This is a genomic window from Mesorhizobium sp. M7A.F.Ca.US.008.03.1.1 (genome assembly GCF_003997495.1).
Lineage (GTDB): Bacteria > Pseudomonadota > Alphaproteobacteria > Rhizobiales > Rhizobiaceae > Mesorhizobium.
Window position 1 is genome coordinate 1 of sequence record NZ_RZRU01000006.1, and the last position, 57,671, is coordinate 57,671.

General features: G+C 59.3%; 39 protein-coding genes and 1 pseudogene (1 of these 40 running past the window's edge). 16 read left to right on the forward strand and 24 right to left on the reverse strand.

Annotation, left to right across the window (positions count from 1 at the left end):
• A pseudogene (locus tag EOA16_RS10375) lies at nt 1-287 on the reverse strand (hypothetical protein); the annotation flags it as partial.
• A gap of 182 nt (nt 288-469) precedes the next feature.
• Nucleotides 470-655 (reverse strand): DNA-binding protein, encoded by a 186-nt coding sequence (locus tag EOA16_RS10385; protein WP_127257656.1) that lies wholly within the window; start codon nt 653-655, stop codon nt 470-472.
• 103 nt (nt 656-758) lie between these two features.
• Here EOA16_RS10385 and EOA16_RS10390 point away from each other — a divergent pair, with 103 nt between their 5' ends.
• Nucleotides 759-1,313 (forward strand): Arc family DNA-binding protein, encoded by a 555-nt coding sequence (locus EOA16_RS10390; RefSeq protein ID WP_127257658.1) that lies wholly within the window; start codon nt 759-761, stop codon nt 1,311-1,313.
• A gap of 3 nt (nt 1,314-1,316) precedes the next feature.
• Nucleotides 1,317-2,552, forward strand: a complete 1,236-nt coding sequence (locus tag EOA16_RS10395) for a site-specific integrase (RefSeq protein WP_127257659.1) — start codon at nt 1,317-1,319, stop codon at nt 2,550-2,552.
• A gap of 651 nt (nt 2,553-3,203) precedes the next feature.
• Here the strand turns inward: EOA16_RS10395 and EOA16_RS10400 are convergent.
• From EOA16_RS10400 to EOA16_RS10435, 8 genes are all read right to left on the reverse strand, one after another.
• The gene (locus EOA16_RS10400; protein WP_127257661.1) at nt 3,204-4,433 is read right to left on the reverse strand and encodes an acyl-CoA dehydrogenase family protein; all 1,230 of its coding nucleotides are present in this window, start codon (nt 4,431-4,433) and stop codon (nt 3,204-3,206) included.
• 46 nt (nt 4,434-4,479) lie between these two features.
• Entirely contained in the window at nt 4,480-5,250 is a 771-nt protein-coding gene (locus EOA16_RS10405) for an ABC transporter ATP-binding protein (RefSeq protein ID WP_127257663.1), read from the reverse strand.
• A gap of 28 nt (nt 5,251-5,278) precedes the next feature.
• Nucleotides 5,279-6,619, reverse strand: coding sequence for an ABC transporter substrate-binding protein (locus EOA16_RS10410; RefSeq protein WP_127257665.1), 1,341 nt, complete (start codon nt 6,617-6,619; stop codon nt 5,279-5,281).
• Between the two features lie 96 nt (nt 6,620-6,715).
• Nucleotides 6,716-7,774, reverse strand: coding sequence for a branched-chain amino acid ABC transporter permease (locus EOA16_RS10415; protein WP_127257667.1), 1,059 nt, complete (start codon nt 7,772-7,774; stop codon nt 6,716-6,718).
• A 2-nt stretch (nt 7,775-7,776) separates the two neighbouring features.
• A complete protein-coding gene (locus EOA16_RS10420; protein ID WP_127257669.1) occupies nt 7,777-8,658 on the reverse strand; it encodes a branched-chain amino acid ABC transporter permease in 882 nt (293 codons plus the stop codon).
• Between the two features lie 7 nt (nt 8,659-8,665).
• Nucleotides 8,666-9,433: an ABC transporter ATP-binding protein gene (locus EOA16_RS10425; RefSeq protein ID WP_127257671.1), complete on the reverse strand. Its 768-nt coding sequence runs from the start codon at nt 9,431-9,433 to the stop codon at nt 8,666-8,668.
• Nucleotides 9,433-10,854, reverse strand: coding sequence for an LLM class flavin-dependent oxidoreductase (locus EOA16_RS10430; protein ID WP_127257673.1), 1,422 nt, complete (start codon nt 10,852-10,854; stop codon nt 9,433-9,435). The genes EOA16_RS10425 and EOA16_RS10430 overlap by 1 nt, the downstream gene beginning before the upstream one ends.
• Nucleotides 10,855-11,108: 254 nt before the next feature.
• On the reverse strand, nt 11,109-12,821 hold the full coding sequence (locus EOA16_RS10435) for a recombinase family protein (RefSeq protein WP_127257675.1): 1,713 nt from the start codon (nt 12,819-12,821) through the stop codon (nt 11,109-11,111).
• Between the two features lie 74 nt (nt 12,822-12,895).
• On the opposite strand from EOA16_RS10435, the gene EOA16_RS32600 reads away from it, so the two are divergent.
• Complete coding sequence (locus tag EOA16_RS32600) at nt 12,896-13,039, forward strand: hypothetical protein (RefSeq protein ID WP_164754208.1); 144 nt, start codon at nt 12,896-12,898, stop codon at nt 13,037-13,039.
• Nucleotides 13,040-13,287: 248 nt separating this feature from the next.
• Here the strand turns inward: EOA16_RS32600 and EOA16_RS10440 are convergent, their stop codons facing one another.
• The gene (locus EOA16_RS10440) at nt 13,288-13,851 is read right to left on the reverse strand and encodes a hypothetical protein (protein WP_245455899.1); all 564 of its coding nucleotides are present in this window, start codon (nt 13,849-13,851) and stop codon (nt 13,288-13,290) included.
• Nucleotides 13,852-13,962: 111 nt separating this feature from the next.
• Between EOA16_RS10440 and EOA16_RS10445 the strand changes: the two genes are divergently transcribed.
• The 3 genes from EOA16_RS10445 (at nt 13,963) to EOA16_RS10455 (ending at nt 19,602) form a co-directional block, all read left to right on the forward strand.
• Entirely contained in the window at nt 13,963-14,190 is a 228-nt protein-coding gene (locus EOA16_RS10445) for a helix-turn-helix transcriptional regulator (protein ID WP_127257677.1), read from the forward strand.
• A 356-nt stretch (nt 14,191-14,546) separates the two neighbouring features.
• On the forward strand, nt 14,547-15,593 hold the full coding sequence (locus EOA16_RS10450; RefSeq protein WP_127257679.1) for a DUF3800 domain-containing protein: 1,047 nt from the start codon (nt 14,547-14,549) through the stop codon (nt 15,591-15,593).
• Nucleotides 15,594-15,738: 145 nt separating this feature from the next.
• Nucleotides 15,739-19,602: a hypothetical protein gene (locus EOA16_RS10455; RefSeq protein WP_127257681.1), complete on the forward strand. Its 3,864-nt coding sequence runs from the start codon at nt 15,739-15,741 to the stop codon at nt 19,600-19,602.
• Between the two features lie 199 nt (nt 19,603-19,801).
• Here the strand turns inward: EOA16_RS10455 and EOA16_RS10460 are convergent, their stop codons facing one another.
• Both EOA16_RS10460 and traA read right to left on the reverse strand, forming a co-directional pair.
• Entirely contained in the window at nt 19,802-20,017 is a 216-nt protein-coding gene (locus EOA16_RS10460) for an AlpA family phage regulatory protein (RefSeq protein ID WP_127257683.1), read from the reverse strand.
• 128 nt (nt 20,018-20,145) lie between these two features.
• Nucleotides 20,146-23,193: a Ti-type conjugative transfer relaxase TraA gene (gene traA, locus EOA16_RS10465; RefSeq protein ID WP_127257685.1), complete on the reverse strand. Its 3,048-nt coding sequence runs from the start codon at nt 23,191-23,193 to the stop codon at nt 20,146-20,148.
• Nucleotides 23,194-23,365: 172 nt separating this feature from the next.
• Here traA and EOA16_RS10470 point away from each other — a divergent pair, with 172 nt between their 5' ends.
• Together EOA16_RS10470 and EOA16_RS10475 are read left to right on the forward strand one after the other, a co-directional pair.
• Complete coding sequence (locus tag EOA16_RS10470; protein ID WP_206517330.1) at nt 23,366-23,692, forward strand: conjugal transfer protein TraD; 327 nt, start codon at nt 23,366-23,368, stop codon at nt 23,690-23,692.
• A gap of 1 nt (nt 23,693) precedes the next feature.
• Entirely contained in the window at nt 23,694-23,984 is a 291-nt protein-coding gene (locus tag EOA16_RS10475; protein WP_127257689.1) for a conjugal transfer protein TraD, read from the forward strand.
• A 1,199-nt stretch (nt 23,985-25,183) separates the two neighbouring features.
• Here EOA16_RS10475 and EOA16_RS10480 read toward each other — a convergent pair.
• The 4 genes from EOA16_RS10480 to EOA16_RS10495 all read right to left on the reverse strand — a co-directional run bounded on the left by EOA16_RS10480 (nt 25,184) and on the right by EOA16_RS10495 (nt 37,156).
• On the reverse strand, nt 25,184-28,417 hold the full coding sequence (locus EOA16_RS10480) for a DUF3883 domain-containing protein (protein WP_127257691.1): 3,234 nt from the start codon (nt 28,415-28,417) through the stop codon (nt 25,184-25,186).
• Between the two features lie 3 nt (nt 28,418-28,420).
• Nucleotides 28,421-31,192, reverse strand: a complete 2,772-nt coding sequence (locus tag EOA16_RS10485; RefSeq protein ID WP_127257693.1) for an ATP-dependent DNA helicase — start codon at nt 31,190-31,192, stop codon at nt 28,421-28,423.
• A gap of 124 nt (nt 31,193-31,316) precedes the next feature.
• Nucleotides 31,317-34,460 carry a DEAD/DEAH box helicase family protein gene (locus tag EOA16_RS10490; RefSeq protein ID WP_127257695.1) on the reverse strand — a complete coding sequence of 1,048 codons (3,144 nt, stop codon included), beginning with the start codon at nt 34,458-34,460 and terminating at the stop codon, nt 31,317-31,319.
• Nucleotides 34,460-37,156 (reverse strand): site-specific DNA-methyltransferase, encoded by a 2,697-nt coding sequence (locus EOA16_RS10495; RefSeq protein WP_127257697.1) that lies wholly within the window; start codon nt 37,154-37,156, stop codon nt 34,460-34,462. Before EOA16_RS10495 ends, EOA16_RS10490 begins: the two co-directional genes overlap by 1 nt.
• A gap of 762 nt (nt 37,157-37,918) precedes the next feature.
• Here EOA16_RS10495 and EOA16_RS10500 point away from each other — a divergent pair.
• The 8 genes from EOA16_RS10500 (at nt 37,919) to EOA16_RS10535 (ending at nt 50,369) form a co-directional block, all read left to right on the forward strand.
• A complete protein-coding gene (locus EOA16_RS10500; RefSeq protein ID WP_127257699.1) occupies nt 37,919-39,322 on the forward strand; it encodes a hypothetical protein in 1,404 nt (467 codons plus the stop codon).
• A 10-nt stretch (nt 39,323-39,332) separates the two neighbouring features.
• Nucleotides 39,333-40,424, forward strand: a complete 1,092-nt coding sequence (locus tag EOA16_RS10505; RefSeq protein ID WP_127257701.1) for a hypothetical protein — start codon at nt 39,333-39,335, stop codon at nt 40,422-40,424.
• 88 nt (nt 40,425-40,512) lie between these two features.
• Complete coding sequence (locus EOA16_RS10510; RefSeq protein WP_127257703.1) at nt 40,513-41,409, forward strand: hypothetical protein; 897 nt, start codon at nt 40,513-40,515, stop codon at nt 41,407-41,409.
• The gene (locus EOA16_RS10515; RefSeq protein ID WP_127257705.1) at nt 41,402-42,322 is read left to right on the forward strand and encodes a hypothetical protein; all 921 of its coding nucleotides are present in this window, start codon (nt 41,402-41,404) and stop codon (nt 42,320-42,322) included. Before EOA16_RS10510 ends, EOA16_RS10515 begins: the two co-directional genes overlap by 8 nt.
• 892 nt (nt 42,323-43,214) lie before the next feature.
• Nucleotides 43,215-43,862: a response regulator transcription factor gene (locus EOA16_RS10520; protein ID WP_127257707.1), complete on the forward strand. Its 648-nt coding sequence runs from the start codon at nt 43,215-43,217 to the stop codon at nt 43,860-43,862.
• A gap of 368 nt (nt 43,863-44,230) precedes the next feature.
• Nucleotides 44,231-47,128 (forward strand): DUF5801 repeats-in-toxin domain-containing protein, encoded by a 2,898-nt coding sequence (locus EOA16_RS10525; protein WP_127257709.1) that lies wholly within the window; start codon nt 44,231-44,233, stop codon nt 47,126-47,128.
• A 116-nt stretch (nt 47,129-47,244) separates the two neighbouring features.
• On the forward strand, nt 47,245-49,023 hold the full coding sequence (locus tag EOA16_RS10530; protein WP_127257711.1) for a type I secretion system permease/ATPase: 1,779 nt from the start codon (nt 47,245-47,247) through the stop codon (nt 49,021-49,023).
• A complete protein-coding gene (locus EOA16_RS10535) occupies nt 49,020-50,369 on the forward strand; it encodes an HlyD family type I secretion periplasmic adaptor subunit (RefSeq protein WP_127257713.1) in 1,350 nt (449 codons plus the stop codon). The genes EOA16_RS10530 and EOA16_RS10535 overlap by 4 nt, the downstream gene beginning before the upstream one ends.
• Nucleotides 50,370-50,390: 21 nt before the next feature.
• Here EOA16_RS10535 and EOA16_RS10540 read toward each other — a convergent pair whose 3' ends face one another.
• The 7 genes from EOA16_RS10540 to EOA16_RS10570 form a co-directional block, all read right to left on the reverse strand.
• On the reverse strand, nt 50,391-51,227 hold the full coding sequence (locus tag EOA16_RS10540; protein WP_127257715.1) for a sulfite exporter TauE/SafE family protein: 837 nt from the start codon (nt 51,225-51,227) through the stop codon (nt 50,391-50,393).
• Between the two features lie 94 nt (nt 51,228-51,321).
• Complete coding sequence (locus EOA16_RS10545) at nt 51,322-52,068, reverse strand: SDR family NAD(P)-dependent oxidoreductase (protein WP_127257717.1); 747 nt, start codon at nt 52,066-52,068, stop codon at nt 51,322-51,324.
• 33 nt (nt 52,069-52,101) lie between these two features.
• Entirely contained in the window at nt 52,102-53,280 is a 1,179-nt protein-coding gene (locus EOA16_RS10550) for an alanine--glyoxylate aminotransferase family protein (RefSeq protein WP_127257719.1), read from the reverse strand.
• Between the two features lie 25 nt (nt 53,281-53,305).
• Entirely contained in the window at nt 53,306-54,112 is an 807-nt protein-coding gene (locus EOA16_RS10555; protein ID WP_127257721.1) for a 4-pyridoxolactonase, read from the reverse strand.
• Nucleotides 54,113-54,159: 47 nt separating this feature from the next.
• Complete coding sequence (locus tag EOA16_RS10560) at nt 54,160-55,095, reverse strand: ABC transporter permease (protein WP_127257723.1); 936 nt, start codon at nt 55,093-55,095, stop codon at nt 54,160-54,162.
• A gap of 3 nt (nt 55,096-55,098) precedes the next feature.
• Entirely contained in the window at nt 55,099-56,196 is a 1,098-nt protein-coding gene (locus tag EOA16_RS10565; protein WP_127257725.1) for an ABC transporter permease, read from the reverse strand.
• A protein-coding gene (locus EOA16_RS10570) for an ABC transporter ATP-binding protein (RefSeq protein WP_127257727.1) crosses the window boundary here: on the reverse strand, nt 56,193-57,671 show its 3' portion. Its footprint extends 90 nt past the window's final position; the window shows 1,479 of its 1,569 coding nt (coding positions 91-1,569); the start codon falls outside the window, past its right edge — the gene reads right to left on this strand; its stop codon occupies nt 56,193-56,195. The genes EOA16_RS10565 and EOA16_RS10570 overlap by 4 nt, the downstream gene beginning before the upstream one ends.

A 57,671-nucleotide genomic window follows, 5' to 3' on the forward strand; every position in this document is an offset into this window, starting at 1 on the left:
AAAAAATAGAAGCCAAGGCACGCGGCCTCGGTCTGGTAGAGGAAACCTTTGCGTTGAAGATCCTTGAATGCCTCGGCGGCAGTATCGGGACGAACGCCCATGCACGCCGCAGCTTGACGAACGCTAAGCCTAAGCTTGCCGTTGTTGTTGTGATCTACCCCGTGCCATTCGAACTTGATCCACGGATAGAGAGCCTGAGCGCTAGAGGAAAGCGCGCGCCACGCCGGCTCTTCCGAGGTGTTGCGGAGAATTTTGGTCCAGTGTTCTCCGGGTTGCCTCTTCGACATTCAGACCGCCCTCGCCAAGATCAAGTTTGCCTCGGCGATTGCCCGGCAGGCTTCGGCCGGCATCAGGCCGAACCTCTCGCGAAGCAATGGCACTGCCGGTTGATCGCGTTGACGCCTCGGTGTTGTCGCCAGCCATGCCGCCGCCTCGTCAATCCTCGGGTTGTAGTGCTCGTCGGCGCAGGTCATGCCGCGTTGCCCATGAAGAAGCGGAGGAGATTGCCGCGCTCAGCAACCCATCGATTGCCGACCTGCTTGGCAGGCAGCTTGCCGTTCGAAAGCAGGTAATAGGTTTGCCGCTCAGTCCTGCCGATCAGCTTCGCGATGCCATCGATACCCCACACAAGGTCCAGGGGAATTTCAGTGCTCATTCTCACAAACCTTCCTTAAGGTGATGCCCCACCGGTGTGGCATTGCTTTGTGTGTCATATGTGTGGCATGGATGTCAATGACAACGTGTGTCATTGGTGAGGCATGGCTAGAGAAGATTTGCATTTCCGGTTGCGCATACCGGAAGATTTGAAAGCGCGGATAGAAAACGCTGCCGCAATGAATGATCGCAGTATGACCGCCGAAATTATTGCGCGGCTGCAATGGACATTTGGGCCATCCGACGACGAGATGGGTGAGTTGGCGGATCAGGTAAACGCAGCCGAAGAGGCAGCCCGCGATGCTCAGAGGACGATTAGTGAGCTATCGCATAGCCTAAGAACTCGCGAGCAGGAGATCGACTCGTTAAAGGTGACGCTTGAGAAGGCCTCGGCGCACGACGATGGGAGGCAGCCGGACGACGAGCCGATCTTCAACATTGTTCTAGATGCCAAAGGTCGTCCAATTTCTTGGCCAGAAATCGCCGCTCACATTCATCGAACTGCCAAGGCCGCTGGCTTGGAGACCGTCGGTTTTCGAGCTGCTATCTTTAATGCCGAGAAGCAGGATGACGAGAAGTTCTTCGGAGAATACGCGCGGTTGGTGCGCTGGTATCAAGATCAGACGCGCAAGCACGTGGACGTGATCCGGGAAGGGTGAAAAATGAGCATCCGCAAACGCACGTGGACCACGGCAAAGGGCGAGGAGAAAACCGCCTGGGTGGTCGATTACGTTGACACCATGGGCACCCGCCGGCTGAAGACTTTCACGAAGAAAAAGGAGGCCGACGCGTTCGCAAGCAAAGCCGACGTCGAGGTCCGAGAAGGTGTTCACGTCGCCGACAGTGCCAGTGCCACAGTGAAACAAGCCGGCGCATTCTGGATCGCCGCCGGAGAGAGTGCGGGCCTTGAGCGCTCATCCATCGATCAGCGCAAGCGTCACATGGCGCTCCATGTCGAGCCTTTCATCGGTGCCACGTTGCTGTCACGGATGACGGTACCGGCGGTCCGCGAGTTCGAAGATGACCTCCGAAAGAATGGCCGATCCCAGGCAATGGTGCGGAAAGTGCTCGGTTCGCTCGGCGCGCTCTTTTCCGACGCGCAGGAGCGTGGTCTAGCGACGCGTAACCCAGTGAGGGATATGCGTGGCGCTCGTCGCCGAGGCAAGGACCGACAAGCCGACAGGCGCCAGAAGGGCAAGCTGAAGGTCGGCTTGGACATTCCGACGCCAAACGAAATCAAAGCGTTTGTAGGTGCCCTGCAGGGTCGCTGGCGCCCGCTCCTCATGACAGCCGTCTTTACCGGGATGAGATCCTCCGAATTGCGCGGCCTGCGTTGGCAGGACGTTGATTTTGATCGAGCGGAGATCAGCGTTCATCAGCGCGCCGATGACTATGGCGAGATCGGCCCGCCAAAGTCATCGGCCGGCGAAAGAACCATACCGGTGCCGCCGACAGTGGTTCGTGTGCTGAAGGAATGGAAGCTCGCCTGCCCTCGCCGAACAATAGCCAGGACAGATGATGGCAGCCCGGTAAAGGAACTGCACTACGTATTCCCGACGGGCAGCGGGAATATCGAAAGCCGTTCCAATATCATCAAGCGCGGATTCCTCCCCACACAGCTCGCCGCTGGCGTTTCCATCGACACCGGAAAGACGGACGAGGAAGGCAAGCCGATCCTGACCGCGAAGTATGGCGGCCTGCATGCCCTACGCCATTTCTATGCGTCCTGGTCGATCAACCGGCCTCAGGAGGGCGGTCTTGGGCTGCCTCCGAAAGTCGTGCAGGAAAGGCTTGGCCATAGCTCTATCGTCATGACGATGGACACCTACGGCCACCTTTTCCCGCGCGGCGACAACACTGAAGAAATGGCTTCAGCGGAAAGGTCGCTTTTGGGCTGACGCGACATAGGCGCGACATGCCGCAATTTTTCGATTTAAAATCAATTATGCACACAAGCATCATAATCCTGGGGTCGGGGGTTCAAGTCCCTCTCCCGCTACCAAAATTCCTTAAGTTATTGAAATTGCGATGGAAATCGTGCAAAACGGTAGCGCCACCGGCCGAAATTGATCAATAATTTCAATGCGGCGCCTCGTTCTTGCGGTGCCCGTTTCGAATACCGCTGCGATCACGAAAGCTGGGCACGCACGAAAGCTGGGCACGCAGGAAGGTGCAGATGTGATGTAGTCGGCCCAGGCTGCGGCAGCCAGAACGGTGTCTATCGTCGGCGTTTCGACCCCGACGATGCTGCCCAGTTCCGCGACAGCCCGTCGATCTCCATCTGCCTGCCACGTTCGAGCCGTTGGGTCTCGGAAGCGGCGACCGTTTGCGTCGAGACCTGGCGAGCGAGACCTAAGCTTGACCGGCCGGCCCACAACGATTGTCGCGGCCCGCCATCCGCTTTCGCCGCACCTTCACTATTCGCGATCCAATGAGAGGAAATCGCCGTCGTGGCGCCGTGCTGTACTATCAGGCTTCCGAGTACGAATTGAGCATCACACGCGAACGCGTATACCCCTTCTTCTTACGTGTAACAAATGACGGCTGTATCATGCCGGGCTGCGCCCAATCCGCCACTGATAGGGCGGCGGCGTACCATTGACGGCGTAATCGCCGACGATGCGATCTTTGTAGATGCGCGGGTTGTGCGAAGACAGGGTACGGGCATTGCGCCAATGGCGGTCGAGGCCGATCGGCTTTCTGGTCGAGGATGCGCCCAGCGCATCGAAGATGATCGTCGACGCTTCGAGAACCAGGTTCGTGACCACCGTCACCGCCTGCGACGTCTCGAGCTCGGCGATGGCGTTGGCCTTTTCCTCCAAATCGGCATGGCCGGCAAAGTGTGCCTGGCAAGCGCGTTCGATCGCTTGCGCGACCTGCAAAACGATGGCGCCGGCCGCATAGGCGTTGCTGCGAATACGGCCGACGAGCTGAAGCACTTGCGGATCCTGGCTTGAGCGCGGGCCGGCGGCATTGGAGTATGAGCGATTGCGCGCGGCAACGGCGGCAGCAGTCTCGTTGGCTATCGTCCGGCCGATACCGGCAAGGGTGGCAAGATGCACCAGCTGGTAGAAGGCAGCGCCATAGCGGAACTTGTCATCGTCTACGACGACATCCTGCGGATCCACTGTGGCGTCGGTAAAGATCGTCGTGCCGCTGGCTGTGAGCGTCTGGCCAAAACCGTCCCAGTCGTCGATGACATCGACGCCTGGATCGTCGCGACGCACTTGCAAGACGATGCCTTCCCCGTCGAGCCCCGTCGCACCGACATCGATCCAGTCGGCGAACAGCGAGCCGGTGGTGTAGTATTTGGTGCCGTTGAGCACCAGCCTGTCACCCTTGTTCGAGATGCGGGTCGAGAAAGCGTCCTGTTTTGCATCGCCGATCTCGGTCCACGCGTTGCCGGCGATCTCGCCGTGGACAATCCGCTGCGCCCAGCGCTTGCGGCTCTCGCCGGCCTTCTTGTTGACGACATCCTCGACAAACCCAAAATGACCGCGCAGCGCCTGGGTGATATTGGAATCGGCCTCCGACAGTTCGATCAGGATGTTGGCCAGTTCAGGCAGCGTCGCGCCAAGACCGCCTTCGGCTTCGGGTATGCGCAGCGCGCCCAGGCCAGCCTGCTTCAACTTCGCGATCTCCGCCACTGGCAGTTCGCGGCCAAGCTCCCGCTCGACGGCGCCGGCGGCGATCTGCGCAAATATCGGCCGGAACCGTTCGGCAAGCGTCTCATAGCGTACGCTGGGGCCTGCGCCCCAAGCGTTGTCGATCTGTGTCATTTTGCATTATCCTGGAATTGGCCTTCACCCAGCACGGGCGAGGCGGTCAGTGTGGTTTGGCGACATTGGTACCGCCCAGGTAAAAGTCCTGGACATCCTCGCGGGCGCGCAGTTCCTCCGCCGTTCCCGAGAGAACGACGCGACCGTTTTCAAGGATGTAACCGTAGTCGGCATAGCGAAGCGCGAGATTGGCGTTCTGCTCGGCAAGCAGGAAGCTGACGCCCTGCTCACTGTTCAGGATGCGGATGATTTCGAAGATTTCCTGGACGATGATCGGCGCGAGCCCCATCGAGGGCTCGTCCAGCAGCACAAGGCTTGGCTTGGTCATCAGTGCGCGGCCGATGGCCAACATCTGCTGTTCGCCTCCGGAGGTCAGGCCGGCCTTGACCTTGCGCTTCTCCCTGAGACGCGGAAACCATGTGTAGATCCGTTCGACGTCGCGCTGCAGGTCTGCACGGCTCGGCTTGCGGACGAAGCCGCCGGAAAGGATGTTTTCTTCGACCGTCAATTGCGCAAAGCAATGGCGGCCCTCCAGCACCTGCACGACACCTTTGGCGACGAGCCGGGACGCAGAGAGGCCGCTGACCGGCTCGCCCTGCCAGAGGATGCTGCCGCGGCTAACCTTGCCGCGCTCTGGTCCAAGCAGATTGGAAACCGCCTTCAGCGTCGTTGTCTTGCCCGCGCCATTGGCGCCGAGCAGGGCAACGATCTTGCCCTGCTCGACCTTGAGCGACACGTCGCGCACGGCAAGGATCGCCTGACCATAGAGCGCTTCCATGTTCTGGATCTCGAGGAAGCTTTCTTTCGCAATGGTCATGGGTCGATCCTGTCTGTGCGGTTTGGCGTCAGTTCGTTGCAACGCGGGGCTCGATGCCCTTTTCCTTGGCATAGGCGGCTGCCTTTGCCTTGATGACGTCGGCAAACAGCGAGGCATCGGCCTTGATCCAGTCGGTCCTGGTGTCCCAGGACTGACCGTTCCATTGGATGATCTTGGCAGCGATGGTTTCGCCCTTGTGGTTGTCGATCGAGGTTTTCAGCGGACTGATGAGGCCTTCCGCGCCAAGCTCGGCGATCCGCTTCTGATCGATGTCGAGATTTTCGAGCGCCCACTGGCCTTCGGCGGCGGTCAATGGCCTGTTGCCGAATTTCTTATGGCCGGTGCGCAGCGCCTCGACGAAGGTGATGGCTTCGATCACGCCGTAATTGTAGTAAACCGTGCCGAACTTCGAATTGTCCTTCAGATCGGACTCGCCCTTGTCGAGGATATCTTTCTTGAGCGTCTTCAAGATGCCGTAGTCGGTGCCCGGCGGGAACACGGACACGGCGAGATAACCCTTGGCTGCAGCGCCCGCCGGACGGGCGTCGTCTTCCGAACCGCTCCAGATATCGCCGATGATCCGATCGGCGGGGAAGCCGACGCGGGCCGCCGTCTTGATCGCCACCGGCGTCATGACGCCCCAGCCACGCAGAAAGACCCAATCGGCGCCCGCACGGCGGATCTGCTGCCACTGTGTCTGCTGCTGTTCGCCGGGATGCGGAACCGGGATCTGGATGTCTTCGAAGCCATATTTCTTGGAGAGGATGCCGAGCGGCTCGATCGTGTCGCGGCCATAGCCGCTGTCATGATAGAGCGTCGCGATCTTCAGGCCCTTGAGCTTGTCGTAGCCGCCCGCCTGCTGGGCAATGTAGTCGACGATGATCTGGGCTTCGCTCCAATAGTCGAACACCAGTGGATACTGGTAGGGGAACACGCGACCGTCGGTGGCGATGTTCTGCCCACCGCCGGGGCTGACGATCGGGATCTTGTCGATGCGGGCCTTGTCGGTGAGCGCCACGTCGAGACCGCTCGAATGCGGATAGATTGCCGCCGTCAGCGCGCCGTTATAGCCGTTCTTGTAGCGCTCGTAGCATTCGATGCCGCGCTCGATCGTGTAGGCCGTCTCGCATTCCTGGACCAGGATCTTGACGCCATCGACGCCGCCCTCGACCTCATTGATGTAGCGAAGATAATCGATGTTGCCGGCACCGAACGGAATGAACGACGGAGCATAGGGTCCGGTGCGGTAGGTAAACAGCGGATAGAGCTGTTGGCCGGTGCCGTCTTCGGCGAAGGATGCGCTGCTCATCAGCGTGGCGGCCATCGTGGCGGCGGCCGCCAGCGATATGGCCTTGGTAAACAATGACATTGTGCAACCCTTGTGTGAGTGGTTTAAGAAAGCGGCACCTGATATCGGGAGGAGGCGAAAGACCCGGCGCCGAGGCGTTTCGCCTTGTCTGAGGTTTCAGCCGGAAGATCTCGCCCGCGGGCGCAGTGCTTCCACACCGCGCTTTATGAGGCTCGACAATCCGTCCGGTTCCTTGATCAGCAGCACGATGATGATGGTGCCGAAGATGATGTGCTGCAGGTTTGCCAGCGCGCCCTGATCGCCGAGAAATGACAAATCGATGATCAGCGACAGCCGGTCGAGCAGGATCGGCGTCAGCACGATGAAGGCGGCACCGAGAAAATTGCCGAAGATCGTCGCCACGCCGCCGATGATGACGATGAACAGGATCTGGAACGATTTATCGAGATTGAACGCATGCGCATCCGAGGTGCCGAGATATCCGAACGCCCAGAGCGCGCCGGCGATGCCAAGGAAAAACGAGCTTATGCCGAAGGACAGCAGTTTGCGGCGCGCAACGCGGATGCCGATGACCGAGGCAGCGACATCCATGTCGCGGATCGCCATCCATTCGCGGCCGACCCGGCTTTTGACGATAGCGAAGGCCAGCGCGATGAGCAGCGCCGTGGTCGCAATGACCAGATAGTAGCGGCCGGTGGCCGACTGCAGATCGTAGTCGAGGATCTGCAGCCGAGGTGCCGAGATGGTCAACGACTGGCTGTCATTCGAAAACCAGCTGAAATTGGTGAACAGCCATTCGAAGAAGAACTGCGCGCCGAGGGTTGAGGCGCCAAGATAGAAGCCCTTGATGCGCAGCGACGGCAATCCGAAGATAACGCCGGCGATCGCCGCGATCAGGCCGGCAAGGATCAGGACGATCGGCAGCGGCAGGAACGGTGCGCGCAGCAGCAAATTGTAGGTCGAGAAGGCGCCGATCGACATGAAGGCAGCCGAACCGATCGACACAAGGCCCGTATAACCCATCAGCAGGTTCAGGCCGATGCCGGCAAGCCCCATGATCACCGTCGGGATGATGATCGAGCTCAGCCAGTAATCGTCGGCAAGGACCGGCACCGCAAAGGCGGCGATCAGGCCAGCGCCGACGGCGAGGATGCCAACCCCAAATGCAGGCTGGCGCAGCGGCTTGGACAGGGCAGATTCCTGCAGCGTGGTCATGATCAGACCCTTTCGATTTCGCGGTCGCCGAACAGGCCGGCCGGACGCGCCAGCAGGAAGCCGACAGCGAGGATGTAGGCAAACCAGGTGGAAACGCTGCCATTGACCAGCGGGCCGATGTAGATGTCGGCCAACGCTTCGGTCGCGCCAACAAGCAGGCCGCCGGCGATGGCGCCCGGGATGGAGGAGAAGCCGCCGATGATCAGCACTGGCAGCGCCTTGAGTGTCACCAGCGACAGCGAATACTGCACGCCCTGGCGCGATCCCCAGACAAGGCCGGCAACCAGGGCCACGATGCCGGCGACGCTCCAGACGATGCGCCAGATGACGGGCAGGCGGATGCCGATCGACTGCGCCGCAAGCGTGTCGGCGGCCACCGCGCGAAGCGAGATGCCCATGCGCGTCTTGTTGAAAGCGATAGCCAGCGTGGCGACCAGCGTCAACGCGATCAACGAGGCAATGATGTCGAACTGGCTGACATAGATGCCGCCGACCTGTACGGCGACATCGGGGATACCGAGATCGAGCATGTGAACATCCATGCCCATCAGCAATTGAGCAAAGCCCTCGATGACATAGCTCAATCCCAGAGTGGCCATGAACAGGGTCAACGGATCGCGGTTTCGCAGGGGCCGCAGCACCAGCCACTCGATCAGTATCGCCATCACCACCATGACAAACGATGTGACGATGAAGGCCAGGGCGAATGGCATGCCCTTCTCGGTCAGAGTGACGACGGTCAGCGCCGAAAACAGCAGCATCGCACCTTGTGCGAAATTGAAGACGCCGGATGCCTTGTAGATAAGCACGAAGCCGATCGCGACGAGTGAATACATCACTCCGGCAAATAGGCCGCTGACCAATGTTTCAAGGAAATAGGACATGAGTTCCTCAGTGAACCGTGCCGAGGTAGGCGGCTATCACGTCGGGGTTTTTGCGCACCTCGTCGGGTGTCCCGTCTGCGAGCTTGCGGCCGTAGTCGAGCACCACGACATGGCTGGCGAGGTTGAGCACGATGCCGACATCGTGTTCGATCAGCACCACGGTCGAGCCGAAGACGCGATTGGCCTCGCGGATCACCCGGCTCATCTCCTCCTTCTCTTCCTGGTTCATGCCGGCCATCGGTTCGTCGAGCAGCAGCAGCTTGGGGCCGGAGACCAGTGCACGGGCAAGATCGACGCGTTTCTGCAGCCCGTAGGGAAGTGTCGAAACTACCCTTTCGGTATGGCGGGGGAGCCCGAGGAAAGAGATGGTTTGCTCAGCGCGGGCAAGGAAGCCGCGGCGCTCGGCGCCGTCCCTGCCCAACCGGAAGATGTTTTCGAAAAAGCTGGCGGTGCCATGACGAGAAAGACCGGCCAGCACATTTTCGCGCACCGTCAGACGGCGAAACAACGCATTGTGCTGGAAGGTCCGGCCGATGCCGAGATGGGCTGCCTTTTGCGCATGAATCGCCTCGAAGCGTAATCCGTCGAAGACAATGTCGCCGGCGTCGGCGCGATAGACGCCGTTGATGACATTGAGAAGCGAGCTTTTGCCTGCGCCATTCGGGCCGATCAAGGCACAGATTTCACCTTTGGCGACGCTGAAACTCAGCGCATTCAGGGCTCGTACGCCCTTGAAGGACAGCGAGACATCGTGGAGCTCCAACAGGCCGGTCATCACGCATTCACGGATTTCAGACGGAGCGCCGAGGCACGGTCGGCTTCGCGACGCTTGACGGCCTCGATGTCGCGGTACCCGTCAGCGGGATGCGTCCTGGGAAGATAGGGTCCGTCGCCGAACAGCTTCTCGCGCAATGTGCCGGGCTTGTAGGCCCTGGGATAGACGCCGCGCTTCTGCAATTCCGGCACCAGCAGGTCGACGGCGGCCTCGAAGCTTTCGGGCGTCACCGCATAAGCAAGGTTGAAGCCGTCAACACCGGTTTCATCGACCCATTCCTGCAGGATGTCGGCAATGGTGACGGGCGAGCCGACGAAGACCGGCCCAACGCCGCCGATGCCGCCCCACTTCGCAAGTTCCTCGACGGTCCAGGCCTTGTCCTTGCCGGCGAAATGCTCGACCATCGAAACGATGGCATTGGTCTCGACCTTCTTGAGCGCATCGGTCGGCGCATACTGGCCGAAGTCGATGCCGCTCCAGCCCGACATGAACACCAGCGAGCCGTCATAAGACGTATAGCTCTGATACTCCTCGAAACGCTTCTGGGCCTTTTCATCCGTTTCATCGATGATCAGCGTGGTGAGGTTGTAGATCAGAACCTTCTTCGGATCGCGACCGGCAGCAGCGGCCTTTTGGCGGATTTCGGAAACATAGGCCTTGAGCAGTGATTTGGTCGGCGCGCCGACGAAGACGCACTCGGCATGCGCAGCGGCGAAGGCCTTGCCGGGACCCGAGGCGCCTGCCTGGTAGAGAACCGGGGTGCGCTGCGGCGATGGCTCCGACAGATGGTAACCCGGCACCTCGAAGAACGTGCCCTTGTGGCCGATCTCATGGACCTTGCCGGGGTCGGTGAAGATGCCGCGAACAGGATCGCGCTGCACCGCGCCCTCTTCCCAGCTGCCTTCGAACAGCTTGTAGAGCACCTCGACATATTCGGTGGCCACCTCGTATCGATTGTCATGGCTTTTCAAGCCAGCCTGACCGACATTCTTGGCGCCACTTTCCAGATACGAGGTGACGATGTTCCAGCCGATACGACCCTTGGTGTGGTGGTCGGCGGTCGAAAGGCGGCGGGCGAACGTGTAGGGATGTTCGAACGAGGTCGAGGCAGTAATGCCGATGCCGAGATGTTCGGTGGCAAGCGCGATCGGCGCGGCAAGCTGCAAGGGATCATTGACCGGAATCTGCGCCGCTTGCTCGATCGCGTGGTAGTTCGAGCCCTTGTAGACATCGTAATAGCCGATGACGTCGGCGATGAATATGCCGTCGAAAATACCGCGCTCTAGCGTCCGAGCCAGGTCCTGCCAGTAGTCCAGATCCTTGTATTTCCACGACTTATCGCGCGGATGCTTCCAAAGGCCCGGGGATTGGTGGCCAACGCAATTCATGTCGAAAGCGTTGAAGCGAATATGCCGACCCATCCGTCACTCCTTTGATAGCCCTGTCGGGCAACTGTGGGGAGAAACTACCGACACGGCGGTCGTCAACGAAGAAAGAATATAATGTCCATAAATTAGATAGAGAATTAGATTTCTTCTATAAGGTGGGTTCGTGGTTTTTATGAAGGCAGGATGACATCGGCCTGCGAAACCATGATCGGGGCTTGGGCCAAGACGGCCGATTTTTGCTCGGAAACTGTGTGCGGGTTTCGGTTGGGGCCTATTCAAAATGATCCTCACCCAAGGCAACGGAGCAGGAAACGCCGATCTGATGAGTATGGGGAAAGGCGGTAGCGGTCTCCCGCTACCACTTCACACCCACTATCGTCTCCGACGGCCGCACCGTGGCGGCCGCCTAATGGGGTGGGCTTTCCAGTGAACCGCGCGGTAGGGAACGCGGCGCCGCCAATCAGGGCAGCGAGCTTGCCCTTGACCTCGATCTCGAAGCCTTTGCGTGCAGGTTTTGGGTGCACCGTGACACTGTGAACAAGCTCTCGGAAGTTTTGGATGAGAGGGCCACGGTCATCTGCAGCAGTGGCGTGGTCGGCCAACGCCTTTGAAAGGCAATCGACGGTTTTGGCATACCGCTGCAGGGTCGCTGGGTGGAGAGTCACGGTTGATGGTGGCTCATCGAGACTGCAGAGTTGTGCCTCGATCAGAGAAAGCTGTGCCTTAAGTTCTGCGATCCGCTGCTTGGCATCCTCTTCAGCAATCACGCTCCTAATCACGAGGTCGATCGTCCGCTGACGTTCGCCTTCGACCCGATCGCGCTTGCCTTCCAGCGCTGTACGCAACGAGTTCGCCTGTGCTGCCAATTCTCGGCGCTCTTGGTTGTATTTGCGGATGTATGCCTCGATCAGGTCGGGCGCTTTCAACTGCTGGCGCATGCCATCAAGGACGGCCTTCTCGATCTCGGGTAGGTAAATAATACGCCGGTTGGAACAGCTCCCGCTTTCACGCACTGCGGAGCACCTGATACGCGTTTTGCCCGTCTTATCACGATCGTGAACCGACATGCCCGCCCCGCAGATGCCACAACGAAGCAGTCCGGATAACAGGTGTGCCGGGCGGCGCTTGAAATGAGAGCATGCATTCACCCTCGCGACTTTGAGTGCCTGTGCCTTCTGCCAAACTTCTTCATCGATAATGCGCAAATGCGGAACTTCTTTCGTCTGCCACTGGTCCTTCGGATTTGGCCTGGAGACGCGTTTGCCAGTATCGGGGTTCTTCACCATTCGGACCTTGTTCCAAACGATCCGGCCGACGTAGAGCTCGTTAAAGAGCAGGCCCACCCCGCGCTGGGCATTTCCGTTGATCGTGGAACCGTTCCAGCGTGTTCCCCGCGGCGGCGCTATCCCTTCCCTGTTAAGCTCACCAGCTAGGTCTCGTGGGGTTCGACCGGCCGAATAGGCGTCAAAAATGCGCCGGACAACTTCTGCCTCCCCTTCGACGACCTCAAGTTCACCAGGCCGACCCAAGACAGGTCGATAGCCATAGGCTCTGCCACCGGCATGACGGCCGTCACGGACGACGCCGGCCATACCCCTCCGAACCTTCTTGGCGCCGTCCTCCCTCTGCATCTGGCCGACTAATCCACGAATGCCAATGAGGACGGCATCGGCGATACCATCGTGAACAGCCTGGATTTCGATACCGAGAAAGGAGAGCCGTTTGTGAAGACCCGCGAGATCCGCCATGTCGCGTGACAGGCGGTCAAGCGCTTCCACGACTACCGTATCAAAGGTTTTTTGGCCTGCCGCCTCCATCAAGGTCAGGAGCCCGTCGCGACCGAATAGCGACGCTCCTGAGCGCGCCTTGTCCTCATAGACGGCAACGACGTTTAGACCATTGCGAACGGCATAAGCGCGGCATAGCGCAATTTGGTCTTCGGTTGACTTTTCGTTTTGGAGCTCCGTCGAGAAACGAGCGTAGATAGCGGCTCGCATCATATCTTGGGAGCCTTTCGGACGTGACGTGAATCAATCGCGGAACTTCGGTCAATCGAAGAGTCGATAGCGACGAGATGATCGCGCCTGGCATCAGCGACGGCAAGCGCTTCGACGAACTCAAGCATGGCTTTGCGAAGCTCTTCCGGCGCCACCGCAGCGGCGGTTTCGAGGTGGGAAGAACCATCGCCTGTGTCTGGTGCCGGCTTCACGAAAGCTAGCATCGCGATCATCAGCGACGAGCAAAGAGACGCGTCCCATCAATCGTGCAATTGGCACGCCGCAGCGAAAAAATGGGACAGGAGTCAACTTAACGAGGCTGGATGGCGTTGTGGTTTCGCCACAGCGTATACTACGAAGCTCGTAAGCTGGCGTCTCCGAGCTTTCCAACCTGCTCCTGTCCGCACCATTCTCCACAGGGGAGGTCCCCCTGTATTGGGGACTTGCGCCTATGACGACCACGAGAGGTTCACGAGACAGGCGCATTCCGCAGGGAATCCTCGTCCGAAAGCGCCGTCATCAGCTTGGTGGCTTCGTTCCAATGTCGCGCTACGTCAGCGCGGGTAATGGTACGGTCTGGTCGGCTGCGAGGTAGATCTCCTGTCATCGCCTTCAGGTCTCGCAGGACGGAGGCAATATGAGGCCAAGGGAAATCGGTCAGATCACCGATTTCGCGGTCGGCGCCAATAATCATTTCCAACTTTGCCACAATGCCGAGGAGCGATGAGGCACGGAGGACGGGCATTGTGTCCTGAAGTTTGAGCACCTCGGTCATGGCAAAAACTTCAGCTTCACAAGCTGTCACATATTGAGAGTCTGCGGCAGGCGTCGCGGCTGCGATTCGACGCGGCGCGGATGCGCCTGCGGTCAATACCTGAATTCCGGTATCGACGAGCATTCGCGTCTCCAACCGCTGCTGCACTCGACATAGCATCAGCGAAACATATCGAGCCTGTTTCCACTCGGCCCAGAGGGCAAGAACGAGATCGAGAGAGCGGTCGCTATCGACTGGAACCTCATAGGCGTCATTCATCTCAGATGACCATCATTGCTGACGAAGGGGGTTCACTTCATAGCATACAAAACTGCGAATAGGAACTATCGTTCCTGGAATGATCGTTCCATTCGCGAGTTATCTCTCGGGATGGACCTAAAGGAACTTTTCGCAACCAATTTGCGTCATGCCCGAAACAGGCGGAATCTGACCCAAGAGGAATTGGCAGAGCGCTCGGGTTTGAGCTCTCGCTACATAGGAGCGATTGAACGCGCTGATGTTTCGGCCAGTGTCACCGTTCTCGGACGCATCGCCGAGGCGCTCGGAATGGAGCCGGAAGCACTCATTCGTAAGTCGAAGAGCGGACATTTAGATTAGGGCCCGCGGGTGGCCGCTCGCGAGCGCGCCTCAAACGGCGCCATAGCGAGCGAGCGGCGGCTTTGCGCCCAAAGTCGGTCGTTTACTTCATTATGGCGGTGCTCCAGAAGCTGACATCGCGTGTGACGCAAGCATGGTTCACGTCCTCCCATGAATGCGTTGCACTTACGGACTGGGTTTCAATAAGGTCGAAACCCAGTCCGTACGTGGTGGCCGAGATCAGATACGCGCCCATGACTCTTCTTTAAGCTGGAGTAAATTCGTGGCCTCAAGTCATCCTTCTATTTTGATAGCGTTGTGGGAACTCCTCGATCGGAGCAGGGGTAGAAGGTGGTCTCAAGCCGAGAGGTGCAGCAATGTTTGCGTTTGCAGACGAGACAGGGAATTCGGGACGCAACATCTTCGACGAGAATGAGTACTTTCGACTAGGCGCGATACTCGCAACTTCCGACATCGCGCCGCACGCGCAAGCGGCATTGTCTCCTTTTCTGAAAGAGAGGTCGATAGAGCGTTTTCACGCACATGAGTGGCCGGAAGACGCTGTGGCAAAACTCGGCCATTCCGTCCTCGACGCTCTCGAAGCATCAGGAGCATGGTCATTCAGCCTAACTGAGATTCATAAGCCCTATATGGCCCCGACCAAGTTTGTGGACGTGATTTTCGATGCTGGAGAGAACAAGGCGGTCCCAGGCAATTGGTATTGGGACGAACTCAATCGCCACGTTCTCTGCCTTACCGTCGACAGTGCGATGTCGCGCGACACCGCTAAGCTATTCTGGAATGCTTTCTTGGGGGATGACTTCACCAGCATAGCGACCAGTCTCGATCTGATCGAAGCTGGAATGGACAAGAGGATGACTCCATCGGCCGTATACAAAGTGGTCGCTGGAGCCTTTGACTACGCTCGGCAGAAGCCTACGGTATTTACTCTCGCGAATACGGTGAAGAGGAAGGGCTACCAGGCCAACACTCCAAACGTGGTGGCTTTCACCCACCTCTTTCAGGCCATTCATGATTTTGCCTCAGAACACTCCAGTCCGCCGGAACGCCTCGTGCATGATAAGCAGGACGAATTTCGTACAACTCTGGCCGAAACCTACGAGCAATTTGGCAACATCATTTGGCACGACCCTATGGACGGTTCTTTTCCTGATGCTTCACTCGCCAAGTATCAGCTCGCCCAATTCGAAATGCCATCATCGAAAGACAATGCCGGACTTCAGGCAACGGACCTCTTGCTCTGGGTCGCTCAGCGCTCACCCAGAAGCGAGGCGCTTGCCCCGCTCAAAGCGAGGTTGAAGACTAGAACTGATGATTTCAAGCTATCGCGCCGCATGTCAGAGCTGATCGTTCACGTTAATCTTCTGCGCCATGAGCGACAACGGGGGGTCGGCAGTCCATGAAGGCCTCGGTGGAATACGGCTCTATACAAGCTTTTGAGGGCTTGGTGGCAGCGACGGCCATCTGCACCAAACCTCGTTCGGTACGACTCGCGTTTGGACCGCCGATATTCTACATTTGTTCTCATTCGCTAAGGTCGGTCTTCACATGGTTACAGCGTCAGAGATTCAGCACACTCGCATCAGGGGAGAACTGCCGTTCCAGAACTTCATTCGCAAGCTCATCCGTCGCTACTGGAAGGATGACTATGCCGAGGCTCATGGCCGCAAGGGCCACAGGCAGCACGGCGCAGATGTCACGGGGCGCGACTACAGAAACGGTTACAAGCATGCCGCAGTCCAGTGCAAAGCGAGCGAAACCGACGAACCGAGAGCTCTCACCGAAAAAGAGCTGGTCGACGAAGTCAACAAAGCGAAGACCTACACGCCAAAGCTGGAAATCTTTATCGTTGCCTATGGCGGCGATCGTGACCCAAAGCTTCAGCGGAAAGCCCAGGAGCTGAGCGACGTCAACGAAGCTGAGGGCTTGTTTCGCGTTCAGGTCTGGTCGTGGGATGACATCATTGGTCGGGCGCTCGACTTCGACGATGTGATTCAGGAGCTTATCCTTCAGAACCAGATTCCCGCGGCGGATACGCTTAATCCTCGACGGCCGAAAGCTGAGTCGTTCCGGGATTTTCAGTCCACGATGCAGTCGGCTCTTGCGAGCTTTGAGGCCGCAATGGAGCGCAAGAACAAGAACGCAGAGGGCGACCCGGTTCTAACAGGGAAACTCGACTTGTTCCGCGATCAGCTTCGTGCCGGCAGTGGCGAGCTGTTGGTGGAGCAGTTGCGATACCTTGTGGCGGAACTTCCCGAGGACACGCATCCTCATCAACGGTTCAGGGCATACGCCAATCTAGGCTCGGCACTTGCGCAAGCAGACGAACTCGAGAGCGCCGCGATCGCGTTCGATACCGCTGCAGATGCCGAGCCGGATACTGCCGATAGCCATGTGTACAAATCCCGTGCAGCCCTCCTGCGCGGGAAAAATCACGTCGCTTACGAAGAGGCCAAGACGGCGTTGGCCATGGAGCGTGACCGATTTGCCGCGACTCTCCTGCTGGAGGCCGCTCCGCCAGAAATTGCGCCCGACTTAATGGAAGCGGAGGTCAGCGACCTCGTGCATGAAGTCGAGGTGGCCAGTTCGCTGGTTAGCAGATACGCCGAGGCGAACCGCCACGACGATGCGATCCGAGTGGCGAAGGGCATTGCTAAGCAGGATTGGCAGAAGGATGGCACCGTCGGTCAGGCGATCCTCGGTCAGTTTGAAGACAACATCGAACTCAAGATGGGCGCTCCGATGAGTGAGGCTCAGGCGCTTGAGGTCGATGAGGCCCGTAGCCAGCTCGAACGCGCCTGGCACGAGGCGAAGAAGCGACCAGACAAGAGGCGGTGGATTTTCTTTGCAGCCAATCTGTCGTCCGCTTACCGGCTTCTGGGACTTGACGAGGACGCTGAAGCCTTGATCCTCGAAGCTCACAAGCTGGATCCCATTGCGCCATCAATTGCCCAGCGCGCAACGCTCGCGTTTATCCGACGCGGCGAATACGATGCAGCGCAGAAAGCCATGGAGCCAGTACTCAAAGAGAGCAAGGACTCTGAAGATTTTCTGCTCGCGGGCTCGGTCGCTTTGTCAGTAAGAGGCTGGCCGAGCGTTGAAGGGTTTGCCAAGCGCGCACTGGAACTCGCCACAACCGACGACAGCAAAGCCAGCGCAGCAGAAATGCTTGTACTGCAGAAATTCCAGTCGGGCTCGCCCTCGGAGGCCATGCCGCTCGCCGACGAATTCCGCAAGCAGTTTACCGTGAACATTTCGTTCGAGAGCCGCGTTGCTGAAATCGCGCGACGTCTAGGCGACACGGTCGAGCTTGAAAAGGCAAGAATGCGCCTTGCCGCCTTCGGCAGCCGCACCGATTTGTCGCCACTGGATCGATTCGCACTGTCTGATGCCTATGCCGACGACAACAGATGGTCGGAGGCCGCAGACCTTCTGGATGGTCTGTATGCGCTCGACCGGCCGTCGGAGATTTTGAAGCGTCGTCTCTTCGCCTTGTACCGCGCGGACCGAAGGGCTGACGCGCGTGCGCTTTTTGATTCACTGCTGCCCGGCGCGCTCAAGTCGCCCGAGCTTATTCGCCTCGGAGCAGCAATCTACGAGCGCTCTGGCCTTCTGCCAAAAGCCTTGAAGGCGCTTGATACAGCGCTCGACATCAATCCGGGTGACCTGCGCTCCCGTCTCGACTGGGCGCGTCTTTGTATTCGCGACGCGAAAGAACATCGGGTGCGGGCTTGGGCCAAACGTGCCCCGATGGTCGATGAAGGCGATGCGGAAGACCTTTTGGAGGTCGCCCAGCTATTCGATCGGTACGGCCGTCGCAAGGATGCGATGCAAATCGGGTACGCAACGCTGCAGCGGTATTGGGGTAGCAGCGAGCGATTGCATATGATGTACACGTCGCTCTTCCTGCTCAATTCGAAGGGCGGAAATTTCCTTCATCCGAAAATCGTCGCACAAGACACGGTCGCTTTCCTTGAAAATGAGCACGGGGTGAAGACGTCTTACAGGATTGAACCTGGAGCAGCGCCGGCATCAAACGTCCTTTCGCCAACTCATCCATTCGCAACTCAGCTGATAGGCAAGAAGAAAGGTGAGAAGGTCACGCTCGCTGAAGGCATTGGGCAGCCGGTCACTTGGACCATCACCGAGATCAAGCACAAGTATCTCGACCTGCTACATCGGTCGATGGAACAGCACGCGACGCTTTTTCCCGGCAGTCGATCATTGGGCCAGTTCCATATCGACCTTGGTAGCAAAGAAGCCTTTGAACCGATCGTCGAGCAAGCCCGCCAGCGCGCCGGAACCGTCGAGGAGGCAACAAGGCTCTACACGACCAATGTCATGCCTGTAGATGGCGTGGCCAAGATGCTGGGTCTTGATCCCATAGATGCATCGCGTGGGCTCCGATTCAATTCCGGGGCGCTTCTTGATACGTGCTTTGGCGCTCATGAAGAGCGCCAGCTAGCGTTCGAAAGCCTGCGAGGTGCGTCTGAAATCCTGGTTGATGCGCTCACGCTGTCGCTTTGGGATGAGATCGGACTTCTCCGGCTGATCCCATCACTGCCCGTTAAAATCAAAGTGGTTCAAGCAACTTTGGATGCTCTCATCATGCGCGCCGACGAAGCCAAGCGTGGTATCGGGGAGAAGAGTGGATCCCTTGAGGCTCACGGCGACAAGTTCGCGATGATCGACGTGCCGAAGGAGTACAAGGAGTCCCTCTCAAAGGCCGCCGACGAACTTCTCGAACGGGTCCGGGCGGATACAGAGGTCATCCCTACCGAGCATGTTGACCATGCGCAGGCCGACGAACTCAAAGAGTTCTTCTCAGGCTCTAGCTTCGACACCGCCGCTACTGCAGCGGCAACGAACATGCCAACCATCATCGAAGATCGCCGGCTCCGCGGGTTCGCGACGATTATCGGCGCCCAGCGGGTGGCTTGGACCCAACCGCTTCTCATGCTGTTTCTGGGCAAGAAGCAGCTGTCGCACGGCGACTATGTCGACTTGATTGCCAACCTCGGCAGCAAGCGGATTGGCTTTGTTTCTGCCGGCTCCGGGGACTTGTTTGCCGCATCGCAGCTCGGCTTCGACTCCGTTCAGTTTAAGTCGCTCGTAGAGGTCATTTCCCGGGAAGCCGTCGAAGCGCAGTCGTTGGCGACGGTCGCTGTAGAGTTTTTCATCGAGTTGTGGAACGCGGAAATTCCGGAGACGCGTGACAGGCTTGTCAGCTCGCTACTGGAGGCAATCCTGACGCGTCTGGATGCTATCAGGTTGCTCCGGGTCATCATTGTGGCCGTCGACGAAAATCTGCGTGGACGGCGATCCCCTGAGAACCTGATTTCCAGACTCTGGATCGCCTACGTGGAGCGGTTCGTCGCGGGACATTTCATTAGGGATGCCATCATTGGCTGAAGATGACCGCGTTGTAATTTGGTTGTCTTGCGCTCCCGGCGTCGTACAAATCAAAATGCGTAAACGAACATGGAAAGTCTGGATATCAGCCAGTCGGAGCCAAGAGCGGTCAGCCCCCTTCCGGCCCCTTACCGGTCATTGGATTTGACAAAGGTGAACCAATGCCGATGGCGGCGATGTGCCTGCCGATCGATTGCCCCTAGTCGCTATTGTTCCGTCCCGCACTGGCCCGCCACGAAACAGGGGCGGCAATCCATCGATTGATATCGGATTCACGCCAGCCTGCCCCGTTAACGCTGATCTTGATCTGGGCCGGGAACGTGCCTTCGGCGATCTTGCGATAGATGGTCGAGCGGGACAGGGCGGTCCGGGCAAGGACGGTTTTGAGGCGTATGATGCGGTCTGGCTCGGACATAGCTCGTCTGCATTTCACTGGTTGTCGCTGGTATCTGCTGGGACAGACAGGATGAACCAAGGCTGGACGCAATCAGTTTTGTCGCCTCACCCGCCTGCGGCGTGGAAACGGCGACAAATCGGAGGGGTTCAGATCCCAATCCCCCGGCCCCTACCGATGCCATGGCTGAAGGCCAGTTCCGCAGCGAGGCTACGGCCGGAATCGCTATGAATGCCAAGGTCGTGTTTGCGGTTGGCGAGCAGGGATTCCAGTTGCGGATCACGTTCGAGGCTTTTCGCCATGTCGGACATGGCCGACCGCGTTGACTTGTAGCCGGACATGTCGCCGACCTCGTATTGGCGCTGGCTCGTCCGGTCGAGCTTTTGCCAACGTTCCACGAAACGGTTGGCGCGGCGGCCGGGATCGATGTCCATCCCAGTGCGGATTTCCGTCTCAAGCTGGAGAGCAAGCACGATGCGCCTGACGCGGCCGGCCCCCGCCTCGCGGATAAGTTCGGGGTTTTTCACATAGGCCGCTTCGGCATCGCGCCAGCCATGCGGCCGAACCTTCTCGAACGCGTTGCGGGCATCGTTCAATTCGCGCATCTGCTCTGGACTGCCCTGCCCGTCCGCATTTCCGGTGCGGGAGATCGCGTCGATCGCGCGCGCGTGACGCACAAGCGCGTTGGTGCGTTCCCTGCGCAACGCTGCTTCCGGATCCACCGACGCATCCATGTCGCGCTGCACCCCCATGGCGGAAGCTTCTCTTCCAGGCACTGGGCCACCGTCGCCAATTTGCGCTCCAACATCTCCCCTTCCCGGCTTTCCCCTGCGTTCCTGGTCGGGCTTGGCGCCTCCGGGTGAGCGCAACCCGTCGAGCAGCCCGCCGATCCTGTCGCGGAGCTTTTCCGGAACGATCCGGCGCACGATCTCGACGAGACCCTCGCGGAAGGTGATACCGCGCCGCTCGGCATAGCTCTGCGCCGGATCGACTAGACCGTAGTCGGATGCCATGTCCTTGGCGCGGTCACGTGACAGGGTACGAACGAGCCGCTCTCGGGTCGCGAAGTCGTCGCTGCCATAATGCAGCTCCATCCCATCCCGATGCCGCGACAGGGCGACGTAGCTGCCATGTGCATCCATGCCCGGCGTGGCGAGCACATGGGTCCGGTCAACCGTCATGCCCTGCGCCTTGTGAATGGTCGCGGCATAGCCATGGTCGATGTGCGCGTAATCTTTCAGGTCAAAGCGCACGGAACGGCCGTCGTCGGTTTGAACCGTCATGCTCTGTGTGCTGACTTCTTCCACAATGCCGAGCGTGCCGTTCTTGACGCCAAGCCCGCGCTCGTTGCGCAAGAACATGACCCGGTCGCCGCTGGCGAAGATTCTTGCCCCACGTTCCACATTCACGTGAACCTCGTCGCCGAGATCGCCGGCAGCGCGCATGCGCTCACGCGCTGCCCGGTTGAGCGCGCGCACTTCGTCGTTTTTGTGGGTGAGAATGATCCGGCTTGCCTCTGGATGCGCCTGCCTGTCGCGATCCCAGCGCTCGACGAGTTCACCTCGCGCTTCGTCGCGCGTTGCAGCTTGATGCACCATGCCTTGCGCGTCATATGCGCTGATCGCGGCGCCGATCCTGCCGGTTGCCAGATCGCGCGTGGCATCACGCTGCCAGCCCTCGCGCTGCCGACGCACCTGGCCGATTTCGACGCCGCCATGACGCTCGTGGATCGAACGGAATGCAGCGCCGGCTTCGATCGCCTGCAGTTGTTGGGGATCGCCGACGAGGACGACTTTTGCGCCAACGTCCGCCGCATGGGAAAGCACGCGCTCCAACTGGCGCGTGCCGACCATGCCGGCCTCATCGATCACCAGCACATCACGCGCGGTAAGCAGATCGCGGCCCTGTCCCCAACCATGTTCCATGCTGGCGATGGTGCGTGACGGGATGCCCGATCCGCTTTCGAGATTCTCGGCCGCGATGCCGGAGAGTGCCGCGCCCCGGACCTCATAGCCCGCTGCCGCCCATGCCTGGCGGGCGACACCCAGCATGGCGCTCTTGCCGGTTCCGGCAAACCCGACAACGACACCAAGACCGCGACCATCGATGATATGTGCAAGCGCATCGATCTGCTCGCTTGACAGGACAAGACCGCGTTGCGCAGCCCGCGCCAGTGCTGCCTCGCGATATGCGTTACTGACCGTGTGTCGGTCGTCCAAATCGATACGCTCTGCCGCGCGATGCAGGCGCTGTTCGGTCTCGATCATCTGCCTTGTGGTGAAACGGTCTTCGCCGCGCCTGTCCTTGCCGAGTTCGACCAGATCGGGTGCATTGCTGATGGCTGCCACCACCTTGTTGAACTGCTCCATTCCGTCACTGTGGCGATGCGAGAACTTCGCAATGTCCTTTCGGGTGAAGGTCGATTGCTGATGGGTGATGGCATCCAACGCCACGGATGGATCGGCAATGACGCGCGCACCATTGTTGCGCGCGATCTCGCGATGCAGTTCGGCGCGATCTGCTTCAATGTCGCCATCAACAACACCACTGCCCTCAATGCGCTGGGCTGGCGCACCAATCTGCGTTTGCGGCTCCAGGGCAATTCCCTGCACTTCCAGACTGCGATTATCGATGCGGGCGTCGATATCGAGTTCGGCCAGGCGCTCATTGGCCAGTTCCGCCCATCGCTCGCGCCAGCGCTCGACCAGCTGGGTAGCATTCCAGTCTCGAACCTTTGACCCAAAGCCGTTCTCGTCCACCGACCGCATGGTGAGCATGACATGCGCGTGCGGCTTGGGACTGCCATCCTCTGCCCTGTCCCTGTGCACATTGAGATCGGCGACCATGCCCTTGCTGACAAGCTCGGCGTGAACGAAGTCGCGCGCCAGTTCGATGCCTTGTGCCTGGCTGAGTTCACGCGGCAGCGCAAACTCCACTTCCCGCGCAAGCTGCGCATCCTTGCGCACCTCGAACGCCTCGACATCGTTCCACAGCCTCTCGCGGTCGCGCCAGGCCTCAGGCGCATCCTCCGGCAAGATCACCTCGGAATGAACGACACCGCGTTTGGCTGAAAAATCATGGCTGCGTTCGATGCGCTCGTCGCGCAGCCGTGACGCTGAACGGTAGGCGGCTGCCGCGACAGCGCTTGAGCCTGCTTTGCGGCCAATGACCTTGACGTGAAGATGATAGATCGCCATCGCGACCAGATCATTTGCACGTCAAAGCGTACGTCGGCACGACGTATAAGCGCGCCCTCCCTCGAAAAAATCTCGGGATGGACCAGCCCGTCCCGGGCTGTCTCGGCGACCCTGAAGCCTTCCGGCAGGCCCTCGCCTATGATCGCCGCATTGACGTCAGATGGAGACAGCCATGCGTAAGCCACGGGACTTCGACGCCGAACTGAAAGCACTGGAAGAAAAGGCGCACGAGCTCAAAGCGCGAAAGGTGCAGCAACTCGGTGAACTGGTGATCGCCACCGGCGCCGATCAACTCAGCACCGACGAACTGGCCGGCGCGCTGGTCGCAATTGCCGAGACGAAAGACGCCGCAAAGCGCGAGGCATGGGCCAAGCGTGGGGCGATGTTTTTCGAGAGCGGTTCCCGGCGAGCTGCTCCGGAATCTAAGCGCAACCTTCGCAGCGCTCCAGCGCAGCCGGGCAGCCCACAATCGCCGGCAGGCGGCACGGGCTCGCAATGACATGCGCACCTGGCAGGTCGAGCGCCGCAAGCGCACCCGACATCTGATCGAACTGGGTGGTCTCGTCGTCAAGGCAGGCATCGTCGAGCTAACCAAAGACGATCGTGCCATCATCTACGGAGCGATGCTCTGGATCGCCGCCAAACTGCAGAGCGATGAAGGTGGGAATGCGCGCGACCTGTGGATTGCGAAGGGGAAACTGGCGTTTGCTGCAGAATGCAATAAAGACCAAAAGGGCCAGCCAGATAGCGGTGGTCCGCGAGCAGCGGCCGATGCAAAGCTGTCCCTTTAGTCACACACGGCCAACAAATGGGTATTTCACACTGAAGAGCGGTCACAGATCAAAGTTCGAATGCTTCCTCTCCGCCAGTCAAGGCTCAAAAAGCAGAATTCCGCGGTTCTTGCTTAGGCCGCGCGTCCTTTCCCACCTGGATTGTCAAAGGGGCTGTCGCGAACGTCATTCCTTGCGACGTGAAGCGCGTCAGCCACGCTCTCCAGCTCGGACATTTTGATCACTCGCTGGCCCGTCGCCGTGCGGCAAACCACATGGGGTTCGTCGCCGCTGCGCGGGTCCGCCTTTGCACCGCACAGCCCGTGTGCGAGGCAATTTCGGATATCAACCAGCATCTGGATGTTGCTTCTGACCCGCTGCCACACCTCAGGCTCAATTGCGCGCCAGTGCCCCATAACGATCCCTTGGACAACAGGCGGTCTGGCTCGATCGCTTCGATACGCATGCGGACTTCTTCCTCTAGCCACCCCCAATGCATGAGCACATATGCGACTGCCGCCATAAGATCGCGCATGCTCGACTGAGGAGCCGGATCTTCAGCCACTTTTGTAGCTCGACGTTCGTTGCACCATCAACAAAGAGCCCCGTCCCTACGCGAGCACTCAAACGCTCTCATACCCAACGTCAGTTTATACGACGCGCGCGAGATTGTCGCGGCGAAGAGGGCGGCACGAGCCCACTCCGGACGGCAGACCCCGCTCGCCTCCGGCCTCGCCCGGCGCGCTCCGAATGACCTGAGACCCTTGTTCCCGCCTTTTGAATGGAGAGTCCGGCGCTTCATTTCTTGCCTCATGCGGCTTGTTTTTCCAGCGCCATTTTTATGGCGAATTCGATAGGCGTGATGTTACCCAGGGCTGAGTGTGGTCTGTTGCGTTTGTAGTCCTCCTTCAATTGCTGCCCGCGCTTGCGTGAGAGTGGAGCTAAGATGCGCGACTTCTCCTGACGGGTCGCCTCCCAAATCGGCTACCATAGCGGGGAATATTGGCGGCGGCAGATTATGGCTGACGCTTGGATGCGACACATAGCTGTTTGTTGAAAGTCAGTGATGCTGGGCAGGTAGAGCACTTTCCGGCAATGGTGTTTGAACCCGGGGAGACGGACGACACCGATCTTGCACTCGCTAACGCTGAGCGAATTTTTCGTGGCAAAAGTTGAGCGACAAACGGCTCCCGTCACCATCACCTCAGTTGGGTCAGGCGCTATCCCGAATGGATTGCGTTTTCTGAAACACGTTGATTTCCGTACAAATCGGTTTCAGCGATTTCAGCCCAACCACGATCAAAGGTGAAATGCCCGGCCCGCCCGACCGGATTTTGTATTTTGACTATCCGCGAGCGCTGTCTGAGCCCGGCCTCCTCGACAACGTAGAGCCAATATTGATCCTGCGCGCGGCGAGCAAACTCGAACTGCGCCGGCGAGAGACCTACTGGACGATCAGCCAGGGTCCCTTTCATAGCCTTGATTTCAACCCACCGTTCCGGTTCTCCGGCCGCATCGTTCTCAACGAGGTCAAAACCTTTGTTTCCCTGGGGGGTTCTCTGCAATCTCGGCTCACGTTCGATAACCAGCTCTATAGCTTTTGCCTCGAGAGCCATTCGGGCCGATTGATCAAGTCCGTCGGGATCTTCGTCGTCACTCTCGTGATGCACCGCTACGTAAGATATAAATTCCCGTTCACCGTTGGTGGTATTTTTCCTAGGGCCTTGGCCATTCCCTGGTCTTCCGCCACCTTCCGCTTGACGTTCGCCGCTTCCGTTGCCGTCCTTATTGCTGCTGCCGTCTTGTTGAGAGGCGGACCGACCGCCTTTCTCACCTTCTTTATCAAACTCTTGCTGGACGGCGTCTTCGCGGTTAGCAACTACCGTTGAGGCCGACTCCTTAGAAGCGCCGTGAGCATCCGATTCCGAATTTGGGCTTTCCGAGTCAGTGCCAGTTTCGATTTCCAAACGAGCTTGAAGATTGGCAAGACTGGTTATTCCGAGCTTTTTCAACAAGTCCAGAACTTCCGGGTCAATACCGACTTCTCGAGCGAGCGCTTCAACCAATGGTGGCTTAAAAAGAATTTTTGCTTGAAGGACCGGATTAGGTTTCCAATCAAGTGCTTCAAAATTGACAGCAGATGGGACGACAAGGGAACCATCGGAGTGAGGAATCCAAGGAGTCTCGTTGAGGAGGCGGACAAACGCTGCATCGATAGGCGCCGAAAAGTCCTGGAAATAGAACCAGCGGTAAGTCGTGCTGAAAACTGCAGCACCACGGCGTTCGAGAAGGTCGCCGAGCGCTTCCCATAGCAATCGCGCCCGCTTTCGCTTCTCCAGAATGTCCAGTTTGGGCAGTAAGCCTATCACACTTTGGAGTCCGCGCAGTGTCACGTCCTCCCTCGTACTTTCGCGCGTCATTTTTTCCTGACCAGAGGCGCGACGGATTTCCGCTAGTCGTTCGTTCGAAAGCTCCATCGTTGCAGGCATAGGGCAAAGGTATCGTGTCGCCCCACTCGCCTCGAGGAGCTCTCGAACGGACTCGCCTCGTAGGCAGTCCAAGGAGTCGTCAACAAGAGAAATGCCGCTGATCCCGGCAAGCAGCAATGAGAGCCGTTCCGTAGCAATGTAGACTTGGCCGGGTTTAGCTACGAATTGTTTTCCGGAGCCGGCGTCTACCACCACCACGAAATTCGTATCTCGCAACGCGCTCAGAAGCTTTTCGCGTTGGACCTTGGAGTCGGTGCCAAACGCCGTCAGTATCCGATCTATGTCGGCAGCATATGTGCCAAGCTTGACTGACTTTTCTCGATAGGGCGGCAGAACGTTTCGGATTACGTCATCGACAGGGTCAGGCTCAGTCAAGCCCAGCGATTGGAGGAACGGCCGCACCGGCTCGTGGCTGAAGAGTGTACGTTTTACGGTCGGAAAGGCCGTTGCTGCGGTCCCTGGCAGGAAAGCCTGCACGAGACCGTGTAGGTAGGGCGGCACATGGGAGCCATCCTGGAGCCGAACCAGTGACAATTCCCGAATACGCGATTGACGAAGTAGCGCGGGTTGAGCCGCTAGATATGAATAAAGTCCGGCAATCCAGTCGTCAGATTGGCGTTCTAAGAATGACGCGGCCATACGAGGTATAAGGCCTTCAGGCGTAAGCTCGACGATCTCAAGCTCTTTCATGAGGTATTGTCGTAACGCGGGTGTCCTGTCGGATGTGATGTCACCACTTAGCCAAGCGATTGGCCCTTTAGCACCCAACAGCGCGCCTAGTTGCTCTCGATCAAGCAGCTCGCGCAGGTCTTGCGTTCGGGAAAGCCGGGCGTTGTTCGCGGAGACGTGTCCACCAGCTGCGCAGGGGAGTAGTGCTTCGGACTTAAGGGCTTGGTTGACAGCATCCAGAACAGGTCCAAAAAGATGCCCTTTCAGCTTTTCGCGATCCAGGGGTAAACATTGCAGAGCGTCAACATCTAGCAGCCCTTCGTCGCGAAGCCAGCAAAGCGCCTCAATAAGCAACTGGCCTGTCTCGGTAACCAGATAGCGATTCCAATCATCATCAAGCGGTATGTTGTCTCGGCTGGGTGTCGTTCGATACGGACCTTGGACGAGGAAACCGACGTACGTAGGCAGGACGGTAGGAAAGAATACCACCAACGGCTCGGCCGCGACGGGACGCAGCGACCAAACCCCATCTTCTCGAGGGACGAGGCGGAACGCGACCTCCACATGGCCAACGGGCTGGTCCCCATGAGTGACCTCCCGTTGAAACAGGAGCCAATGTTCCTCAACGTCGGGTTGCCCCACCTCCTCGCCGAGAATTGTCACGCGCCGAACTCCGTCGCGCAGCAACTCCGGCGCACTTCGTACGTACAGGCCTTTGATTTCTCCGGCGTCCCACGCAAGCTCTTCAACATGCCGGAGAAACAAGAGCGTTCGCGGTCCTAGCTGCCGAAGCCCGTCCGCGATTTCACTGTGCGCCGTGTTGTCATCAGGCTTGAACGGCAGCATGAACACCGTCTCATCGGGTCCACGCTGGATTGGCTCCGCCGAGCGCGGCCAGACGTAGCTTTCAATGGCAAATGCCTCGTCGCCAGAATGAACCTCCGGCCGTCCTGTGAACGCGTAGACTGACTTGAAGCCTATGCCGAAACGACCGATCGCTGTAACGTCTTTGGTACTCTGATCGATACCGCATATTCCGACTACATCATCGGCGTCGAATGGCTGGCCGAAATGTGAGACTAGGAGCGCGTTCGTATCGAGTCGAAAACGCACTGAACGGTCCCCTGCCCAGTCTTTTCGGCGACGCAAGGCATCCTCGGCGTTCTGTAGAAGCTCAAAGATAAAATGCGTGCGCTTGTCGTACCGATCTTCAAGCAGACGCTTACCAATCCGCCCAATGTCGGTCCCATAGCGTCGCTCGTTTTCGGCCTTGAGGGCATCATAGTCCTGAGGCACCGCTTAGCCCTTTGCAACGTTGGTGTTTACCGCCGTGCTGGCGGTGCAGAGGCGCGTAAAATCGCAACCGGAACATTTGGTCTGGCTGGGGTTTGGCTGAAAATCATTGGCGCGAAGCGCCGCAGCTGTATCCTGCACGCGTGCGATCACATCTGCTATCAGATCCTCGTCAACCGCCCTGGGACGACGTGTTTGGGTGTCGAGTTCGTAGGTCTCAACAAAGTCGGCGTTGCGGCCAGTGAGTTCCTTGTAACCCAGCGCATAGATATGCAGTTGCGCTTCAGTGAGTTCTTCAGCCTGAGCCCGTTGCGTCGACTTCAGGTCGACGATTGCCACCTCATTTGTGTCACGCCGCCGCACCAGATCGATACGTCCGGCAACGGTAACCCCGTTTTCTAAGGCGACTTCGATTGCTTTCTCGCTGTGCTCAAGTTTGTCAAACTCGGAGTGGCGGGCAGTAATGTAGCTCGCAACGGTTCGTTTCGCTGATTGCCGCATCGTATCGGCCAGGGCAGGATAGGCGTAAGGCAAACGCAAGTGACGATCCACCAATGCGTCGGCGTCGCTCGGATTGAAAGTTTCGCCTGCTATTGCTCGAGCGTGCAGTTCGGCTAAGGCATCGTGGAGCGACTTGCCGTAACCTAGCGCCTCCGCGAGAGGAGCATTGAACCCGTAGAGGGTGCGCATCTTAAATTGGTACGGACACTCGAAAAAGTAGCGCATGTCCGAAAAGGTCAAATTGACGTTAGCAATCGAAGTCTTTGCGCGCGGTTCACCGCGCTCCCGCGCGTCGAATGTTTGGCGCAAGCGCTTCACGTAGCGCGACTCGAGGACGTTGTGCCAGAGATCGGACGGACGGACGTATAAGGTGCTCCCCGGCGTCGGAGCGGTCGTCAGGTGAAGATGCTTCTGACTTCGCGTTACGGCTACATAGAAGAGCCGACGTTCATCTTCGGGCGCGTTCGCAAAGCGGTTCTGGCTACCAATGCAGCGATCCGGAATCAGGTGCCAGATTGTTCGTCCACCACGCTTGGATGCCGGGAAGCGATTACGCACAAGCTGAGGCACAAACACGACAGGCCATTGAAGGCCCTTAGCCCGGTGGATGGTCAGTATTTGCACGGCATCGGGCGAGACAAATCTCTCGTCCTGCCCAGACGATTCACCATAGGCGCCTTCGGCCTGATGACGGAGAAACGCCGCAAATGACTCGTATTTTGCAACAGGGCGCGAATGGAAATAGATAGCTTCAAAGTCCGAGATGGCTTGGCTGAACTTCGCCAGATTGTAAAAGGTTACCTCCCCGCGCCCGCCCGGGATGATCTCTTCTCGCAGCCCAATACGCTCGAGAAAACCTATGAACTGACGTTGGATATTGTAAACTGAGAACCGCACAGAATTGTCTTCGACGGCCATGCGTTCGCGGGTCGCGACCGCTTCGTCCACCGCCTTGGCTATCGCCTCTTCCGGAATACCGAGATCGGCACTGCGCCACGCCGCGATGACGGTATCGCGATCCGCTTCGCCAGCCATAAGATAGAAGAGCTGCCGCGCAGCCTCCGCTTCCAATGCATCGAAGAGGGTACTCATTCCTACCGAAACAAAAGGAATGCCGGCTTTCCGAAGCGCCTGTCGAATGGGGTCTGCCATTCGATTGATCCGCACAAGCACTGCCATATCCGACCAAGAGATCGGTCGCTCGCCCGAGCCTTCTTTGATCAAGCTGCCCCGTAGAGCCTTACAGGTGTCTGCAATGTATGCGGCCTCCTCATCGGGCGAACCCAATTGAAGCGCGACTATGTCGCCCGCTTCGTATTCCTGAACCTCAGCAGAGCGCATCATTTTCGGCAATCGGTCCGGGTTCTTCTCGATCACTAGTCGAGCCACGTCCGAGATACCAACTGTTGAACGGAAATTATCTTCCAGGCGGATCGTCTCACACACTGGATAACGCGCTGCAAAGTTCAGAATGTTGGAAACATCGCTCCCTCTGAACTGGAAAATGGTCTGGTCGTCGTCGCCGACCACTCGGATCGATGAACCGAGCGAATGAAGCTCTTGGACAAGGCTCTCCTGAATCGGGTTGACATCCTGATACTCGTCCACAATGACGACCCGTAGCCGATTGCGGACCCGCTCGCGCAATGCAGGGATCGACCGCAACGCCTCGACCGCCTCCTTCAAAATTGAGGAATAGTCAAAGTACCCCTTTTCCCTAAGAAGCTGCTCGTACTCGACCAACCCCTGGCCAATGCTCGCCCCCGCCAACCTCGCCCAATCGACAGTAGACTCGCGCAGAATGGACAGCGCGTCGATGTACAGCTTAGTGTCGACGTAACGCTTTAACGGAGTACCGTTGAGAAGCGAAGTCGCGTTGAGCCCGCTGCGTGCCGCATAGCGGTTGACGAAAAGAACCTGCTGAACCTCGTTTAACACCTCATACTTGAGAAACTCTGGAACCTCGGTTCGCAGAAGATCGAGGCAGAATCCATGAATCGTGCCGATATACATGTCGGCCATGCCGACAAGTTCCGGTTGGTCCTCTCGGCATCGTTCGATGATCCGGTGTTTAAGCTCTGCCGCAGCCTTTTCGGTGAACGTAAACGCAACGACGTTGCGAGGCAGCAAGCCCTCGCCGCCCTTGTCAGCTGGTAGCAGAAGCCGCGCTATATGGCGCGCCACAACCTCGGTTTTCCCCGAGCCCGCGCATGCGATAAGTTGGAGATTAGCGCCGGCATGCGCTACAGCGGCGTCCTGCGCAGCGGTCAAAGCCATAGGATCGCGCCCGCTGGTCCAGAGTAAAACATTATGCCGCCCCCTTTGCCCGACTCAACGCACTCAAGTCATCGCACTACTTTAATCCATTGTCCGCGAAGGATAGCCCGCCCAGAGGGAGAGACTATGTCAACTCGAACACACCTTCGTCCCAAGCGGCCTGCGTAAATGCGTTGAGCGTCAAGCCAAGTCGCCCCGGTTCAGTGACAAGGATGTAATGCCATGTCCCATGCTGACCAAGCCGGTTTACTGCCTTGACCCATCGATCTGCGGCCTTAGCCTTTGCATCCGCATTGTCGGTCATTTGTCCTTTGATCTCGACAATTATATTCTGGTCCGTGTCAGTCACGACGACAAAGTCTGGAATATAACGAGCCGGTAAACCGTTGCGTCGGTAACGAATATAAAAACCAAGACGCTCGTTCTTGACCCATCTTTTGACACCCGCATGCGTATCCAGAACAACGCCCGCTATTTGCTCCCATTTTTGGGTATCGGCAACCATTGCATTTAGATGACAGCGATTTGCAACTTGAATAGGTTTGATCGTGGGGAAATCTATATGATCGGTACCGCCTTGCCCAGCAGCGCCGTGCGGAACAATAGCGACCTCGCTAACAGAAGTGGTGGTGCCCTTCTTGATCGCGTCGAACATCGCGCTGACGGCCGCTTGGACATATTGGCCGACCAGCAACACGTCGCAGGGCTGACTATCTCCTAACAGCACCAGCTTCTCCGCCAGGAATCGCTTAACAGCGAAAGCAACACGAGGGAAAAGCTGCTGCATTGGAACTGCGTCTGCCCCGTTGTCCTCGACCCATCTGACACAGATTTCGCGAGCGAGGCGGAAGGCAACTTGCTGATCGCGGAACAAGGTGCGCCACTCCTTTAGTGAAAGGACAGGCTTTTCCCCCGGATTATATCGACCAAGCGCGACGTCCGGATTGGTCAACGGCGTCAATTCGACGACTTGCGGGATTCGCGCTGGATCGAGGGTGACCTTTGAGACTTGGCTCCAATCGACAGAAACCTCGAGACTACCCGACTGATGATATCCAGCAACAATTGGAAAAGTTATTTCGAATTCCGACTTCTCGGACACCGTATAAATATGGTTGGGCTCGGGCTGCGGAGGCTGGGGTCCAGCTGGTGCTACCTTGAATGGAACTAACTCAAAGGGAACTCCGAAAACCTTGGCCGTTTCTTCAGCGAACATCTGCGTCTCTTCGTTGAGAGCGTAGCTCTTGCGCCTAAGGGCGCGGCCAACGACCTGCTCGCAAAGCAGCTGCGATCCAAACGGGCGCAGGCCGACGATATGTGTAACGGTATTTGCGTCCCATCCTTCGGCAAGCATTGCAACTGAGACGATGCTTCGAACGTCCCGCCCAGGCGGAATTCGCTCGTCAGTCCATTTGAGGGTGCCGTCATTATCGTCAGCGGCAACCTTGTCATTGTGCTTGCGCACCAGTTCTGACCATTCCTCCGGCACCTTGCCGCCGAGCCATTCCGCCTTGCCGACGGTGTCCAGGATAAAGCGCAGCCGCCGCGTCTCGTCCTTGGTGCCGCCCGCTTCAATATCTTCGATCACCTTTGAATCGACGCGTACGGTCACCTCCTGACCAGGGGTATTGCGAAACCAAGGCGGCGAGGTACCATAGCTGTCGTTGCCGTTGGCGAGCCAGGAATGAACCTCGCGGGCGACCGCAGTATCACGGCACACGACGATGAAGACCGGCGGAACCGGATGCTTCTGCTGCTGCCTTGAGAACCCGTCCCAATCTTGAAATCGCTGGTGCCAATCATTCGCCAATAAGTTGATTGGAGCGCTGGCGTAATTCATGACCAACTGCGGCGTGATCTCGGTCCCGTAACCATCTTCCTTGGCTTTAGCCTGCACCCATCGCCAAATGTTGAAATAGGCAGCCTCGTCAGTACCCGTTGTATCGCGGGCTGGCAGTTGGGGAATCTTCACGAGGCCGGACTCGATGGCGTCAAGGAGGCCAAAGTCGGAAACGATCCAGGGAAACGGCTTGCCGACTTCGTTGCCAGAGCCCTGAATAAAGAAGGGCGTCGCCGATAAATCGACACAAAGATGGATGCCACGTCGACGGCTACCGCCTGCAAGCTTGTTGACCCGATCGAGTCCTTCAATCCAGATCGTCGCCTCACGTTCATTCTTGCTTGCAAGGTCTTTGTCCTCGTCAAGCGGTTCTTCGGTGGCGGCGTCACCTCGCCGGTAGGCGTGATGCGCCTCGTCGTTGAAAATCAGCCAGTGCGAGCTGCGGCCTTTGCCGCTGCCAAGCTCGCGGCGGATGCGCTTGAACCATGCGGCGTCGGATTCAAAGTACTTGGTTTCGATTGTTTCGTTGACCTTGCCGGCATTTTTCACCACTTCTACGGGCTCGCCGGTCTTCACGACCTTGGCGGAGTCGCCGTTGACGCTGTTGGTTTCCTTCTTCGCAAGGCGGTGCCAGTTAGCGATCATCACCTCGCCGCGCCGCAGGTCTTCCATCCGGTGAACCGGCACCAACTGCCGGGTTCTATAAAGGGACAGATCCCCGAGAGCGGGGTCTAGTTCCTGCAAGCGTTCGCGGATGGTGACGTTGGGGCAGATGATAAGGATGGTATCCGAGAAGCGATCATCGCGCGGGGATGCAACGCTGTTGAGGATGGACCAGCCGGCTAGCATACCCATGACGGTAGTTTTGCCCGAGCCGGTCGCCATTTTGCAGGCATGGCGGACAAAGGCGCGAACGCCGGCTGCCTTGGATTCAAGGCCGGGTTCGTCCTTCGGAATTTCGGGCAGACCCTTGCGATAGATTTCGGCGGCTTCGGCGAGAAAGGTGATCGTCTCGGCCGCTTCGATCTGAGCGAAGAAAAGCCGCTGCATGCGGTCGCTGCTGTGCCAGAGTTCCAGAAGCTCCTTTGTAATCTGCGATGCGCCGTCATAGGCGACACCGCCGGAACGGCTGCCCTCCCGCCATTCCTTTACCCGCTCGCGGATGACGTTGACGATTTCAAGCTCAACCTCCTCGCCCTTCGCATCGTCGAACAGTTCGGCCTGCTTCTTGCCCGTGCGACCGCGCCCGGCGTGTTCGGGGACGCGGTAGAAATAGCTGGCGCGGCGACGGCCTTCCGCCTTTAACGGCGGCTTTCCGCGCTCGATGACCCAATGAAAGACAGGTTCGCGGAACGGCGAATTGATGATCGGCGAGTCAACCTCGGCGACGGTGATAGGCGGTTCCTGCGGCTGAGCGGCGGCGGGCATCAGTGTCCCCCTTCGACGGTCTTGACGACCATCAGTTCATTGCCGCGCTCGTCGATGGCTTTGACGGCGATGCGCTTCTTGTCGCCAAGAATGAACGGCTCGCTGACCGTCCCTGCCAGGTGCTCCCACACGCCGTCGCTGAACTGGCCTTTAAGTGATTTTTGCAGGTTGTCCCACGCGCTAGTCTTAGGGAAGAATACCTGTGTCGCCATAAACACCATGCCGTTGTAGTTGCTATCGAGCATCCAACACGGCAGGTTTTCGGCCGCGACCTCCTCCGTCTCCATCGTATCGGGGCGAAAAATGTCGAGGCCCTTCACGACAACGCGATGTAGCAAACTTCCATCCTTCTCCTTCCCGGCCGGTTCAAGCGCCACGTCCGGCAGGCCGGTGATGGAGAAGATTTCGCTCGTCTTGGCGGTCTTGAGCAGGTCCGACATGACAACGTCGGGCGTCACCGACACGTAGGTCGTCGGCACCTTGAGCCTGCCGAGCATTTCGCGCGCCTTCGGGTCGATGGCGAAGCCGAACAGGAAAAGCTGCTGGAAGCCCTGCTGCAACGCCTCGGTATGGGCGTCGTACACGTACTGCGATCCGATGGCACCGTCTTCGGGACCAAACACAAACGCGATGCGTTTGTCGGTGCCGTTCTTTGCAACGCCCTCTGCGTGAAGATATTCGCGATCGGCGAGCGGGCTTATGGATTCCAGTTGCAGCGTAACGTTTCCGGGCAGTTGCAATGTCTTGCTCTGCCGCAGCACTTGGATCATGCGGTCGAGATAGGCACGTGGGTTGGCCGAAACTGCATGGGGTGCGGGGAGACCGGAATCTTCCTCGAGGCTCATTGCGGCCTGAATGGTGGCCTCTACCGTGAAAGGTCCACAAACCCGCGTGACCTTCTCGTTGACCTCCGCGCGGTCAACAAGAACCTCCATCTTGGGATCCTCGTCGTTGGCGACGGATTTGAGGGTGATACGCGGCACCAAGCCGCCGACCTCCTCTCCTTTCTTGTTTCGCTTGCGCTGGTAAATGAAACCGCCCGCCGGACCTTTCGCGGGCTCTTTCAAGCGATACCAGGGGAAGGTGCTCGTCAGCAGCCGCTGCCGCGCCAAGGCAACGGGGACGCGTGACGTGTCCACTGTAATCCAACGCCGTCCCCACATCTCCGATGCGTAGGCGGTCGTTCCAGAGCCGCATGTGATGTCCAGCACCAAGTCGCCGGGCTCGGTGGTCATCTGGATGCACCGTTCCACGACCTTAACGCCGGTTTGGACGACATAAACCTTGTCGTCGGTGAAGTTGCCGGTGATCGTGTCGGTCCAGATATTGCCGGTTTGCTGAAATGGAAAGTCATCTGCGAAGCGGCGATAGCGGATGCTGTTCTTGGCGACATGGATGCGCCCGGCTGCGGCCAGCTTGTTCATGCCGTCGGGATAGTTGGCTTTCCAATGCGAGTTGGCGCCGGGCAAATAGGTCTTGCCTTCAAAGGCGAACGGCTGCGGCTCCGAAGCCGCGCCCTGTGATTGAAGATCGCCAGGATTATACGGCCGCGCCCCGTCGGGAAGTTCCTCTTCGCCCCTTGCCTCGGCGGCCTTAACACCGCGATAGGTGCCGTCCGGCAGGATGACCCAAGTTGCATTTCCCTTGCCGAGTTCGACGGGTTGCGGCTGGAACACCTTGTTGTAGCTAACGTGAGCCGGGCTCTTTGCATACCAAAGTAGGAAGTCGCCAACTGTCGGCAGTGTTGTCGAGTCAAACCCGGACGTGGTCTGGAAACTGATCTGCGAAACGAAGCCATCCGGGAAAACCTCATCCAGGACTTCGCGGACGTGATGGATGTTGTCGTCCGATATCTGGACGAAGATCGAGCCCGACTCGGTCAGAAGCTCTCGCGCAAGTGTAGCACGGTCCCGCATATACATGAGATACGAGTGCAGCCCAAGCTCCCATGTATCGCGGTACGCCTTCACCATTTCTGGCTCGCGGATCATCTCATTATCCGATCCGTGCGTGACCCGGTTCTTGCGGACGAAGGGCTGGAAGTTCGACCCGAATTTCACACCGTAGGGCGGATCGAAGTAGATCATCTGCGCCTGACCGCCCATGCCCTCGTATTCAACCAGCGAGTTCATGACCTGCAACGAGTCGCCAAGGATGAGACGGTTTGTCCATGGCCCCTTATGTTCGTAGGCGTCCAGCTTGTCGGCAACATCAAGATTGGTGTCGCCGAACATGTCGAGATTGGTGCCGAGCGCCTTATGGGATGTCAGTGTTTCGAGGATCGCCTGTGTGGAATGTCGTTCGTGCACGAACAGAGGCAGCGTCGGCACCGTGACCTGCTGGCGCTCGGCCTTGCCCGTCCAATTCAGGAAAGGCTTTGTCAGGCTGCGTAGGCGGGCGACGCATTGTGACAGCGAAGCAAAACTCTCGCCGTTGCCCGCCCATACATGCGGGAAGGAGAAAACCTTGGCTTCGCCCTCTTCCGCCGAGTCCGCGACCAGGCTTAGCAACCATTCGGCAAAGGCGCGGTCAGCACTCTCGTCCCACGAAAGTTCGGGCGCAAGGCTGGAGTCGTAGCGGTAGGTTTTCGGTGCCTTCTTGTTCGAGAACTGGGCTTCAACACCCGCGTCGGGGCGCTGCACAGACTCTTGGCCGTGCTTATAAACCGAAGCGGCCGGTTGATTGTCCTGCGCCATCTATTCTCCTCCCCATCTGAGCCGCCTTGTCGCTCTTGCGCTCACGACAGGCTCGATACTTCTGCCATACTGACAACAAGAGCGGTAAAGAAAATGGCTGGCAAAGCCGAGCCAATGCGGGACGACATCAAATTTCGTCAGTCTGGATCAAGGTTCGGATTTTCTGGCTAATCTCGCAGCGCAACATCCTCACTGCCTTGCAAGTCTGCGCCTTGTGCCAAGTTTCGTCTGAAGGGAACTCGTTGAACTTTGCCATAACTGCCGGTCAAGCCAGCCTGCATTCGACCGGCGATTGGCTTGGGCATTTCCATGGACGCCCCTGATGTCAAGATCGGCGACATGTGCCACAAGAGCCGCGTGGAGGTGTTCGCGAGCAACTACACACTCTACAGCGGCACCGGCGGATGAACGCAATCTGCCACCAATTTGTGCCGAAGTCTGGTAACCGAACGCGATAACGGCTACCAACACGGTCGAAGCATAATCATCCACTGGCCGCCCTCATTATTGGAAGCGGCGTCGTTCGAGTCCAATTTAGACTACGGTCCGCTGATGGACTGGACGCACCTCACGTAATTTGCTCGCCAATTCAGTATCTTAGCAAAGTGATCAGTTCGCCCTAGAAATGTTTGTAGCAACTGTCCGGCTTTCTGGTGCAATGATTCCGTCGAAAGCAAAACATATGAAAGCAAAAACATACCATTGACTCCTCGTCAAAATGGACTTCAATATGTAGAAGTTCTTAGCGAGAGGGGGGCTCCTATGAAATCCATAATTTTTGGTGTTTCGACAATTTCCATGCTTGCGGCGTCGCCGGCGGGTGCAACGACCACAACTGAACTTGCGATGTCATTGTATACCAAGATGTCAGATATTGTCATGCCTGGCGGCAATCGGTTGGAAGTGGGCAAGAGTTACTTCGTCATTGCGAACCCTGGCATCGTTGTCGGCAATCCGTCAGATTTCGGCGGCGACACGGCAATCGAGGAGCTCATATCGCAAATCGATATGGTGCCGGAGCAAGGACCTTTCTATCAACCTACCGCGTTCCATCTGTCGCAGTTGTACAGGACTTCGATCGGACAGCTGTCGGTCCCGCAGCCACCGAACAAGGCTGATTTGGAAGCCAAGTATAATGCGCTTCGTGCAGAAGAGGATGGCGACCTTAAGCCGGTGTATGACCAGTACACCAAGCTATCTGATGATCTTGATGCCGTAGAGGCTGAGATTGACGAATATAAACGCGCTCAAGCGGCATTGCTCAAAGTCGACCCATCAACAATACCTGAGACAACTGAATTGAAAAACAAGAGAAGAAGAGCCAGGACGAAGGTAGATGAATTTCCTGGTATAGTGAAGATGGCGTCCCATATTGCATCTGTGCAGTCAGTTTCGACTTCACTACCAGATGTGTGGAGAGCCGAGCTCATCAAAAATTTCAATCGCCACAACAGAGGTCAAAATTTTCCGGACTATCTCTTCTACCCTGCGGTCAAAACATGGGACTCAATCAAGTGGACCACCTATTCGTTCAATGAATCCGATCTCAGTTCCGTCTCGGTCGATGAATTCAAGTCGTCAGGCGGGCGTGCCGGACTCGACGGCATCTTTGGTGGGATAATCGGCGGCAGTGCCGCAAACAGCGAGCAATGGAATTGGAGTGATATCGAGGGGACTAACCTTGATGTCAAATTCGACCTTGGTCGCGTCGGCATCTACCGACCCTGGTTCGATCCGACCGTATTCACGTCAAAGCGCTGGCGGTTCGACGACGGAGAGTTCGCCTGCAACGTCTGGAGTGATGGCGACGTCTCGGAGGCCAATGACGAGGCCGGACGCAAAAAGGAATTGATGCCCTTCTATGTGAAGAGCCTGATCCTCGCCAAGAACCTTAAGATGCATGGCAGATGGAGCAAGGACTTCAAGAGCGAATACACGAAGAACGAATCCATGGGTGGCCGCGTGCGCTTCGGATTTTTCTCGGCAGGCGCCAGCAAGAGCCACACCTATACAAAGAAGGAGAGCCGGTCGCAGCTCTCGGATACAGGTATCGAAAACGCAGATATCCAGATCATCGGATTCATCGTGCAACCGCTTCCATTGACGCCCAATCCCGCGGATATGACTGGCTACACTTGGGAGAAGCCGCTCCCAACCTGCAATTAGGAGCGCCGAGATGTTGTGGCGAGCGTCGCTGGTTCTCGGCCTCGGACTTTCATATGCGCCGGCATGGGCGCAGGAGGCAACGCTAAAGGATATTGCCCCCAGTCAAGACAATTTCGTGCTCGAAGTAAGATCCTTGCCAATCCATCCATGGTTCGGGTCTGGATCAGGGCGAGATTGGGATGCGCCGCTTTCCGCGACGTTCGACCAGATCTTTGTAAAGGATGGTTCGTCCGTCGCGGCACTGGAAGGCGTCCGCGTGGCCGACCTGTTGCTCGCGTTCCTCGACGACCAGATTGCGCAACCTGCACCCGCGGAGAATCTTCCGGCGGATGTAAAGGCGGCGCTCGGTCGCGAAGCCGAGGTCAAGGCAGAAATTGCTGCACTTGAAGACAAGATCGCGGTGGCTTCCGGATCCGAAAGGGTCAAGCTTCGACGTGAGCTGGAAAAGTTGGAGCAGGAGCTGGTTTCCCTGAGCTTCGTCACCTCAGCGGTGAGCCCGGACGATGGCTCGTTCTATAAGGACTTGCGGGCAAAGGCGAAGAACTACGTTCTCTCCGATGGCGGACTTCGGTTGGATATCAAGCCCCTTGTTGGGGCCTACGCGGTCGTAAACGACTGGAAAACGGTTGTGCTGCAAGGAACCGACTGCCCTGCACTTGCGCCCGCTGGGGCGCAGGACGCAGCGAAAAACCTGGCCTCGCTTTCCACCTTCGCAGAAGTCACGCGGCTAGCGATCACGCGCAAATGGGCCAGTACGGTTTTTGGTACCCGAAAGGAATTCACCTTCAATTCTCCGTCGGCTGAACACGCTAATCTTGCCGGGCTTGCCGAGAAAACCGCCTACCGGATCGATGCGCTCTATCTTGCGCGGCGCATCGAACTTCGAGGCGCAATTTCCCTCGACGACATCAATCTACTCGCGGCTGAATCACCTGAGCCCGTTCTGCTAGTAGGTTGTACTCAGGTGAGTTTCACGAAGGGCCTAGGCTTTAAGGGGCTCAGCACTTTCCCGGTTTCGCTCGCAAGCGGGCTCGCTGTGAATTTCCCGCAGATTGTGGGCATCGAGCTCAGCCCCCTTCCTGCGGTAAAATTCAGTGACTAGGACCGGAGCTGCCATTTTTGCGTTGTCATTGATGGCCGGACCCACATCCAGCCGTAGCGCCGAGTATCCTGAAATCGGTTGGCAACCGATGCAAATCGTCACCTTCGATGCGACGGATTTCGCAGCAACTAAGGCTGTGCTTTCCGGTACGCTCAAGGACTTTGAGGTCGCGAACGGCGCGACGCTCACTACATTGGATGATCTTCTTGCTCTCGTCGGCCGAGCGGGAACCATCGAGAAAAACCCACCTGCCACTGAATTCGAGCTCCGTCGGCGGGCCTTGGCCAAGCGTAGACTGGGGTTTTCGAACGACGACATTGCCAATCAAATTCGTCTCGACGAGATGATTGCACCGTTTATCCTTGATCCCGACCGAGCGAAGCCCGGCAACCTTTTGCTCGACGTTCTTCAAAACGACGTCTTGCGCAAAATCTGTTCGATCGTCGATCTTTCCTCGTTCGACAATCACGGGTTTTCTCCCACCAACAGATACGAGGCGCTGCAGCTTATCGGGAGCGCAAAGAGCTCCACGTTTTTGGACCCAGGCGAGGTTCAAATCGACCCCGATCTATTCGCTGGCGACGAATGGTGGGATACATACGACCTGTGGTACGGCGACCTGGTGGACGGACCGGTCAGTTCGTTTGGACGAAGCCCGGGGGTCATTCCTCTTGGATCCGTGCGCGTCGCGGTTCTTCCCATCGGGATTAAAGGTCTGACCCCGACGATCCTCTCCCATATCTCGTTCAGGCAAAAAATGAGTGACACCGAGGTCGCCAGCTTGCCGGAGAAAGTGCGCCTCCCAACGGCGTTGGTGGTGGGGGTTTCGCTTGGAGCCAGTCAATTCAAACTGGCGGAAAACAAGCACCTTTCCGTTCCTGTAAGCGAATGGTCAAAAATTCTGAAAAGCCGCCTGGACCTAGCGGATGGAAAATACTTCATATTCGGCGTGTTCTATCAGACCGTAGGTTTGAATCATGACTAGGTGGATTTGGGCAGTCTGGATACTGCTTTTTGCCGTATCATACGCAGAGGCCGAAGAGGCCAAGCTGTATGCACCTTTCCTTTCCTACGCCTACAGTGTCGACAAGCCGGATCAGGACAGCATCATCGACTATTCAGACCGGATTTTTGCAATCATCGACAACAGCATCGTACTTACGAATTTCCGCTTCAGTCAGGTTTATTCGAACATTCTGTACTCTCCGACCGTCACGGTGGAGCGGCGTCCTTTCTACGAGGAGATGAAAGAGCGGACGGAGGCGGCGAGACGTATTTCCGGGCAGAACATCAAGATCGACGAGGGGATCACCAAGATTACCAGCTTGGCGAGCTTGACCCGTCTGGGAGTTTTGGACCAGGAGTGCTCGTCAAAGTCGTTTCCCGAAAAGCCGGATGGCCGGGTGCGGATATTCGACTACGTTCTTGACGTTAAGTGCCTGGCGACTCTCGGCGGCGATGTGGGGGCGGATCTCATTACCTATCTGCGAGACAGCCTGATCGCAAACGACCTCGAGGTCAACGCCGCCCGACAGCTGTTTCTTGCGAGCTATGACCAGACGTCCCCCGCATTTGCCGTGTCGCACGATATTTTATTGCGAGGAAAGGCGACCGAGTTCGGCGAAAACTCCAAAAACATCAGCATTCGCCATATCACCTTCACCCGCGGCTGGTTGGACAAGACGCTGTTGATGTCCCACGCCGACGACCGGTACGCCATGTACCGGAACCAGCTGGTTTTCTCCGCGCAAAGGTCGGTGGAGGAGCCGAAGAACTATTGTTACATCGAGGCAATTAACATCATTTGCAACAAGGCGGCATCGGGTGAGCATTGCGTGATCGAAAGCGCCAGCTGTCAGCCAATCCCCGACTATCTGGTCCTCGGCGATTTCCGTTAGCGGCATACCTTGAGCGTGGTCTCCCGGCATTCAACTTGACGTTTCCGCCCCTGATCGATCAACCCTCGTCTATGACTGGGCACGTGTGGTCTGATGCTGACCGATTGCAAGCTTCTTCGAGGTGAGGCCGCGCAGGCTCGTGTGCTGGTGAGAACGATCACTTATGGTTCTTGAAGGGTCGGACGCGAAGGGCGTATTGGCAGCACTTTTGGTTGCCGGGGGTTGAGGCGCGGTCAGTGACTTGAAAGCTAGCGAGGCCTTCGCAGCAACCCAGTTCCTGGCGGCGCAGAAAAAGCCGGCACGGTCCTTAACGGTTACAAGTCGGCTGCTTGAACGACCGTGACCAGGGCAGTGGCCGATGCCGACAATTCCCACCCGCAATCTCTCGTCAAATTGTTCCTAGAGCCGAATCCGATATTCGAATTTCTATCGTAAGCGCATGTAGTTCGGCCTGGTGCGCGGCCCAAAAAGTTCGAAAGGCTTCAACTTGCTGTCAGGCCGCACGCCGACGATAGCAAAACAGCGCCTCCTCAATAGTGGGTGTTGCGATGTAGCGGTCTCCCGCTACCAAGTTCTTCACATTCGTTTTGATGCCGTGGGAAAGACATTCTCTCCTGGGAGCACGGCGAGATGTCGCGCGATTTCGATTCCGCGAATCCTCGCGCGATCGAAACGCTGACATTTCAATCAAGTCCAGCATCGCCTCTGCAGGAATCAAAATCGTCAGCCGGCCAGCTGCGGTGCGAAGAGCCCGCCTATCCGCCTGGCAGCCTCGGGTTGTTATTATAGCAATATGTATATTAGCTATTCCTTGACAATCGATCTAGGCTCTGGTTTCCTGATTTAACGGGTGTTTAACCAAGTTCGTTGTGTTTTTTCGGACGGTGTTGGTATGTCGACTTTGGTTGTCGCCGACCCGCGGGGAGTGTATCTCGCCGGTCTGGAGTGGGTGTTGCAGAAGGCTGGACACGATGTTGTCGCCCAGTGTCGCCGCCCTGCGGACGTTCTCGCTCATGTGGAGCGCCATCAGCCTGATATGGTCATCGTGGGCGTGGATCTCGCGGACCAGCAGACATCAGGTCTTTCCTCACGGCTGAAGGCCTGTAGCATCACTCTCGGCATCATCTTCATCGTCCAGCCAGCCGGCAGGATCGACATCAAGGACATACAGGCGCTCGACAGCGACGGTCTGCTGCTGGACGGCATCAGCCACCGCTATCTCGTCGAATGCGTGAGCGCAGTGGCGGCAGGCAAGAAATGGATCGACAACAAGATCGTCCAGCAGCTGCTGATGCCTGAAACGCAGCCCCAGCCGATGTCCAGGCTGACCGGACGGGAGACTGAAGTCGCCGATCTCGTCTCGCGCGGGTTGCGCAACAAGGCCATCGCCAAGCGGCTGCACGTATCCGAAGGCACGGTGAAGATGCACCTGCATCACGTCTACGAGAAGCTGCACCTCGGCGGCCGGGCGGAACTGGCCTGGATGGCGCACGGCAAAGGCGCCGAGCGCCCGGGAACGGGCCGAACCGGCCTGCTCTGACCGCCCCTGTCCCTCGCACGGACATTGTACGCACGGCAACGGCCGGAAAGCCGTCTGACGGCATCTGCCTTGTGCCGTCGCGGCCTCTCCCAGCGCCCGCCAGCCTGATCTATCGAAGGATATATATCGTCGATCAGGTGCGGACATTGACCGCAATACTATCGAAGCGAGAATGGACGCGCCCTCTGCGCCGGCGGCACATTGCGGTTCGACGGGCCGAAGTCCGCAGGCGATGACGCCGCGGGCCAAGGTCCGGGACGGAACTAAGGGGAGCGGGGCTTTCCAGAAACAAACAGTGAACTTGTACTCGCGTGAGCGTGAGTACGAGCCGTGTGCACATTAGTCACCATCCAGGAAAGGATGACATCATGGCTACCATTAATATCGTAGGCGATCTGGTACTCGACCAATCCGCCGGTCTCCAGGACGACGACGTCGCAATTTCCGTTGACGCTATCACCGGCGACATCTCCGGTGGTCTTGCCACCGCTTTTCTCACATATCTCAACGGTCTCACACTGTCCCCCGAGCAGTTGGCTTTTGCCGACAGCGCGGAGGCGGCGAGTCAGGTCGGTCTCGTCACCGTGACACCGGCAGCCGGCGAAAACGTCGTTGAGCTGGAGTTCGCGCCACTGACCAACGCGTCGTCCGGTCTGTTTACAGTCGACGGCGACGAAATCTTCCTCACCACGGTGCAGAACGGCAGCGCGGTGGAAGCATGGGCCGGCGGCAATCTCGTCGCGGCTTTCTACATCATCCCCAACGCCGACAACACCTCGGCCACGGTTCAGATGATCACTTTCGAGGCGATCGATCACCCGCTCAACCCGCAGCCCGACGACAGGGTGAACTTCAGCGACATCCTGAAAGTCCGCGCGTTGGTCGAGACGTCGACGCCCATCGGTGACCACATCAACGTCGACGACGACGGCCCTGACGTCACCCTATCCGGTACCGCCGCACCTACCCTAACCGTCGATGACACGACGTTGGGGACGAACGCCTCCGATGATTTCTCGGTCGCGTTCAACACCGACTTCGGTACTGACGGTGCCGGTGCCGCCGGCGTTGCGTACGCCCTGAACGTTCCCGGCGCTGGTACTGCGTCGGGTATCTTCGACGTGGCGACCGGTCAAGAAGCTCTCCTGACCAAGGTCGGCTCAATTATCGAAGGCCGCACCGCCGGTGGTGATCTGGTGTTCACGGTGTCCGTGGACGGCGGCGGCAACGTCACGCTCGACCAGCTTCGCGCGGTCCAACATACGCCGAACGCCGGACCGGACCAGTCCACGACGCTAGCAGCCGCCAGCCTGATCACCCTGACGGCGACCGCCATCGACGCGGACGGCGACACTGACGCCCAAGCCATCAACATCGGCCAGAACCTTGTCTTCAAGGATGACGCGCCGAGCATCGATGCAAGTGGTAACGAGGCTATTGCCACGGTTGACGAATCTGATCTCGCGGCCAATGCCACAGCCAACTTTTTCCCAAACTTCCAGGGTGTCTATGGTGCCGATGGCGCCGGGACCACGACTTACGCGTTGAGCGTGATCGCGGGCGCTTCCGGTCTTCTCGACACGCTGACTGGTCAGGTGGTCAACCTTTCGGTCACTCTCGGCGGCGTTGTCGAGGGCCGTACGGCTGGCAGTAACGCGTTGGTGTTCACGGTGACCGTGGACGCCAACGGCCTCGTGACGGTCAACCAGGATCGTGCAGTCATACATGATCCCAATGCCTCGCCGAACGATACCGAGACTCTCACGACGGACGACCTGATCAAGCTGACGGCGACCATCACCGACAAGGACGGTGATAGTGCCTCGGCTGTCCTCAACATCGGCCAGAACCTTGTGTTTACGGATGACGGCCCGACGATCACGAAGCCGTTCGACGCTGACCCCGGCACCATAGGTATCCAAACTCCGGAAACCCTGCATAACGTCGTCGGCACGCCGGCTACCGGGGACTTCAAGTACAACATCGGCGCGGACGGTCGTCTGGTTTACGACGCCACCCACTCCGACTTCGGTGATGCCGATCTCACGGCAGGTATCCACCAGCTGGTGCTGACGGGTACGGTCGACAACGCCCAGAACCCCAATATCACTAACGTCCTCACGTCACTCACTTCGGAGAGTGCCACCAGCGCAGTGTTCTCCTTCTCGTTCCATTACGACAAGGATCCGATCACGGCCGGTATACAGGACGCGACGGCGGGTGGCACGTTGACCTTCGACAAGGTTGCGGGCACGTACTCCATCGCCTTGAACGACGTAATCGACGGGTTCAGCTTCAACGTCTTCCACTCCTCTGAGTTGACGGCGAAGGCCCCCCCCGGCAACACCGGTCACCCCGAACTCGTGGTGACGCAGTTGGACGCCAACCCCAACACACCCGCTGACCACGACGGGTTCTACGTGCAGTTCACGGCGAACTCGAACCCCAACGGCAGCCCGTTCGGGTTTAACGGGACGGGCGACGGCAACCCGATCGCCGGGGACACCACGTTCAACAACGGTCAGTTCGTTACCAGCGCTTTCGAGGATTGGGTCTCCGCCACCCAGTCGACCAACGGCGTGGCCGGTGACACGATCCAGAAGGGCGAACTACTCACCCTCCGGTTCTTCAACGAGAACATTCTGGGCGACGTCAACCCCGGCGCGCCCGGTGGTGGCACCGAGAAGATCGTGCCGACGGACAAGGTGGACGCTATCGCCATCAAGTTCGACGGCATCGGGAACGCCGAGAACCTCATCGTGGTTCTCGACCTGATCGACGACAAGGGCACGGCATCTACCGCCGACGACGTCCACACGACGCGGTCGGTCGTCGTGGATAACGCGGACTTCTTCAAGGGGAACACAGTGCCGTCCCCGTACAACACGGAGTTCTCGCTCGACAATAACGACGGTCTCGTGATCATCGAGAAGGGTGATTACAACAACGCCGCCGCCGGTGAGAACTTCTCAATCCAGGGTATGCAGATCATGCAGTCCAGCAACGGGCTGACGGGATCTGGTATCAACCTGACCAAGGCGACCGACGACCCGAACACCGTCGCGGTGGAGGGTAACAGCCCGGTGACAGGCCCGCTGCAATTGTGGGGAGCCGTGGACAACGACGTTCTCAAGATCACGGATATCGGCTTCGTCCAGACCACCAGCGGGCAGATCGGCGCTGACCTCGACTTCGCGGTCAACATCCAGGACGCCGACGGTGACACGACGGGCGTCCAGCACCTGCTGGTTGACGTAATCGCCTAACATTGGACCAACGGGAGGCGGCTCACGCCGCCTCCTATCTCCATGTGGAGATGATCTCGCGCCTTCGCAAAACCGGCTCAGACAAAGGCGCCAACCCGCACACAGGCAGATACATCATGATGAAGCCCCCACGTCCCTCTGCCCTGCGGGCGGTGATGAAAGAAGCCAAGCGTGCCATCCGGCCGCTTATCTGGTTCAGCGGCGGCATCAACATACTGATGCTGACCGGCGCGTTCTACATGCTCCAGGTCTATCATCGCGTGTTGGGCAGCCACAGCCTGGAGACGTTGGTGATGCTGTCTCTGATGGCGGCGGCGGCGCTCGTGACAATGGCATCGTTGGAGGTGGTGCGCGCGCGTCTTCTGGCTAAAGTCGGAACGTGGCTGAACGCACGATTGGCACCGGTTCTCCTGACGGCATCGGTTGAATACGCAGCCTCGGCGCCCGGCCAGATCAACGGTCGAGCGCTGCGCGACCTCGACCAGGTGCGGAATTTTTTTACCAGCCCGAGCATCTACCCGATCCTCGACGCGCCTTGGGCACCGATTTTCCTGGGCTCTATCTTCCTCATGCACCCCTGGTTGGGTTGGCTGGCAACCTGCGGCGGTATCGTGCTGTTCGCGCTGGCGTTGCTCACCGAGTACCTGACCCGTAAGCCACTGACGGAAGCCGCAATCGCCCAGACGCGGGCTTACATGCAGGCCGAGCAAACGATCCGCAACGCCGAGGTCGTCCAGGCCATGGGCATGTTGAATCCCCTTCTCGAGAGCTGGAAGGCCCAGCAGGACGAGGCAAACAGAGAACAATCTCGCGCCAGCAACCGGTCCAGCGTCATCTCGGCCCTCGCGCGCTCTTTCCGGCTGGCCCTGCAGATGGCTGTACTCGGCCTCGGCGCTTATCTGGTGCTGAAAAACGAGGCTTCACCCGGTATCATGATCGCCGCCTCGATCCTGATGGGTCGCGCATTGGCCCCGGTTGAACAGGCGATCGGCACGTGGAAGGCAACGATCGGGGCACGAGCCGCTTACAAGCGCCTCGTCGCAATGGCCGGTCAACGACCTGAAGCCACACCAGCCCTGCCTTTGCCGCGCCCGACGGGTAAGTTCGAGGCCGAGAACATTATGCTCGCCAGGCAGGGCGGCGAACCGATCCTGCGTGGAATCAGCTTCCAACTCAAGCCCGGTGAAGCGATGGCCTTGGTCGGACCGAGCGCGGCGGGCAAGACCAGTCTGGCGCGAGTGCTGGTCGGTACCTGGCGTCCGACCGGTGGTCGCGCATTACTTGACGGCATGAGCGTTGTCGAATGGGCAGCCGAGGACAGGGGTCGACACGTTGGCTATTTGCCACAGGATATCGAACTCTTCGCCGGCACCGTCTCCGAGAACATCGCCCGTTTTGCGTCGCTCAACCCCGCGGTTTTCAACAATGTGGTCAAGGCCGCGCAGCTGGCCGGCGTCCACGAACTGATCAAGGGGTTGCCGAAGGGCTACGCCACCGAGATCGGTGACGGTGGTGCGGCACTGTCCGGCGGGCAACGCCAGCGTATCGGGCTGGCGCGAGCCCTCTACGGCGACCCGGCATTCCTTGTCCTTGACGAGCCTAACTCCAATCTCGACCACGACGGAGAGCAAGCACTGGCTACAGTCATCGGTGCGCTGAAGGCGGCAGGGACGACCCTGATCCTGATCTCGCACCGGCCAAGCATTTTGGAAAAAGTTGACAAGGTGTTGGTGCTTAACCACGGCGCACAGGATCTATTCGGGCCGCGCGATGCCGTGTTCAACGAACTCGCCAGCCGGGCCCGCAAGGTGACCCAGATGCCGAAGGTAGCCCAGTTGCCAACCCTCGAAGTGGTCAAGGAAGTCAAAGAAATCGAAGAGGTCAAGGAAGCATGAGCCGTTCCCCGGAATTGAACGTCGTGCCGTTCCCCGTCCAGCCGCCCTCGCTGCTGGAACCGGTGCCGCTGCGTCTCACCGGCGTGACCTGCACCGGCTTCGCGATCATGTTCCTGTTCTTCGGCGTGGCCGGGGGCTGGGCGGCGCTGGCGCCGTTGGACAGCGCCGCGGTGGCGCCGGGCGTGATCAAAGTCGCGGGCGACCGCAAGCTCATCCAGCACCTCGAGGGCGGCATCATCGCGCAGTTGAACGCCGCCAACGGGGATATCGTCAAGGCCGGCAAGATCCTCGTCCGGCTCGACGACACGCAGGCAAAGGCGCAGCTCGACCTGATCCAGAACCGGATAGCAACGCGTGAGGCGCTGGCCGCGCGTCTCAGGGCCGAGCGCGACGGCAAGGCCGAGATCGAGTTTGATCCGGCGTTGCTCGCAAACCCCGCCACCGCCGCAAAGGACGCGGTTGCCTCGCAGCGTGACGTGTTCGCGGCCAAGCACCACAACTTGACCGACGAGCAGGAAATTCTCAACCAGCGCCGTCACCAGACCGAGGAAGAGATAACGGGACTGGAGCAACTTATCGTCACCAAGGACAAGCAGATCGCGGCGATCGAGGGTGAAACCAAGGACCTTCAGACTCTGCTCGATAAGGGGCTGACCACCCGCGAGCGCAACCTGTTGCTCAGACGACAACAGCAGGAGATCGAGGGGGAGCGCGCTACCAACGTCGCGGCAATCGCTCGTGCCAGAAGCGCCATGGCCGAGATCGACATGCAGATCCTGAACCTCGACACAGTGCGTCTGAACGAGGCCGTCGACGAGTTGAGCAAGATCGAGGCGGAGTTGTTTGACCTCAGACAGGAGGAGCGTTCCGCCGGGGATGTGCTTACCCGTACCGATGTTGTCGCACCGGTTGACGGTATCGTCATGGACCTGAAGGTCCATACGGCGGGCGGGGTTGTGAAAGCCGGTGAGACATTGATGACAATCGTGCCGCTCGGACAACAACTCGTGGTCGAGGCCATGGTCAAACCAGAGGATGTCGAGACCATCGCCCCCGGACAGCCCGCGCATGTCAGCTTCCCGGCCTTCGCCCGCTACAATCTGCCGCCGCTCGAGGGTATCGTGGAGATCGTGTCGGCTGACCGCATGGTTGAGGAACGAAGCGGCGCACCGTATTTCGCCGCGACGGTCTTGATCGACAAGAGCGAACTCGCCAAGCTGGAGGGCCGCAAGCTGCTGCCCGGCATGTCGAGCGAGACGATGATCCGGACGGGGGCTCGCACCGTGCTCGCTTATCTCGCCGAGCCGATCACGCAGAACTTCCGCCGGGCCATGCGAGAAAAATAGCCGTAGGCCGCCCAACGAAATTCAGGAAAGCAACATTCGCCCGGCCGTGATCGCCAGGAAAAACGCAAAGGCAAGTTTCAGATAGCGCGGGTTGAGCGCGTGGGCGAGCCTTGCGCCCAGGGGTGCGAACAGAAAGCTCACGGGCGCTATGATGGCAACGGCCGGCAGGCTGACGTAACCCAGGCTGAGCGGAGGCCTGCCGGCAATCTCGAGACCCGACCAGACGAAGCCGGCCACCGCCGGAAGCGCGATAAGCAGGCCAAGGGCCGACGACGTGCCGACGGCACGGTGGACCGGAAAGGAGAAGCTCGAAAGCGTCGGCACCGAGAGCGTGCCGCCGCCGATTCCCATGAGCGAAGAGACAAAGCCGATGACCGAGGCGATAGCACGGTTGATCCAGCCGCTTTGCGGCAGGTGATCGGAGATCACGAGGTGCTTCGGCAGCGCCATGTTGACGGCCACCAGCAGGCCGACGACACCGAAGACCAGCCGCAAGCCGGCGCCCGGAATGAATTTCGACATGATGCCGCCGATCAGGGCACTGGCGAAAATCGCCGGTCCCCAAAGGTTGAGCAGAGGCCGATCGACATTGCCGCGTCTGTTGTGCGACCGCATCGACGAGATCGAGGTGGGGATGATGACCGCAAGCGATGTCGCGACAGCCAGATGGCTGATCACAGCAGGCGAAAAGTGGAACAGGCTAAGCACCCAGAACAGCACCGGGACGATGACGATGCCGCCGCCGACCCCCAGCAGACCGGCGAGCACGCCGGAGGCCATTCCGGTCATGGCCAAGCCAGCGACCAGCATTGCAATCGTCAGCCCGTCGAAAACCGACGTGTCGAATCCGAAGTCCACTATGATTTTTCCTTGATTGGCCGCGCCCGTCCGCTGCTGCGACCCCGATGCAGGTCGCCCGGAATGCGCAACAGTTTTTGGGATGCGCTTTTGGTTAGTGGCGCACCATCCCGGCGTCGACATTGAGCGTCTGGCCGGTGATCCAGCGCGCATCGTCGGAGGCCAGGAACGAGACCACATCGGCGATATGTTCGGGCTGCCCCTTGCCTTTCATCGCCTGAAGCATCTCGACGAAGCCGAACGCCTCGTTGTGCGGGCTCGCCTTGACGCCGTCGCTCTCGATCAGGCCGGGCGTCACCGCGTTGGCGGTTATGTTGTATTTGCCGAGTTCCGTGGCGAGCGCCCTGGTGAAGCCGATGACGCCGCCCTTGGCCGCGACATAGGCCGCCATGTTCGGCGTGCCGGCAAAGAAGGTGTTGGATGCGATGCTGATCACCCGCCCGGCCTTCCCCGCCGCACGCATCTGGTCCGTGCCGGCGCGGCTGACGATGAAGGTGCCGGTCAGATTGACGTCGATGATCTTGCGCCAATGGTCGAGATCGACATCGTCCCAGGCGACGAACGGTACGATGCTGGCATTGTTGACCAGGATGTCGATGCCCCCGGTCAGGGCCTGGATTTCGGCGAAGAGTGCCTTGACGGATGCCGGATCGGAAATGTCGGCGGCGATCGCCCGCGCCTTTCCGCCTATCGCCGCGGCCGCCGCCCTGGTGCCTTCGGCATTGATGTCGCTGACGATGACGGTTGCCCCGTCGGCGGCCAGCCGCGTGGCGATCGCCTTGCCGATACCCTGCGCGGCGCCTGTAACCAGGGCCGTTTTTCCCGCAAGCCGTTCAGTCATGAAAATGCTCCCTCAATCCGTGGTGATGTCTGTTCAGGCGTCGGCGTCGATCACGGCCAGCGCCGCGTCGATGCCCTTGCCGATCGCCAGTTTCTGGCCGGCCGCGTTCATGGCGCCGCCAAGTGCCGTCAGCGCCGCGATCGCATAGATCGGCTGGGCGGTCGGACCCATGTGGCCGATGCGTGTCAGCTTCCCCAATGTCTCGCCGCGGCCAGACGAAAACACCACGCCGTAGCGGGCGCGCGCAGCTTGGCGAAGCGCCTTCTCGTCGACGCCGTCGGGCGTGCGGACAGCGGTTGTGGTCGGCGACGCGATCTCGTCGCTGGCAGCCCAGATCGACAGGCCCATCGCGGCAACGCCGGCGCGCATGGCCTTGGCGGTGAGTGCATGGCGCGCCCACACCGCCTCCGGTCCCTCATTGCGATAGAGGTCGAGCGCGACATCGAGCCCGTTGATCTCCGAGACCGACGGCGTGAATGGAAACGGCTTGTCCCGCGACCACGCATGCTCCCAGTCGACGATGCTCAGCATCGACGCGCGCGGCGCGAGGGGATTTGCCTTCATCTTGGCCCAGGCCCGCTCGCTGACGCCCATCATCGTCAGGCCGGGAGGCGCGCCCAGGCATTTGTTCGGGCCGGTGACATAGATATCGGCCTTGCAATCCTCGGGATGCGTCTTCATGCCGCCAAAGGACGAGACGGCATCGACGATGAGGTAGCCGCCATGCGCTGAAACCAGCGCACCGATCGCGTCGATCGGATTGATGGTGCCGGACGGCGTGTCGTGGTGGCAGACGGAAACGACGGTGATCTCCGGATGCGCCTTCAGCATTGCCTCCACCGCTTGCGGATCGATCGCCTCGTTGTAGGGCACCTCGATCTCGAGCAGATGTGGCGAATAGCGCTTCGCCCAATAGCCGAACCCCTTGCCGTAAACGCCGGAGGCAAGGTTGAGCACGACATCGTCCGGAGTGATCAGCGAGGCTGCGGCGGCCTCCAGGCCCAGCACCGGCTCGCCATGCAGGATGACCGGCTTGTTCGACAGCCGCATCGCCTTTTGCGCCTTGTCGACCACACTCTCGTAGAAGAGCTGGAACGCCGGGTCGTAGTCGTAGAGCACCGTGCGCGCGAGACCGCGCAACACTTCGGCATAGGCGTTCACCGGCCCAGCGGTCAGGGTGATGACCGGATCGGCGTGTTCGAGATAGCGCATCGTCTTGTCTCCCGATTGCAGGCGGTCAGCCGTAGAATTGCGTGCCGGTCCTGTAGGTCTTGAAGTTGTCCATGTCGTGCGAGTACATCAGCTCGGCGCCATGGTCTTCGGCGAGTTTCTTCACCTTGCGCATCGAATTGACGCCCGCCACCGGATCGATATGGAAGGCCGCCTGGCACAGCGTTTCAAGGCTCTTCTGCGTATAGGCCGCATCGATCGTGAACATGATCGGCTTGCGCTTTGGGAACTCGACCAGCAGGCTGTAGTGGCCGATGGAATGACCGGGCGTCGAGATCAGCCGGACGCCCCTGGCAAGCTCGACGTCGCCATCGATGCCTTCAAAGGTCGAATTCGCCCGTGTCGTTCCCGCAAGCAATTGCCCGGTCGCGCCACGCGCTTCGGCAGCCTCCGCCGAAAAGCTCAGATCGGAATAGCCGAGATGTTCGAAAGGCTGGGGGTTGCACGCCTGCGGCACCTCTGAGCGGTGGCAGATCTTCTTGGCATGCGGAAAATACTTGTTGCCGCCGCAATGGTCGAAGTGGAAATGCGAATTGACGACGACGTCGATGTCCTTCGGTTCGAGGCCGAGCAGCGCCAGGGCGCCGGGGATGGTCTGGTGCTTTTCCTGGATCGGCTTTTCGAACGGCAGCACCTTCATCACATGATCGTAGTCGTAGCCGGTGTCGATGAGGAACCGGCCCTCGGCATGTTCGATCAGGATCGAATAGACGGGGAAGCGCACTTCGCCGCCAGGGCCGCGGTTCCAGAACACGTGGTACCCGTCGAGAACGAGCGAGCCGCCGTCGAGCAGGTAGACCTTGGTATCCGACATTCTTGCCTCCTTTATTGGCGCGGGTCCCGTCCGCGCATGAATTGTGCTCAGCGCGCGCCGCGCTCGTATGGAATGCCGAGTGCTGCCGGCAGGCTGGCGCGCCGGCCGAACAGCACCAGCATGATCATCACCGCCAGGAACGGCAGCATCTGGATGATGTCGGTCGGTATGTTGATGCCGGCCACCTGCATGGCCGTCGTCAGCGACAGGCAGACGCCGAACAGCAACGCGCCGAACAGCACCCAGATCGGACGGCCGCGCGCCAGCATGGCCAGCACGATGCCGAGAAAGCCCGCGCCATTGGTGATGAACGGAATGAACAGGCCGGCGCCGACATTGGCGAGATAGGCGCCGCCGAGCCCGGCCAGCGCTCCGGTCGTCAGCACGGCGATGGTACGGGTCCGCACGACATCGATGCCGGCGACATCGAGCGCGGCCGGCTTGTCGCCTGCTGCCTGCAAATTGAGACCCAGCTGCGTGCGCCGGTAGATGTAGCCCATGCCGAAAACCAGCGCGACCGCCAGATAGACGATCAGATGATGCTTGAACAATGCAGGCCCGATGACCGGGATGTCCGAAAGCAGCGGAATGACAGTCGCATCCGCCGCGGGCAGGCGCGGGTAGCTGCGCGAGAACTGGAAATGGTGGAGCAGCGCCGTCAGACCTTCCAGTCCCAAGGTCAGCGCGATACCGATGACGATCTGGTTCAACCCGATGCGCACGCAAAGCAGCGCCATGACAAGCGCCACCGCGGCACCCCCGGCCGCACCGGTGAGAAAGCCCAGCCACAGCGATCCGGAGTAGAAAGCGCCGACAAAGCCGAGATACGCGCCGGCCAGCATCATGCCTTCGATGCCGATATTGAGCACGCCCGCCTTCTCGGAAATCTGCTCGCCGAGCCCGGCCAGCAGCAGCGGGATCGCCGCGGTAACGGCGCCGAACAGCAACGCGCTGAGAAAGACTTCGCTGAACAGCCCGGTCATGCCCTAGGCCCTCCGCGACTGGTTGTATCGGTGATCGAAATATTCGGCGAGCGCGAGCACGATCAGCACGATGGAAACCAGCACCAGCGTGAAATGATTGGGCACGCCGAGCCGGCGCGCCGCGCTCTCGCCGCCGATCGACAGCACCGAAAGCAGGAACACGAAACCGATGGCCGCAAAGCCGTTCATGCGGGCGAGAAACACGGCGGGTATCACCGCAAGTCCGTAGGCGGGATTCCAGTCGGCGCGGACATTGCCCTGGACGCCGATGATGTCAACGGCGCCCGCCAGCCCCGCCAGCCCCGCCGAAATGGCGAAGACGGCGACGGTCAGGCCGGGGACGCCGAGCCCCGAGTGAACCGCCGCGCGTGGATTGGCGCCGACGATCCTCAGCTTCAGCCCGAACGCCGTGCGCGTCATCACCAGATGCACGATGACGATCGCCGCCAGCCCAAGCAGCAGACCACTGGTGATGGTCGTTTCGAACAGGCGCGGCAGCCGGTCTTCCACAGGCAGCGTGCGCGTCTGCGGCACGGTCGTGCTTGGGTCGCGAAACGCCAGCTTGACCAGCACATTGGCGAGCGACGTGCCGAGGAACGTCATCATCAGCGTGGTGATGATCTCGTTGACGCCCTGATAGGCCCGCAGCAGGGCCGGCACCAGCGACCAGATCATCGCCACCACCATGGCGACGAGGAACGAGCAGACCAGCGCCAGCCAGGCTGGCATGATCTGCACGAACACGGGAGCGCTGGCAGCCGCCGTCACCGCGCCAAGCAGGAACTGCCCGTCGCCGCCCAGATTCCACATGCCGGCGCGAAAGGCGACGATCAGGCCGGCGGCAAGAAACAGCAGCGGCGCCATACGCGTCAGCGTCTGCTGGATGCCGAGCGGCGAGAACAGTCCTTTCTCAAGCACGAAGCCATAATAGGCGAGCGGGTCGACGCCGACGGCAAGCAGGATGCAGCCGGCTATGACCAGTGCGATGAAGATCGGGCCGAGCGTCATCAGCAGCCGGTGCAGGATGTCGCGGCGCGTCGTCGCCCCGCTCGTGGCATCGAGTGCGGTAGCACTGACCGTGGGTGCGGTATCGATGCTCATACGGCAAGTCCGATCATCAGGCGACCGACCTTTGTGCGGGCGTCATCTACGTTCTCGACGGTGCCGACCAAAGCGCCGTCGGCGATGACGGCGATGCGGTCGCACATACCAAGCAATTCCTCGAGGTCGGTGGAGATCAGCAGCACGGCAAGGCCACGCGCCGCCGTGTCGCGAATGCGCTGGCGCGACGCCAATGTGTTGGCGAGATCGAGCCCATAGGTCGGCTTGTTGAAGATCACCACCTTGGCGCCTTCAGCCAGTTCCCGTGCCAGAAGCACCTTCTGGATGTTTCCGCCGGACAGCCGCGCGACAGGCGTCTTCAGGCTCGGCGTGCGCACGTCGTATTCGCGCACGAGCTGGCCGGCGCGCTTGTCGATCTCCGCGCGCTGCTCGACGCCGTTGCGCCAGAACGGAGCCGCGCCGACCTGCTTGAGGAAGAAGTTGATCGAGACCGGGAAGGTGCCGACAGTGCCCTCGCCCAGCCGGTCGTCGGTCAGGTAGCGAAGGCCGCGCCGGCGGCGCTCACCGACGCTCAGCATCTCGATGGCGGCGCCGTCCAGCCGCACCGAGCCGCTGGTGGCTGTACGCTGGCCGGCCAGCGCTTCCGCCAGCTGTTTCTGGCCGTTGCCGTCGATGCCGGCTATGCCCAGGATCTCACCCGGGCGGATGTCGAAGGAGATCGACGACAGGCCCGGCGCATTGTCCGTCGGTGCGACCGTCAGATCCGCGACCTGAAGCAGCGGGGCCGCTTCTGCTCGGGCCGTGCGGACTGGACGCTCGACGGCTTCCGGATCATCCTTCTGCTTGCCGAACATCAATTCCACGATCTCCGAGACGATCTCCTGTTCGCCCAGCGCACGAAATCGCTCAGGCGGGATCTCGCCGACCTTGCGGCCGAGCTTCAGCACCGAGATGCGGTCGCCGAAGGCCGCCGCCTCCTTGAGCTTGTGAGTGATGAAGACGATCGCCAGACCCTGCTCGACGAGGCGGCGCATCAGTGCCCCCAGTTCGTCTATGCCTTTCGGCGTCAGCATGGAGGTGGACTCGTCGAGGATGAGCAGCCGGCTGTTGCGCAGCATCGCGCGCAGGATCTCGACCTGCTGCTGCTCGCCGAGCGACAACTCCGATACCTTGGCTTGAAGCTTGACGGTGATGCCGAGCGTGCCCGTGATCTCGGCGACGCGCGCCGCCAGTTCCTCGGTCCTGGGGCGCTGCCACCACGGCCCGCCAAGCAGGAGGTTTTCCGCCACCGTCAGCGTCGGCACCAGCATCATGTGCTGGAACACGGTGCCGATGCCGAGTGCCAGCGCATGGCGCGGCGAGGTGATAGGGGTCGGTTTGCCGTCGACCAGTATGCGTCCTTCGTCCGGCTGCTGCAGGCCGGACAGCATGCCGATCAATGTCGATTTTCCAGCGCCGTTCTCGCCCAGCAGCACATGCACTTCGCCCGGGCGGATCGACAGGTCGACGCTGTC

Coding starts and splice junctions, on each gene's coding strand:
- EOA16_RS10385 (WP_127257656.1), bottom strand. CDS start 655: ATGAGCACTGAAATTCCCCTGGACCTTGTGTGGGGTATCGATGGCATC.
- EOA16_RS10390 (WP_127257658.1), top strand. CDS start 759: ATGGCTAGAGAAGATTTGCATTTCCGGTTGCGCATACCGGAAGATTTG.
- EOA16_RS10395 (WP_127257659.1), top strand. CDS start 1,317: ATGAGCATCCGCAAACGCACGTGGACCACGGCAAAGGGCGAGGAGAAA.
- EOA16_RS10400 (WP_127257661.1), bottom strand. CDS start 4,433: ATGACACAGATCGACAACGCTTGGGGCGCAGGCCCCAGCGTACGCTAT.
- EOA16_RS10405 (WP_127257663.1), bottom strand. CDS start 5,250: ATGACCATTGCGAAAGAAAGCTTCCTCGAGATCCAGAACATGGAAGCG.
- EOA16_RS10410 (WP_127257665.1), bottom strand. CDS start 6,619: ATGTCATTGTTTACCAAGGCCATATCGCTGGCGGCCGCCGCCACGATG.
- EOA16_RS10415 (WP_127257667.1), bottom strand. CDS start 7,774: ATGACCACGCTGCAGGAATCTGCCCTGTCCAAGCCGCTGCGCCAGCCT.
- EOA16_RS10420 (WP_127257669.1), bottom strand. CDS start 8,658: ATGTCCTATTTCCTTGAAACATTGGTCAGCGGCCTATTTGCCGGAGTG.
- EOA16_RS10425 (WP_127257671.1), bottom strand. CDS start 9,433: ATGACCGGCCTGTTGGAGCTCCACGATGTCTCGCTGTCCTTCAAGGGC.
- EOA16_RS10430 (WP_127257673.1), bottom strand. CDS start 10,854: ATGGGTCGGCATATTCGCTTCAACGCTTTCGACATGAATTGCGTTGGC.
- EOA16_RS10435 (WP_127257675.1), bottom strand. CDS start 12,821: ATGATGCGAGCCGCTATCTACGCTCGTTTCTCGACGGAGCTCCAAAAC.
- EOA16_RS32600 (WP_164754208.1), top strand. CDS start 12,896: ATGATCGCGCCTGGCATCAGCGACGGCAAGCGCTTCGACGAACTCAAG.
- EOA16_RS10440 (WP_245455899.1), bottom strand. CDS start 13,851: ATGAATGACGCCTATGAGGTTCCAGTCGATAGCGACCGCTCTCTCGAT.
- EOA16_RS10445 (WP_127257677.1), top strand. CDS start 13,963: ATGGACCTAAAGGAACTTTTCGCAACCAATTTGCGTCATGCCCGAAAC.
- EOA16_RS10450 (WP_127257679.1), top strand. CDS start 14,547: ATGTTTGCGTTTGCAGACGAGACAGGGAATTCGGGACGCAACATCTTC.
- EOA16_RS10455 (WP_127257681.1), top strand. CDS start 15,739: ATGGTTACAGCGTCAGAGATTCAGCACACTCGCATCAGGGGAGAACTG.
- EOA16_RS10460 (WP_127257683.1), bottom strand. CDS start 20,017: ATGTCCGAGCCAGACCGCATCATACGCCTCAAAACCGTCCTTGCCCGG.
- traA (WP_127257685.1), bottom strand. CDS start 23,193: ATGGCGATCTATCATCTTCACGTCAAGGTCATTGGCCGCAAAGCAGGC.
- EOA16_RS10470 (WP_206517330.1), top strand. CDS start 23,366: ATGCGTAAGCCACGGGACTTCGACGCCGAACTGAAAGCACTGGAAGAA.
- EOA16_RS10475 (WP_127257689.1), top strand. CDS start 23,694: ATGCGCACCTGGCAGGTCGAGCGCCGCAAGCGCACCCGACATCTGATC.
- EOA16_RS10485 (WP_127257693.1), bottom strand. CDS start 31,192: ATGGCTTTGACCGCTGCGCAGGACGCCGCTGTAGCGCATGCCGGCGCT.
- EOA16_RS10490 (WP_127257695.1), bottom strand. CDS start 34,460: ATGCCCGCCGCCGCTCAGCCGCAGGAACCGCCTATCACCGTCGCCGAG.
- EOA16_RS10495 (WP_127257697.1), bottom strand. CDS start 37,156: ATGGCGCAGGACAATCAACCGGCCGCTTCGGTTTATAAGCACGGCCAA.
- EOA16_RS10500 (WP_127257699.1), top strand. CDS start 37,919: ATGAAATCCATAATTTTTGGTGTTTCGACAATTTCCATGCTTGCGGCG.
- EOA16_RS10505 (WP_127257701.1), top strand. CDS start 39,333: ATGTTGTGGCGAGCGTCGCTGGTTCTCGGCCTCGGACTTTCATATGCG.
- EOA16_RS10510 (WP_127257703.1), top strand. CDS start 40,513: ATGCAAATCGTCACCTTCGATGCGACGGATTTCGCAGCAACTAAGGCT.
- EOA16_RS10515 (WP_127257705.1), top strand. CDS start 41,402: ATGACTAGGTGGATTTGGGCAGTCTGGATACTGCTTTTTGCCGTATCA.
- EOA16_RS10520 (WP_127257707.1), top strand. CDS start 43,215: ATGTCGACTTTGGTTGTCGCCGACCCGCGGGGAGTGTATCTCGCCGGT.
- EOA16_RS10525 (WP_127257709.1), top strand. CDS start 44,231: ATGGCTACCATTAATATCGTAGGCGATCTGGTACTCGACCAATCCGCC.
- EOA16_RS10530 (WP_127257711.1), top strand. CDS start 47,245: ATGATGAAGCCCCCACGTCCCTCTGCCCTGCGGGCGGTGATGAAAGAA.
- EOA16_RS10535 (WP_127257713.1), top strand. CDS start 49,020: ATGAGCCGTTCCCCGGAATTGAACGTCGTGCCGTTCCCCGTCCAGCCG.
- EOA16_RS10545 (WP_127257717.1), bottom strand. CDS start 52,068: ATGACTGAACGGCTTGCGGGAAAAACGGCCCTGGTTACAGGCGCCGCG.
- EOA16_RS10550 (WP_127257719.1), bottom strand. CDS start 53,280: ATGCGCTATCTCGAACACGCCGATCCGGTCATCACCCTGACCGCTGGG.
- EOA16_RS10555 (WP_127257721.1), bottom strand. CDS start 54,112: ATGTCGGATACCAAGGTCTACCTGCTCGACGGCGGCTCGCTCGTTCTC.
- EOA16_RS10560 (WP_127257723.1), bottom strand. CDS start 55,095: ATGACCGGGCTGTTCAGCGAAGTCTTTCTCAGCGCGTTGCTGTTCGGC.
- EOA16_RS10565 (WP_127257725.1), bottom strand. CDS start 56,196: ATGAGCATCGATACCGCACCCACGGTCAGTGCTACCGCACTCGATGCC.